This is a genomic window from Desulfobacter sp. (assembly GCA_028768525.1).
GTDB lineage: Bacteria > Desulfobacterota > Desulfobacteria > Desulfobacterales > Desulfobacteraceae > Desulfobacter.
In genome coordinates this window covers 288,358-346,028 of record CP054837.1, presented here as the reverse complement: position 1 = coordinate 346,028, position 57,671 = coordinate 288,358, and the positions used below count along the sequence as shown (strand labels likewise).

Annotated in this window: 37 protein-coding genes (2 of these 37 only partly in view); 23 read left to right on the top strand and 14 right to left on the bottom strand. The window is 54.3% G+C overall.

What is annotated here, in order from left to right:
- The 5 genes from HUN04_01390 to HUN04_01370 all read left to right on the top strand — a co-directional run.
- Positions 1-1,592 carry the 3' portion of a HAMP domain-containing protein gene (locus tag HUN04_01390; protein WDP88465.1) on the top strand. It extends 283 nt beyond the left edge of the window, so 1,592 of the gene's 1,875 nt are visible here — the last part of the coding sequence; the start codon falls outside the window, past its left edge; it ends in the stop codon at positions 1,590-1,592.
- Positions 1,555-2,211, top strand: coding sequence for a response regulator transcription factor (locus tag HUN04_01385; protein WDP88464.1), 657 nt, complete (start codon positions 1,555-1,557; stop codon positions 2,209-2,211). The genes HUN04_01390 and HUN04_01385 overlap by 38 nt, the downstream gene beginning before the upstream one ends.
- Positions 2,212-2,380: 169 nt before the next feature.
- Positions 2,381-3,370, top strand: a complete 990-nt coding sequence (locus tag HUN04_01380; protein WDP88463.1) for a TAXI family TRAP transporter solute-binding subunit — start codon at positions 2,381-2,383, stop codon at positions 3,368-3,370.
- 1 nt (position 3,371) lies between these two features.
- Entirely contained in the window at positions 3,372-3,845 is a 474-nt protein-coding gene (locus HUN04_01375; protein ID WDP88462.1) for a DUF1850 domain-containing protein, read from the top strand.
- An 87-nt stretch (positions 3,846-3,932) separates the two neighbouring features.
- A complete protein-coding gene (locus tag HUN04_01370; protein WDP93123.1) occupies positions 3,933-6,125 on the top strand; it encodes a TRAP transporter permease in 2,193 nt (730 codons plus the stop codon).
- A gap of 163 nt (positions 6,126-6,288) precedes the next feature.
- Here the strand turns inward: HUN04_01370 and HUN04_01365 are convergent, their stop codons facing one another.
- From HUN04_01365 to HUN04_01340, 6 genes are all read right to left on the bottom strand, one after another.
- Positions 6,289-8,589, bottom strand: a complete 2,301-nt coding sequence (locus HUN04_01365; protein WDP88461.1) for a PAS domain S-box protein — start codon at positions 8,587-8,589, stop codon at positions 6,289-6,291.
- A gap of 29 nt (positions 8,590-8,618) precedes the next feature.
- Positions 8,619-9,563, bottom strand: coding sequence for a sugar ABC transporter substrate-binding protein (locus HUN04_01360; protein WDP88460.1), 945 nt, complete (start codon positions 9,561-9,563; stop codon positions 8,619-8,621).
- 297 nt (positions 9,564-9,860) lie between these two features.
- Positions 9,861-11,198 carry a radical SAM protein gene (locus HUN04_01355; protein WDP88459.1) on the bottom strand — a complete coding sequence of 446 codons (1,338 nt, stop codon included), beginning with the start codon at positions 11,196-11,198 and terminating at the stop codon, positions 9,861-9,863.
- 5 nt (positions 11,199-11,203) lie between these two features.
- Entirely contained in the window at positions 11,204-13,684 is a 2,481-nt protein-coding gene (locus tag HUN04_01350) for a glycosyltransferase (GenBank protein ID WDP88458.1), read from the bottom strand.
- A 242-nt stretch (positions 13,685-13,926) separates the two neighbouring features.
- Positions 13,927-14,784: a YitT family protein gene (locus HUN04_01345; protein ID WDP93122.1), complete on the bottom strand. Its 858-nt coding sequence runs from the start codon at positions 14,782-14,784 to the stop codon at positions 13,927-13,929.
- Between the two features lie 106 nt (positions 14,785-14,890).
- Positions 14,891-17,272, bottom strand: a complete 2,382-nt coding sequence (locus HUN04_01340; GenBank protein ID WDP88457.1) for an ATP-dependent DNA helicase — start codon at positions 17,270-17,272, stop codon at positions 14,891-14,893.
- A gap of 284 nt (positions 17,273-17,556) precedes the next feature.
- On the opposite strand from HUN04_01340, the gene HUN04_01335 reads away from it, so the two are divergent.
- Both HUN04_01335 and HUN04_01330 read left to right on the top strand, forming a co-directional pair.
- Positions 17,557-19,890 (top strand): methyl-accepting chemotaxis protein, encoded by a 2,334-nt coding sequence (locus tag HUN04_01335; protein WDP88456.1) that lies wholly within the window; start codon positions 17,557-17,559, stop codon positions 19,888-19,890.
- Positions 19,891-19,968: 78 nt separating this feature from the next.
- Positions 19,969-22,479, top strand: a complete 2,511-nt coding sequence (locus HUN04_01330; GenBank protein ID WDP88455.1) for an EAL domain-containing protein — start codon at positions 19,969-19,971, stop codon at positions 22,477-22,479.
- Positions 22,480-22,488: 9 nt separating this feature from the next.
- Here HUN04_01330 and HUN04_01325 read toward each other — a convergent pair whose 3' ends face one another.
- Entirely contained in the window at positions 22,489-25,182 is a 2,694-nt protein-coding gene (locus HUN04_01325; protein WDP88454.1) for a DEAD/DEAH box helicase family protein, read from the bottom strand.
- Positions 25,183-25,443: 261 nt separating this feature from the next.
- Between HUN04_01325 and HUN04_01320 the strand changes: the two genes are divergently transcribed.
- Positions 25,444-26,088: a LysE family transporter gene (locus HUN04_01320; GenBank protein WDP88453.1), complete on the top strand. Its 645-nt coding sequence runs from the start codon at positions 25,444-25,446 to the stop codon at positions 26,086-26,088.
- Positions 26,089-26,155: 67 nt separating this feature from the next.
- Positions 26,156-27,244, top strand: a complete 1,089-nt coding sequence (locus HUN04_01315) for a PAS domain S-box protein (protein WDP88452.1) — start codon at positions 26,156-26,158, stop codon at positions 27,242-27,244.
- Here the strand turns inward: HUN04_01315 and HUN04_01310 are convergent.
- Together HUN04_01310 and HUN04_01305 are read right to left on the bottom strand one after the other, a co-directional pair.
- Positions 27,241-28,791, bottom strand: coding sequence for a carboxyl transferase (locus tag HUN04_01310; protein ID WDP88451.1), 1,551 nt, complete (start codon positions 28,789-28,791; stop codon positions 27,241-27,243). The genes HUN04_01315 and HUN04_01310 overlap by 4 nt on opposite strands.
- Before the next feature lie 32 nt (positions 28,792-28,823).
- Entirely contained in the window at positions 28,824-30,473 is a 1,650-nt protein-coding gene (locus tag HUN04_01305; GenBank protein WDP88450.1) for an AMP-binding protein, read from the bottom strand.
- 347 nt (positions 30,474-30,820) lie between these two features.
- Between HUN04_01305 and HUN04_01300 the strand changes: the two genes are divergently transcribed.
- From HUN04_01300 to HUN04_01285, 4 genes are all read left to right on the top strand, one after another.
- Positions 30,821-33,112: a cache domain-containing protein gene (locus tag HUN04_01300; GenBank protein ID WDP88449.1), complete on the top strand. Its 2,292-nt coding sequence runs from the start codon at positions 30,821-30,823 to the stop codon at positions 33,110-33,112.
- Positions 33,097-33,756 (top strand): response regulator transcription factor, encoded by a 660-nt coding sequence (locus tag HUN04_01295; protein ID WDP88448.1) that lies wholly within the window; start codon positions 33,097-33,099, stop codon positions 33,754-33,756. The genes HUN04_01300 and HUN04_01295 overlap by 16 nt, the downstream gene beginning before the upstream one ends.
- 160 nt (positions 33,757-33,916) lie before the next feature.
- Positions 33,917-35,527, top strand: coding sequence for a long-chain-fatty-acid--CoA ligase (locus HUN04_01290; protein WDP88447.1), 1,611 nt, complete (start codon positions 33,917-33,919; stop codon positions 35,525-35,527).
- Between the two features lie 38 nt (positions 35,528-35,565).
- Positions 35,566-36,924, top strand: a complete 1,359-nt coding sequence (locus tag HUN04_01285; protein ID WDP88446.1) for a xanthine/uracil/vitamin C permease — start codon at positions 35,566-35,568, stop codon at positions 36,922-36,924.
- 63 nt (positions 36,925-36,987) lie between these two features.
- Here the strand turns inward: HUN04_01285 and HUN04_01280 are convergent, their stop codons facing one another.
- Both HUN04_01280 and HUN04_01275 read right to left on the bottom strand, forming a co-directional pair.
- The gene (locus HUN04_01280; GenBank protein WDP88445.1) at positions 36,988-38,019 is read right to left on the bottom strand and encodes a threonine aldolase; all 1,032 of its coding nucleotides are present in this window, start codon (positions 38,017-38,019) and stop codon (positions 36,988-36,990) included.
- A 362-nt stretch (positions 38,020-38,381) separates the two neighbouring features.
- Positions 38,382-38,735: an alkylphosphonate utilization protein gene (locus HUN04_01275; protein ID WDP88444.1), complete on the bottom strand. Its 354-nt coding sequence runs from the start codon at positions 38,733-38,735 to the stop codon at positions 38,382-38,384.
- Between the two features lie 647 nt (positions 38,736-39,382).
- On the opposite strand from HUN04_01275, the gene HUN04_01270 reads away from it, so the two are divergent.
- The 4 genes from HUN04_01270 to HUN04_01255 all read left to right on the top strand — a co-directional run bounded on the left by HUN04_01270 (position 39,383) and on the right by HUN04_01255 (position 45,163).
- A complete protein-coding gene (locus HUN04_01270; protein ID WDP88443.1) occupies positions 39,383-40,345 on the top strand; it encodes an ABC transporter substrate-binding protein in 963 nt (320 codons plus the stop codon).
- Complete coding sequence (locus tag HUN04_01265) at positions 40,333-43,317, top strand: response regulator (protein WDP88442.1); 2,985 nt, start codon at positions 40,333-40,335, stop codon at positions 43,315-43,317. Before HUN04_01270 ends, HUN04_01265 begins: the two co-directional genes overlap by 13 nt.
- 3 nt (positions 43,318-43,320) lie before the next feature.
- Complete coding sequence (locus tag HUN04_01260; protein ID WDP88441.1) at positions 43,321-44,169, top strand: pirin family protein; 849 nt, start codon at positions 43,321-43,323, stop codon at positions 44,167-44,169.
- Positions 44,170-44,356: 187 nt separating this feature from the next.
- Positions 44,357-45,163, top strand: coding sequence for a thioesterase family protein (locus HUN04_01255; GenBank protein WDP88440.1), 807 nt, complete (start codon positions 44,357-44,359; stop codon positions 45,161-45,163).
- A gap of 94 nt (positions 45,164-45,257) precedes the next feature.
- On the opposite strand, the gene HUN04_01250 is transcribed toward HUN04_01255, so the two are convergent.
- The 3 genes from HUN04_01250 to selD form a co-directional block, all read right to left on the bottom strand.
- On the bottom strand, positions 45,258-46,781 hold the full coding sequence (locus HUN04_01250; GenBank protein WDP88439.1) for a universal stress protein: 1,524 nt from the start codon (positions 46,779-46,781) through the stop codon (positions 45,258-45,260).
- A gap of 196 nt (positions 46,782-46,977) precedes the next feature.
- Entirely contained in the window at positions 46,978-47,460 is a 483-nt protein-coding gene (locus HUN04_01245) for a GatB/YqeY domain-containing protein (GenBank protein ID WDP88438.1), read from the bottom strand.
- A 33-nt stretch (positions 47,461-47,493) separates the two neighbouring features.
- A complete protein-coding gene (gene selD / locus HUN04_01240) occupies positions 47,494-48,483 on the bottom strand; it encodes a selenide, water dikinase SelD (GenBank protein WDP93121.1) in 990 nt (329 codons plus the stop codon).
- Positions 48,484-48,787: 304 nt separating this feature from the next.
- On the opposite strand from selD, the gene HUN04_01235 reads away from it, so the two are divergent.
- From HUN04_01235 to HUN04_01210, 6 genes are all read left to right on the top strand, one after another.
- Complete coding sequence (locus HUN04_01235; GenBank protein ID WDP88437.1) at positions 48,788-50,968, top strand: response regulator; 2,181 nt, start codon at positions 48,788-48,790, stop codon at positions 50,966-50,968.
- A 411-nt stretch (positions 50,969-51,379) separates the two neighbouring features.
- Positions 51,380-52,489, top strand: coding sequence for a ribosome small subunit-dependent GTPase A (gene rsgA, locus HUN04_01230; protein ID WDP88436.1), 1,110 nt, complete (start codon positions 51,380-51,382; stop codon positions 52,487-52,489).
- Positions 52,490-52,803: 314 nt separating this feature from the next.
- Positions 52,804-53,904: an ABC transporter substrate-binding protein gene (locus HUN04_01225; GenBank protein ID WDP93120.1), complete on the top strand. Its 1,101-nt coding sequence runs from the start codon at positions 52,804-52,806 to the stop codon at positions 53,902-53,904.
- A complete protein-coding gene (locus tag HUN04_01220; GenBank protein ID WDP88435.1) occupies positions 53,901-55,784 on the top strand; it encodes a PAS domain S-box protein in 1,884 nt (627 codons plus the stop codon). The genes HUN04_01225 and HUN04_01220 overlap by 4 nt, the downstream gene beginning before the upstream one ends.
- Positions 55,781-56,494 (top strand): response regulator, encoded by a 714-nt coding sequence (locus HUN04_01215; protein WDP88434.1) that lies wholly within the window; start codon positions 55,781-55,783, stop codon positions 56,492-56,494. The genes HUN04_01220 and HUN04_01215 overlap by 4 nt, the downstream gene beginning before the upstream one ends.
- A gap of 65 nt (positions 56,495-56,559) precedes the next feature.
- Positions 56,560-57,671 carry the beginning of a protein MalT gene (locus tag HUN04_01210; GenBank protein WDP93119.1) on the top strand. 2,131 nt of this gene lie beyond the right edge of the window, so the window shows 1,112 of its 3,243 coding nt (coding positions 1-1,112); it begins with the start codon at positions 56,560-56,562; the stop codon falls past the right edge of the window.

Sequence of the window (57,671 nt, the reverse complement as noted above, 5' to 3'; positions counted from 1 at the left end):
ATGTTCTGGATATGACCGGCCGGATTGTCTTTCATCCGGATGCCGCTGCCATGGGGCAGGATGTAAGCGGCACGGACTGGTTTCTTCAGATGCTCAGGCAGAGCAGGGGGGCGGTTTCCTACCGGTGGCAGGGGGAGAGGCACCTGGGGATGTTTGCCGCCTTCAACGCCTGGGGATGGATTATTGTTGCCACGGACCCTTTAAGTGAGATTTACGGCCCGGTAAACCATGCCAAAAAATATATCACAGCCCTGGCCGTTCTGGGGTCCATGGGTATATCCCTGCTCATTATTTTTCTCACCCGCCGCCTGGTCCACCCGCTGGGATTGCTGGTGGACGGCGCCCGCAAGGTGGGACAGGGGGACTTGGATGTCCGGCTCCCTGTCACCAGCAGCGATGAGATCGGACAGGTGTCCCGTGCCTTTAATACCATGTCCGGGGATTTAAAGCAGAGTCTCGGGGCGCTCAGGCAGAGTGAGCAATACTTCAGGGCCCTGACGGAGAATTCCTCGGATCTGATCGCCCTGCTGTCCCCGGACCAGGGGCGGATCAATTATTTGAGCCCTTCCATTACGCGTCTGCTGGGGTTCAGGAGCGCCGCCCTCAAGGGCAGGCCGTTTTCGGACCTCATGCTTCCCCGGGAGCGGGCGGAGTTCTCAAAATTCTTAAGCTATCTGGCCGCCAGCCCCAGGGATATCCTGTTTAGGGAATTCGCATTTAAGAACAGCGATGGGCAGGAACGGATTCTGGAAATTTCCGGCCGGAACCTGAGCCGGGTGCCGGGCATTGAAGGCATTGTGGTCAATTCCAGGGATATGACCACCCGAAAGAAGATCGAAGATGAACTCAAGGCGTCGGAGTTCCGGCTCCACCAGCTCAGTTCCCGGCTGATTTCGGCCCAGGAGGATGAGCGAAAACGCCTTTCCGTGGAACTCCACGACGAGGTGGGCCAGTCCCTGGCTGTGCTCAAGCTTAAGGTGATTCTTCTCGAAGAAGGGCTTAAGGAGGCTCAGGCCGGCGGCTGTGGAAATCGTTGTGAAGGCTGCCGCAGGGAATGCGAGGCCATGGTGGAATATATCGACCAGCTCATTGAAAATGTGCGGCGGCTGTCCAAAGACCTGACCCCCTCCACCATAGAGGACCTTGGGCTTTCTGCCGCCCTGATGTGGCTCATGGACACCATCAAGCAGCATTACACCATCCATGGGGATATCAACCTGGACAACCTGGACCAGGACCTTTCCCTGGACAGCCAGATTCTGGTCTACCGGATTTTCCAGGAGGCCATTGCCAATGCCGTGCGTCATGCCCAGGCCGATGAATTGGATTTAAATGCCTTTTACCGGGGAAACCGCTTTGAATTTTCCATCCGGGACAACGGCCGGGGGTTCGACCCCGAGGACAGCGGCACGGGCGGGCTTTCCCCCAAGGGCCTGGGGCTTGCCACCATGCAGGAGCGGGCCAGGATGCTGGGCGGAAATTTTTCAATTAAAACCGCCCCCGGCAAGGGAACCCTATTGCAATTCAGTATGCCAATTGATAAAAACAGGTCCCATGAATACGAGCACCATCATACTGGCGGACGACCATAAACTGCTCCGCCACGGGATCCGGCAGATCCTTGAAAAACAGGAGAACCTGCTGGTGATCGGCGAGGCCGGGGACGGCCTGGAACTTCTTCGCCTGCTCACCCAGAAAACCCCGGATATGATTCTGCTGGATATCGCCATGCCGAATCTTCGGGGCATTGAGGCGGCCATTGAGATCAAGATGCTCTATCCGGGCATCAAGATTCTCATCCTCTCCATGCATAAAAGCCTTCAATATGTCCATCATGCCCTGTCCGCCGGGGCCGACGGGTACCTGCTCAAGGAAGATGCCCCCAGGGAACTGGTCAAGGCCATTGATACCGTTAAAAACGGGGATACCTATATCTCTCCCCTGATCCAGAAAGAGCTGACCAACGATCTGGCCCAGTCCTATCGTTCCGGAGGGAAATCCGCCTCTTTTGAGCCCCTCACCGTGAGGGAGCGGGAGGTGCTCAAGCTCATTGCCGAGGAAAAATCCAACCAGGACATCGCCGACCTGCTCAATATCAGCGTGGCCACGGTAAAGCACCACCGGGCCGCCATCAAAAAGAAACTGGATATCCGGAAAACCGCAGGCCTGGTTAAATACGCCATCCGCAAGGGATACACCACCTTCGACTAATCCTGTTCGTTCTCTCTTATGGTCACTTGTGACCATATCTTTTCATCCTTTGTGACCAGGCGGATTTGGATCCTAGGGCGGATTTACAAAATTGCCGGGCTTTTCTAAATAAATTAGCATCCGATATGGAAACCGGTTCCATATCGGCATTCGTTCGTACACCCGATCTATGGAGGAAGTTTCAATGAAAAGAGTTGCACAACTTATCGCTGTCCTGGCCGTTACAGGTCTCATCCTTGCCGGTCCGGCTTCGGCTGCCGGCAGAATTTTTTTCGGCATCGCCACCGGCGGCACCGGCGGCACCTATTATCCCTTAGGCGGAATGCTGGCCCAGATGATCTCCAACAAGGTGGTTATTGACGGCAAAAAGCTGTCCGCCACAGCAGAAACCGGCAACGCCTCCGTTGCCAACGCCACCCTCCTGAGCCGGAAGGGCATCGAGTCCGCCTTTGTTGCCGCCGATATTCTGGACGCGGCCTATAAGGGCACCAAACAGTTCAAGGGGAAAAATCTGAAAAACCTGCGCGCCCTGGGCGCCCTCTATCCTGAAACCGTGCAGCTGGTGGTCCGGGCCAAAACCGGTGTTGCCGCCTTTGGCGACCTTAAGGGCAAATCCATCTCCTCAGGTTCCCCGGGATCCGGCCAGTGGCAGCTGCTGGGCGATCTTCTGGCCTCCTACGGCATGGACAGAAAAACCGATATCAAAGAAGATTACTCCTCCTTTTCCCAGTCTGTTGAAAAAATCAAAGACGGCAACCTGGACGCCTCTCTGATCACCGCCGGCACCCCCACGGCATCCGTGCTTGAGCTGGCCAACCACCACGACATCAAGATCCTCCCCCTGACCGGCCCGGCCATTGCCAAGCTCCAGGAAGTCCAGCCTTACTATGCCAATGCCGTGCTTCCGGCCAATACCTACAAAGGCCAGAATGACGATGTGAAAACCATCGCGGTCCGCGCCATCTGGGCCACCCATGACGGACTTGACGAGAACACCGCCTACCATGTGGTCAAGGCGCTCTACGAAAATACCGACACCCTGGCCAAGGTCCATGTCAAAGGCAAGGAAATCAGCCTGGCCAAGGCCCTTGAATCCGTATCCATTCCCCTGCATCCCGGTGCAGAACGTTACTACCGCGAAAAAGGCCTGATCAAATAAGATGGGGCGCTTTCTGGCAGGCGTGCCGGCCATTGTGCTGGCCGCCTGCATTTTTACGTCGGCCCTGGCTTCAGGGCAGGGGGATCGCTACCTGGCTGTGGTCCAGTTTCCCCAAGGCCGCGAATTGACCCGAACGGAACTGGGAGAGGAAACGGGGTTTTCCCTCTCCTTTATCCACTCGGTGTCCCGGACCCCGGTGACGGATATCTACAGGATTCAGGGGACCCGGATCATCCAGACCCAGGAGCGGTTCCGTGCCCACGGGGCCGGACTGCCCTCCCATCCCAGCGAGCCAGGGGGACTGTCCTGGGCAAAGGAAGGGGAGGAGTTTGTACTGAATATGGAACGGCCCATCCCAAAACTGGTGGTCAGAACCGACAAAAATTATAAAAACCGCCTGATCCTCGGCAGTACAACCATTAATCTCAACCAATGGGAAGACCAGGCCCTGCTGCTGCGCATTGTCGGCAACTAGGCCGTTTCCCGGAGCAAAGGAACACGCATGGAAACTGAAGTAAAAGATACGGGGCAGCGCCCGGATCCTTCTATCCACTCAAATCCAATGGATAATGACCAGATAGAATCCATAGTAAAAAAATACGATGCCGAATCCAACTTCAGGAATATCGGCGGCATCACGGCAAAAATCACCGGGGTGCTCTGCATTGTTTTAAGTCTTTTCCATGTGTATACGGCGGGGTTCGGCCTGCTCAACGAGGTAATGCACCGCACCGTCCACCTGACCCTGGTGCTGGGGCTGGTCTTTTTGATTTTTCCCCGGAAACCCGTGGAAAAACCGGTGCGGGCCTGGGGGTTCGGCCTTGGCTTTGCCGCCTTTTATCTTTTTCTGGCCTGGCAGCTGACCCACAGGTTTTCCAGCGAGATTCCGTTCTGGGCCCAGGCCGGCATCATGGTCCTGACCCTGTTCGTCTCCCTGACGGCCCTGCCCATCAAACAATGGGGCGGGGAGGGGGATAAACTCTCCATTGCCGACTGGCCCCTGGCCATTGCCGGTGCCGGGTTTTCCCTTTACCTCATCGTCTTTTTCCAGAAAATTTTTATCGTCAACATCGGCTTCCCCGATATCTATGATTATATCATGGGGCTTGTGGCCATCATGATGACCACCGAGGCCTGCCGCAGGTGCATGGGCAACACCCTGCCCGTGATCGGCGCAGGCGCCTTGCTCTATGCGGTGCTCGGGCCTTACCTGCCCGGGGTACTGGCCCACAGGGGCTATGATATTGTCCGCATCGTGGAGCACCTGTACCTGGGGACCGAAGGCATCTACGGGGTGGCCGTCGGGGTTGTGGCCACCTATGTCTTCCATTTCGTACTCTTCGGGGTCATGGCCCAGATGTCCGGGCTGGGCCAGCTTTTCATCGACCTGGCCATGATCCTGGCCGGCAAATATTCCGGCGGTCCGGCCAAGGTCTCTGTGGTTTCCTCTGGATTTTTCGGGATGATTTCAGGCTCCCCCATTGCCAACACCGCCACCACCGGTTCATTTACCATCCCCATGATGAAGAAAAACGGGTTCACCCCCCGGTTTGCTTCGGCCGTTGAGGCCTCCTCCTCCTGCGGAGGACAGGTGACGCCGCCGATTATGGGCGCCTCGGCCTTTGTCATGACCGAGATGCTGGGCATCCCCTACAACGAGATTATTCTCATTGCCATTATCCCGGCCCTTTTCCATTATCTTGCCATTTTTTCCATGGTCCACCTGGAAGCCCGGCGCCTTGGCCTTAAGGGCATGGCCAGAGAACAGATCCCCCAGCTGATGCAGGTGATGAAACGCTCCTGGCACCTGATGATTCCCCTCACCGTAATGGTGACCCTGCTGCTGCTCCAGTTCACCCCGTATCTGGCGGCCTTCTGGGGGATTATTCTCACCGTGGTCTGTTCCTATATCCCGCCCATCACCAAAAAGCTGGGCATCGGTGAACTGGATGATTCCCAGACCCTGACCCCCAGGCGCATTGCCAAGGGGCTGGATGAAGGGGCCCGGTACGCCCTGGCCATCGGCGCGGCCTGCGCCTGTGTGGGCTTTATACTTGGCATCCTCACCCTCACGGGCATGGGATTCAAGTTTTCCGGGGCAGTGCTCCAGTTGGCCTCCTCGGCCGGCGACATCGTTTCAGGCCTTATTCCCATGGGCATGATTTCCGCCCAGGGCGCCACCTTGTTTTTCGGCCTGATCATGGTGGCTGTGGCCTGTATCGTCATGGGGGCGGGCATTCCCACCACCCCCTGCTATATCATCCTGGCCTCCATCGCTGGCCCGGCCCTCAACGAACTGGGGGTCCCCCTGGTGGCCACCCATTTTTTTGTATTCTATTACGGGGTGCTGGCGGATGTGACCCCGCCCGTGGCCCTGGCTGCCTACGCCGGCGCCGGCATCGGCGGCGCCGATCCCATGCGGACCGGTACCACGGCGTTCCGCCTGTCCATGGGCAAGGCCCTGGTGCCCTTTATGTTTGTCTACGCGCCCAGCATGCTCTTTATTGATTTCACCTGGACCGAATTCACCCTGGCCATGGTCAGCGGCATCTTGGGCGTCATTGCCCTGTCCGCCGCATATATCGGTTATTTCAGGTCCGGTATTTCCCTGGTCGGCAAAACCATGCTGACCATCGGCGGACTCTTGCTGGTCTCCAGCAAATTATCCGTGATCCTGGTGGGGGCCGCCCTGGTATTGGTGGTGCTGCTGCCCAAGGTGCTCAAGCCGACCGGAGAACAGGCGGCGGCCGTTTAATGCGGATATGGCGTCCCATGGCAATTGCCCAGCACCGACGCAGGGACTTTTTTCCATTGGGAACCGGTGCGGTGTATTGAAATAGACTCTTAGTGGCAGGGGGCTTTCTGACTTGGCCGTTGGTTACCGGCAGAGGGCCCCGCACTGCCGGTTCCGGCCATGATCAGGAATGAGAATCTTCTTCTTGCTGCCCCTTTTTTTCCAACGGGAGGCAGACTGTAAACAGCGTGCCTTTTCCAGGTGTCGAATCAACGGTCATTGTCCCGCCGTGATTTTCCGTTACGATGAAGTATGAAACACTCAGCCCGAGCCCGGTACCGATTCCGGCCGGCTTGGTTGTGAAAAACGGTTCAAATATCCTTTTGCACAATTCTTTTTCCATACCCGGCCCATTGTCCGCGATCTCCAAGCAGGCCATCTCCTTCTCCTCGTCAAACCGGGTTGAAATTTTAAACTCGGGTTCAACGGTTCCTGCCTCCTGCATGGCCTGGGCGCCATTTTTCAAAAGATTGAGTACAACCTGCTGAATTTTCCCGCTTTCACAGGGCACGGGGGGCAGGTTGGGGTCATAGTTTTTTTGAATTTTAATCAATTTAAAATCCCAGCTTTTTTTCAGGTCAAAATCGGTTTTGGCCAGTGACAATGTGTTATCCAGGAGGTCTGCAAGGGAACAGGACGACACCTGGGCATCGGCTTTTCTGGCAAAGCTGAGCATGTTGTTTACGATCTGGGCCACGCGGTTTCCGGAGTCACGGATGGTGGACAGCATCTCGGGGACCTTTCGGGCTCGCATAAACTTCTGGATCGCCTCCATGGAGGTGCCGGCCTGGCGTGCTTCATCCAGGTTTACTTTCATATCCGTGCTGGCAAGTCGGCTGGAAAGCACACTGGCGGTCTGGATCATCCCTGCCAGCGGATTGTTGATTTCATGGGCCATGCCGGCGGCCAGTCCGCCGATGGATAGCATTTTTTCGGACTGGATCATCATCTCTTCCATGCGGACGGCTTCTGTCACGTCATCAATGCGGATCACGGCTCCTTCGATGCCGTTGGTGGCCAGGGGATAAATGGTGATATCCTCATAACAGATCCCCTCATCCGCGGCATAGGCTTTCTTCTTATCCGTACTGGAAATCTGTTCCTGAATGCTTTTTTTGATGATCTCCATCTCCCGGGCCATCCTTGGCATCACCTGGGCAAGGGGTTTATTTTTTGCCTCCCTGGCAAATATGCCGGTTTTCTGCTCCGCCGTGTGGTTCCACTGGGTGATTTTTCCCTCACTGTCCACCCCGATTAAAATCGACGGCATTGAATTGATCACATTGTCCAGGTACCGCTTTAACCGGTCCGCTTTTTTCTGGGCGGTAACCTGCTTGCTGACGGTCATCATCAAAAAGAAGGTCATCAAAAAAAAGAGGAGCAACACCAGATTCAACACCATCATCATCTGACGGGCGTTGCCATCAAGGCTTTCCGTGGAATAGAGGATGCATGCCGCACCCACAGGTTCTGGCCCGCTTTGAACGGGGCGCACACCCACCGCGTAGCCCGTGTCCGCCACCCGTATCTGGTCAAAAGAAGCAGGGCCGGCATGAATATCCATTCCCTGGCGCCCGGTCGTCCGGTGCTGACCGCCTGCCGTGCCGGGGACAGCGGCCATCATCTGCCGGACCTTTTCCTGAATGGATCCGGCTTGCTTATGAAGGGTGCCCATGGAGAATTTGCCCCCCCTTGTGAACAGGTTGATTTGGGTTCCTGTCAGCCCCTTTAACCGCCTGAAAAATTGATCGTCTAGGGGCTCACTCACCTTGATCCACCCGATTATGGCCTGCCGGTATTCCTTATTCTCATATATTTTTTTGAGTATGGGCAGGCAGACGAAAACCTGGGATTCATTGTGCTTCAGTTCCCAGTCCAGCCGTTTTTCATCGGGCAGATCGGCAGAGGAACCGCCGGGAACAGCCAGGGTATTAATTTGCCAGTCATTGAAGGAAATCCTGGCGCCGGCTTTTGTTCTGGCGGTAACAACGATTTTTTCTTTGTGGTGAATATATCCTGACAGGATTTCATCCTTTTTGCCCGGCTCAGAAACACTGAATAGGATCAGCCGGCCTTTCCCGTTGAACACCTCTATTGTTTTTCCGGACACCCCCAGGCTGTGGATGATTTCCACGGTATTTTTATAGGTGATGGCAGAAATGCGATGGGGTTTGTCTCCAAGTTTCATCAATTTATTGAGGGTGTAGTGAACCGGGCGGGATTCAAACTGCTGGCTGTACTCAAGCAGGCTTATCTCTTTTAATACCAGGGCATCCTCAGTGATTTGAAACGCCCTTTCAATAATCTCATGGGACGCCTGTCTGTTCTGTCTGTCTAAAACGGTTCTGGCAATAATATTGGACAGCAGTGCAATGAGGATCACCGATCCGAAAACAGGAAAAATGAATTTCTTTTTTAGCGTCATGGCCGTATTTTAACCGGTGTTGAGCCGTGTCAGAACATGGGGATCTGAACGCCGGCATTTTCTTTTGAAACGGTGATCACCTCCGCTTCGATAAAAGGGGGCAGCTTTTCTCCGGCCAGGTATTGGCAGGCTGCTTCGACCGCTGTAAATCCCACGCTGCTGACAGAATAATTGGATGTCATATCCACTTTTCCCTGGAGGATATACGGCTTGAGTTCCCTGGAAAACTCAAGGGTCACAATGGGCAGTTTATCCTTGTATCCCATCTGTTCCAGGGTATCGGCAACGGCTACGGCCGCCGCATGCCAGTGGCAGATGACAAGGTCGACAGGCTGTCCGGTCTCAAGGAAATCCTCCATGGCTGCGGCCGCCCCCTCCTTTGTCCACCCCTCAATGGCTTTGCGGTAAATAATTTTCCAGTTTGAGTGGCCGGCCACAATTTCATAGATGCCCTGGGATCTCATCTTCTGGGGCGCCGTATTTTCGGCCCCTTCGATGAGGACAATGTCTGCAGCACTATTGCCGATCATCTTTTCGGCCATCTCTCCCAGCAGGCGCCCCAGCTTTACCTCATGGGTTCCCACAAAGGTGATGACACCATCAAGCGCTCCGTCGGGGCTGTTGCCCAGAACATTGGTAAATGTAATCAGGGGAATGCCGGCCTCATTGGCCATATCAACTGCCGGCAGCACCTTTTCATTATCAACGGCGCAGAGCAGAATGGCATCCACCTTTTTTTGGATAAATTGTTCGATCTGGGTGAGCTGATGTTGAGCGTTCCATTCAGCCTGTTCAAACAGAAGGGAGAGGTTATATTTATCCGCCGCCTCCTCCATGCCCTTTTTCTGGTAGTCAAAAAAGAGGACAGAGCCGGGGAAGGATACGGCGATGACCGGTGGGCTGGCTACTGCTGAGGCAACAAAAAAAAATGCTGAAAGAATAACCGGAACAGCACCCAACCATTGTTTCTTCATCGCAGCACCACCCTTTCCCGGATTTCGACCTGGTTGAACGATTTCCCTTAAGATACAGGGTTGATCGTATGGTCAACGGGTTCTTGCATTATTCATGTATTATCAAGGTAGGGTAAGGATACTATAAGCTGGGTTGCCCTGTCAATTTTGCCCAAACGGGCTCGCGGTCATTGGTCGTGGTCAACGGATAAAGCCTGGTTTTTTTATCGGAAAAAAATGGTGGCAGGGGGAGCGCTAGGACAACCGGTCCGGCCCGATCCGGCCCGATCCGGCCCGATCCGGTCCGGTCAGGTCCGGTCAGGTCCGGTCGGGTCTGGTCAGGGCCGCGGCCTGGGGGGCTGCCGGTTTTGCCTTTGTTTTAGACCGGTTCAGGGGTTCAGCCCGGGGCGCCTTCCTGCCATCGAAAAAATCGCAGGCCCGATAATACCGTAAATCTTCAAGCCAGAGGGCGGCGTACCGGGGATCACTGGCCAGGCGGCCGGCAAGGCGCCAGGGGGCGGTTAGGCCTTCCATAAAAGGGCCGCCAAGTTCGCTGGGATCCCTGAAGCATTCCCAGTCGCAGGACAGACAGCGGGCAGTGTTGGACAGGCCCCTGACATCCAGTTCCGGGAAAGGCCCCAGGTTGTCACTGCCCCGGTAGCCGCAGGGGTAGGTGTTGCCGTCGGTGCAGTTTACGTAGAAAAAGTCGATGCCGCCCCGGCAGGCAAAGGGCGATGACTTATGTCCGGAGTAGACATTGTAAAGGGTGTATAATGAGGTGAGGGGGGAAAATATCCTTAGTTTTGTTCTGTATCCGGGAATGGTATCCATGAGGGCTTTGAAAAGCAGGGCCTTTTCCACCGGACTGAAGCAGACCACCCGGTCCGGTGATGCCGCCGCATATACGGCATTAAGGCCGGCCTTGTCCTCGGCATCATCCATGCTCATGGGGTAGCAGGCATTGGCAATGGTAAAGCCCATATTGATGACTTTCTGGTAAAAGGCGGCAAATCCCTGGGCAAAGGCCCGGTAAAAGGGTGAGTTGTCCGGCGCATCCAGGGTATCGGGTTCCGGAGCGGGCAATGACATGGTGGCGGTACTGAGGTTCCGGTTCAGTCCCAAGTTTACGGAAGGGTAGAGGCCAAGATCATGGAAAATGGGCAGGGCCTTTTCCATCCCCCTGACTACCCCCTCAAATCCCCGCATGGATTCGTGGACATGGGGAAGCGCAGAATCCAGGCTGATCCAGAAATTCCGTAACGGGGTGGCGGCCAGGTCCTCGGCGATTGTTTTGACCCTGTCCCTGAAATCCGGGCGGTCATGGTGCATGAAAAAGAATCCGTTGGTCCCGGTGCGGATGTAGGGGATGCCGGCCCGGCCTGCGTGGCGGATCAGCTCCGGCAGGTCCCTGCGCAAAAGCATGGGCTCGCCCCCGGTGAAGGAGAGGGCCTGGAATCCTTTTTCCCCGGCCGAATCAATGATTTCCTTGAGCTGGTCTGTGGTCAGCCGGGTCCTGGGGAAGTCGTTGGATTTGCGCATACCGCACTGGGGGCAGGCGGCATTGCACCGGTCGGTGATCTGGATGACAAGTTGGCCGGGCATCCGGCCCCGCAGCATGAGCCCCGCCGATTTAAGGCTGCTTTTAATAGCTGTCATATGGTTTATCCGGCCTTTGAAAAGGGGGGCGCGGTCCGGGGGGCATCCATCATTTTATAGAATTCCCAGGACTGGATAAAGGCGTTCTCAAAGGAGCGGTTTTCCATATAGGCCCTTGCCTGGATGCCCATGTTGCGGCGCATATTCTTGTCAGAGGCCAGGGTTTCCATGGCCCTGACCAGGGCGGCGGTGTCGTCGCCGGGGACCACCAGGCCCGTGCCCCGGTCTTTCATGTTTTCGCAGGGCCCCCCGATGTCAGAGACAATCACCGGCAGCCCTGAGGACTGTGCCTCCAGAACCACATTGCCGAAGGTGTCCGTGGTGGAGGGAAATACAAAGAGGTCGGCCGATGCATAGATCTCCTGCAGGGCATTGCCCGAGAGATATCCGGTGAAACTGGCCGGCACTTCTCTCAACCGCCGTTTCATCTCTCCGGCATAGGGCCCGTCCCCCACTACCGTGAGATGAACATCTTTGCGCCGGCTGCATATATCCAGAAAGGCCTCAACCAGCAGGGGCAGGTTCTTTTCCCTGGATACCCGGCCCACGTATAGGAATTTTACGGCATTGTCCCTGACGCCGTAATCCTTATTCAGAATGCCGTTGCGTTTGGAAGGACTGAATAATGCGGTATTGATTCCCCGGGGAATGATACGGATTTTCTGGGGGTTGATTCCTTTTTCGGACAATTCGTCAAAGGAATTCTGGCTGGAAACATAGATCTGGTCCATCTGGTCGTAATACCAGATCATGAACCGCCAGGTCATGTCCTCTATGAAATCGTCGCCGGTGAGGTATTTGGCATACTGGGGAAACTGGGTGTGGTAGGTGGATGTCAGGGGGAGTTTCAGGATTCTGGCAATGGCCAGGGCGGCCAGGCCCATGGGGCCGGGGGTGGCCGAATGGATGTGGGTAAAGTTCTGTTGGAAACAATAATCCAGCATTTCAAGGAAGGGGGGATAATAAAGTTTTTGTTCCCGGTATTCGGGAATTTCGTATACCCCCATGGGGAAGAAATTTTTAACCCCTTCACCGGTGTCTCCGGGATCGGCGTCACAGGTGATGACGGTGAGGCGCTTATTGTGTTTCAGTGCTGTTTGCACCTGCTGCTGGAGGGTCTGGGCCACGCCGTTGACATCGTAGTAGGTGTCGGTGAAATGTCCCAGCCGGACCCGGTGACGGGGCGGCGCAAGCCGGGGCCGGCCTTCAGGGGTACGGCCGTTGAAGCGTTTGAGTACGGCTGTGTTCATTTCATTGTCCTTGGCAAAGTGGGTAAAGGCAACGAAATAGGGCGCCATGAGCGTATAAAGGCCACCCACGGAACCAAGGGTCTGGAAGATATTAAAGAGGTTGGCGCCGGAGACCTGGCCCAGCAGCAAATCACCGGTGTGGGAGAGTACCTTGCTGGAGAGCCGGTTTACAAAATCGAACCAGATATCCTCCCGGTGGTGGCTGGAGGCGATGGGGGGAGACGCCTGGCTCCGGGTAATATCCATGAGTTCGGGGGTTTCTTCAAAAAGCCGTTCGGTTTCCCTGCGGATCAGGCCCATCATGGTGTCTGGCATGCCGGCGGCCCGGCGGGATTTACGTTTGCCCAGGAAATTATAGAGCCGGGACATCAGGCCCTGGTCGATTCTGCTTTCCGGCATCAGGGAGCGGTCTAAAAAGGTGAGCAGCCGGTCCTTTCCCGCATGCCGTTCCAGGTTCAGCCGGTTGCGGTAAAACTGGTAGGCAATACCGTAAAGGTTGTGGGCCATGGTCTGGGGGGTGGAAGGGGTGCTGATAACCTCGGTTTCCCCTTTTTCCAGGCCGGCCAGAAAGGCGTCAAGGTCCTGGGCATCCTGGATCCGGGTGCAGGTCCGGGCGATGTTCAGGCCGCTGTGGTCATCTGAACCGCCGGTGAGTGTCTTTTCCCAGGGGCGGGGGAAGAGGGGGGTGTAATCATAGGTATTTGAAAGCCGGTCAATCTCCTCCTGTGTCAGGCCGGAAAGCACCCGGGACAGAATCTTGTTCTGGGAATCGTTCCGGGCGCCGTTGAGTTCAAAATTCTTAAACAGCAGGAGCATCCGTTCAAAGTGGCTTACGGTAAGCCGGTCATTGATGCCGTACAGGGGGTGGGCAAGGATATGAACAATTTTTTCTGCATTGAGATAGGCCACCAGGTCAAAAATATTTTCCCTGGCTTTCTGGATTTCCAGGTGCTGGATTTCATTGATTTTCAAGGCCAGGACATGGGCCTTACACCCGTCTTCGGGAAAATAGGTGGTGATTTCCTCTGAAATAAAGGTATCGGGCAGGTGGGCGATTTCCACGGCGCCGTCAATGGTGTTATGGTCGGTGATGGTAATCATGGACATGCCCCGGGCCTTGGCGGTCTTGTATACCAGGGCCGGCTCGGTAAAACTTTCCGGACAGCTTATTTTCTGCAGAATCCACTGGGAGGGGCGTTTGGAAAATTTTGTATGCACATGAAGGTCTATTTTCATCGTTCTAATCCTTTGGCTTTTTTGGATGTAACCCGTTAACCCGGCAATATAGGCGGGGCGTGTTATGTCCTTGTGACTTCAGGATTAGAAAGCGGTAAAATGGGGATTAGAAAGCGGTGAGGAGGATGGCAGCTTGTAACCGCCCATGTGCACCAGGCCGGCGGGGGCCGGCCTGGTGTGTCAAAATCCAGGGTTTGACCTGTATACCCGGGCACCGGCCTGGACCCGTGCCGGTGAAACGGTTAATACACTTTTCGCTGGGAGAATCCTTTGCCCAGTACGTTGAAGGTGCTTTCCGTGATCATGAACGCCTCCGGATCAATGCTGAAGACAATCTCTTCCACCCGTTTGATCTGAAAGGTGTTGGCCACGGTGAGCAGGATGTCCTTTTCTTTTCGCGTATATGCCCCCTGGCCCTTGAGAAAGGTGGCGCCCCGGCGCATTTTGTGGTTGATTTCGTGGGCGATGTCCCTGTTTTTGTCTGAAATGACGATGATCATTTTTCTCTGGTTGAACAGGGTCATGCAGTATTCCATCATCTGGGAGGCAATATAGGACATGGCCATTGAGTAAAGGATCATATCCGTATCCAGGGTGCCGAAACTGAACATAAACAGGATAAAGTTAAACATGAAATTGTAGGTGCCGATGCGGACCCCGAATTTCTGGTTCAGGATGATGGAGATGATATCGTTGCCCCCGGCAGACCCGAGGGATCTGAAGATGAGCCCGGCACCGCCGCCGTACAGGGTGCCGCCGGCAAGGGCGGCCAGCCAGTGGTCTGTGATGTGGAATTCCACATTCACCACCTCAATGACCAGGGTCAGGCAGATCATGCCGTAGAGGGAATAGTATAAAAACCGCCTGGATACAAACACCCATCCCAGGATGAATACCGGTATGTTCAGCACCAGGTACCAGAGGCCGGGGGTCATCATATCCGTGGCGTAGAGCATCAGCAGCCCAAGGCCTGAAAATCCGCCGGTGATCATGCCGTGGGGAATGATGATGCCTTTGAGGCCGGCTGCAAAAATGATACTGCCCAGGGTAATGAGAAAAAGGTTCCAGGGTACGGAGTAGGTTATGTTTTTGAGGTCCATTTTAAGATTCATGGGGTCACCTGAAAAAGAAGGTTGTTAAAAGAATCGCTCTAATATACCGGATTCGGGTCAATGGCAAGTATTTTTAGTCCATACGGGCAAAAAATCAATCTCCGGAGAAGGATTCAAGGATCGGGGCCAGATGTCCGGGGGCGGATATGGTGTCAAACCCCGTCCATTCAGCAGGAAAAAGGGAGAGGTAGTCCGGGCGGACAAACCGGTCGTCCATTAGCAGGGCCAGGCCGCGGTCTGTACTGTTTCGGATAAGCCGGCCAACGGCCTGGAGAACCCGGCTGAACCCCGGCATCTGGTAGGCAATGAAAAAACCGTCCATTCCATCCCCTGTTTCACCGGTAAAAATGGCATCGTAATAGGCCCGGATCTCCTCCTGTTCGGGATTGACCTGGGGCAGCCCCACACCGACCACCATCACCGTGGTAAGCCGGTCTCCTTCAAGGTCGATGCCTTCCCCGAAAATGCCGCCCATGACTGCAAATCCCGTTATCCGGGCACCGGGGGTGAAATTGTCCAGAAACTCCCGGCGACGGGTTTCGTCCATGGACGGTGACTGGATCTGTATTGGGCCGGGCAGGCCTTCCGGGTCGATAAGGTCAAGAACCGCTTCCATATAGGCGTAGGAGGAGAAAAAAACCAAGGTGTTGCCCTGCCTCAGGGCTGCTGCATGGACGATCATCTTTGCCACATCCCTGTAAAATTGTCCCCTCATCCTGTAGGTGGTCTTGATCCGGGTATGCACCGCCAGTTTGAAATTTTCCCTGGGAAAGGGGGAGGGCAGGGAGATGAAGTGCGGTTTCGGGCCCGAGGCAGGGTCGCCGAATAAGACCTGCTGGTAATAGGCAAAGGGAAAAAAGGTCGCGGAAAAAAGAACGGCGCTGGCGCAGCGTTTGATCAATTCTGAGAATATGGGGGCCGGGTCCAGGCAAAAGAGGCGGATGGTGATATCATTTCCCCCGGGTGCCTGGACAAAGAGCCGGTAATGGCCCCCGAAGTGGCGGGCCAGATTCAGGAATCCGTTCACGGGATAAAATATTTCAAGAACCTGCTCACGAAGCGGGGCGTCCTGGTGGCTGTCCAGCCAGATTTCCGCCTTGTCGGCAAATGCGTCCAGGGCATCCATGAAGGGGGCGGGCAGGTCGGTGAGGGCCTGGAAACGGTTGCCCCTGCCGAGTCTGACCATCTCTTTTTGCAGGTCCACCAGCCCCTTTGCCAGTGCCGGCACCGCATCCCTTAATATATCCTGGGCCCCAAGGACCGACTCCCTGTCCAGGTCTGCCGAATACATGGACCTGAGCCGGTCGGGCAGGTTGTGGGCTTCATCCATGAGAAAGGTGAGTCTGCCCTGGTCCCGGTCGAAAAACCGTTTGAGGTATACCCTGGGATCAAAGGCGTAGTTGAGATCGCAGATAATAATATCGCTGATCAAGGAGAGATCCAGGGAAAATTCAAAGGGGCAGATCTCATGTTTACGGGCGGTTTCTTCGATGAATGCCTGGTCGTAGAAATCACAGCCGCCCGAGGCCTTCAGGGCCCGGTTCAGTTTGGTGTAATAGGATTTCGCATAGATGCAGGTATCCATATCGCAGGGAAGATCCGGGGTGAAACAGGTCTTTTGTTTGGCCGTGATGGTGACGCACCTGAGCCGGGCGCCGCTCCGGGCCAGGTCTTTGACCGCTTTTTGGGCCACGGTGCGCCCCGGGCTTTTGGCCGTGAGATAAAAGATTTTGTCGGTATGCCCCAGGCCCATGGCTTTAATTGCAGGGTAGAGGGTGGCCATGGTTTTGCCCGTGCCTGTGGGGGCCCTGGCAAAGAGCAGCCGGTCGTTGGAGATGATCTTATACACCGATTCCGCAAGGTCCCGCTGGCCCTTCCGGAAGCCGGAATAGGGAAAATCAATGGCCTGCAGGGATGGGTTGCGAATCCGTTCCCAGGCCCTGCGGGTGCCCAGCTGGGCGAGGTAGGCCGAAAGCAGACCGTTGAAAAATACGGCAAGTGTGTCTGTGGTAAATTCCTTTTCCCAGGTGGCGGTCTCCCCGTCAGCCGGCCGGGCATAGGTCAGCGCCAGGGTCACCTTTTCCAGCTCCCGGTTCACCGCCGTCATATATCCGTAGCATTTGACCTGGGCCAGGTGTGCGGGGGAAGGCGACCGGCTCAGGTCCCTGGGATTTCTGGCGCAGGTTTTGATTTCTTCAATGATAACGCCTGAACCGGTTTGGCAAAGGCTGTCCATCCGCCCGAAAATTTCCAGGCAAAATGTTTCCCGTTCCACCACCAGGGATACGGATACTTCATGTTCCCAGCCTTGGGGCCTCAGGCTCTGGAGACGGACATGTTCCTGTATCCCTGCCAGGGCCCGGCGGCGGGAGGATACGCCCCTGGCCAAATCCTCAGGGGGATCGGCTGCTGCGGCCAGTTCCCGCACCGGCACCCTGATTTTGTTTTGTGGTTTATTTCCTTCGGCCGTGGTCATAATGGCTCCTTATATCAGTTACACCGCCCCCTTTAAACCGAAATTCCCATTATTTTATTGACATGGTTCTTGGAATATCCCATATCTATTATTTAGATTCGCTGATTCAAATTCGTTAAAAGTCGCCGCGTCACCATCCGGCACTTTCATATGATCCTGACTTCTCTTTTAGTAACGAAAAAAAAGTGACGGCCTTCGTGCATCGGACCTCATCAAAGGGGGCGTCCCGCCCTGGTGGCCCTGTTGGAATTTAACCAATCAAAAATATAAAATAGGGAGGAATCATGAAACATTTTAGTCTGGGAATAAAAATCGCCGCAGGATTTGCCCTTTTGATTCTGATCACTGCCGCTCTGGGCATTGTGGCCATTGTGGATATGCGGGCAGTGGGGACGGAGAGCAGGAAACTGGCCGGTGAGTATGTGCCCGAGGTCGCGGTGGCTGTGGAGCTTCGGGGGGCGGCCAACCGGCTGATGTACGAAATGCGGGGATACGGATTTACAGAAGAGGACAAATACTATACCAATGCCCAGGCCGAGCTCAAGGCAATCAGCGAGGCCCTTGGAAAGGCCAGACGCCTGGAGGAAAAATCGCCTCATCTCAAAAAACTCAAAGGCCAGATTGAGGTGGCCGAGGCAGCGGAAAAGGAATATCAAAACCTGATTCAGCAGACCGTCGACACCACGGCAAAAATGGGCAACAACAGGAAAATCCTTGATACTGCCGCCGCTAAATACATGACCAATTCAGCCGGGTTTCTGACCGGGCAGAATGAAAAATTCAAGACCGATCTGCAGGGACGCCAGAAAAAAATCAGTATTATCTCTCAACTGGCCCATGTGGGATCCAGTGTCAGGGTAATGAATCATAAGTCACAGGCCTTGAAGGTACCGGATTTAATGGATACCGCCATAAATGAACTCAACAAGGTGCCTAAACTGCTGGGGGAATTGAGAGCCATCACCAGCAAAGAAGCGGATATGAATCGTTTTTCAGTCATTGAGTCCGCCGCAGGGTCATACCAGTCCGCCATGAAACAATTTGCAGCGGAGTTCAGGAAAGGAGAGATGGCAGATACCGGGGTGCTGAAAAAGCTTAGGGGGGTAATGGATGAAAATGCCGGCATCTATGTCCGCAGCTGCGCGGAATACCTCAAAGGCCAGCAGGCGAAGCTCACCGGGGATATGCTGGAGCGGAATGAAAAGATTACCCTTGTCAATGATATCATAGACCTGGGTAATGCCACCCGCATCGGGGCTTTTAAGTCCCAGGCCCTTAGAAGTCCCGCCATCATGGAATCTGCACTGGGAAATTTTTCCCTCATAGACGAAAAATTCGGGGCGCTGGAAAAAATTACCCGCCTGCCCGAGGACCTGGAGCGGATCCAGGAGGTGAAGGCGGCGGGCAATGCCTATAGACAGGCCATGTCGGCTTTCCTGACCAATTGGCAATTCCTGCAGGAACTGGGCATCAAACGGGCCGAGGCCGGGAAAAATCTGATTGATGCGTGCAAGGTCACGGCCCAGGCCGGAATCGAGGCCACGGACCGGATCGCAGTCTCTGCGGCAAGCGATCTTTCTTCTGCCACGACCCTCATGATCACCGGACTGATCCTGGCCCTGGTGGTGGGCGTTGTAACGGCAATTTTCATGACACTGAGCATCACAAAACCCGTAAACCGCATCATTGCCGGGCTTAACGAGGGCGCCAACCAGGTGGCGTCTGCCTCAATGCAGGTCTCCTCCGCCAGCCAGTCCATGGCTGAAGGCGCTTCCCAGCAGGCGGCCTCCATAGAGGAAACCTCTTCCTCCATGGAAGAAATGGCCTCCATGACACGGAAAAATGCTGAAAATGCGGAAAATGCCGACGGATTGATGAAAGAGGCCAACGGAATTGTCACGGCCGCCAACCGCTCCATGGAAGATCTGATCCGTTCCATGGAAGACATTTCCAAGGCCAGCGAAGAGACCTCAAAGATAATCAAGACCATCGACGAAATCGCCTTTCAGACCAACCTGCTGGCATTGAATGCGGCGGTTGAGGCGGCCCGGGCCGGTGAAGCCGGTGCAGGGTTTGCCGTGGTGGCAGACGAGGTGAGGAACCTGGCCATGCGGGCGGCCGAGGCGGCCAAGGATACGGCGCAACTCATTGAAGGCACGGTGAAAAAGGTGGGCGACGGATCTGAACTGGTGGCCTCCACCAACGGGGCCTTTACCCGGGTGTCCGAGAGTACGGAGCGGGTGGGGGCCCTGGTGGCTGAAATATCCGAAGCCTCGGGCGAACAATCCACCGGCATCGACCAGGTAAATACCGCTGTATCTGAAATGGACCGGGTGGTTCAGCAGAATGCCGCCAATGCAGAGGAATCCGCCTCGGCTTCAGAAGAGATGAGTGCCCAGGCCGAGCAGTTAAAAGAATATGTGGATGAACTGGTGGTGCTGGTGACCGGAGACAAAGGCCGCAGAGCGGGCAGCGGACTGGCCCTGGCGCTCAAAAATGGTCCGGCGCCTGCCCGGCTTGCCCATGCACCGGCCCCTGCTGCCCGGAAGGCAGGAGAAGTCCGTCCTGACCAGGTGATTCCTTTTGATGAGGATGAGGCGGATTTTAAAGATTTTTAATTTCCATATTTTCTTTGACACCGGCGGATGGACAGGCTAAGTTTTGACTTGTCTGTTGTCATAGAAATAAGGAAACCAATGGTTAAACGTGCAGGATCCCCTAATTTCAGGGGGCTAGTAGAGGCGGCCAACAGTATCATTCTGAGCCTGGACCGTGAAGGGAAAATCACCTATATAAATCCCTTTGGTCTTAAGTTTTTCGGGTACGCCCCGGAAGAACTCATGGGCCGCTCCCCGGTGGGCAGGATTGTACCGGAGCGCAATTCCCGGGGGAAATCCGCCGGTTTTATGGCGGATATCCTTGATGATCCTGAGCATTACGCCTGCCATGCCAATGAGAATATAAAAAAAGACGGAACCCGGGCCTGGGTCTCCTGGACCAATAAAGGCATTGTCGATGACCAGGGCGATCTCCTGGAGGTCCTCTGCGTGGGAAATGATATCTCCCAGATCAAAGCCATGGAGGCAGAGCTTGACAGCCATCGGCGGCATCTTGAGGACCTGGTAAAGGAAAGGACCCGGGAACTCGAAAAGGCCACAGAAACCCTGGCCCTTTCCCGGGACCGGCTCAGGGAGGCCCAGCGCATCGGCAGGCTGGGGGATTTTGAGCGTGATATCGTCACCGGCGCCCTTTACTGTTCCCATGGATTAAACCGGATTTTCGGCTGGGAAGGCAGCGACTGCCCCGGTTACCAGGATTTCATCGATGTGGTCCACCCCGAGGACCGGGAATGGGTGGACGGCGAACTCAGTAAAATCATAAAGAAAAAAGGCGATTATGATCTGGAATACCGGATTGTCCTTGGGGACGGCCGTGAAAAGATCATCAACGAAATCGGAGAGGTTCAAACCGGTGATAAAAACATGCCCAGGAAAATTACGGGTATTATCCAGGATATCACCGAACTCAAAGCCTTCAGGGATGAGATTGAACTGGCCGGCAAGGTATTTGACAATGCCGTGGAAGGGGTGGTGGTCACGGACCGTGAGGGCACCATTGAGTTCGTGAACAAGGGGTTTACCATCATCACCGGATACAGTGCAGAGGAAGCACTGGGCCAGAACCCGAATATGCTTAAATCAGACCGGCATGACCCACAGTTTTATGAGGATATGTGGGCGGCCCTGGAGCAGGACGGCCACTGGGCCGGTGAGATCTGGAACCGGAGGAAAAACGGGGAAGCCTATCCGGAATGGCTGTCCATTACCGCCATCACAAACTACCAGGGCACACCTGTCCGCTATATGTCCGTATTCAACGACCTTTCCGATATCAGGGAACGGGAGGAGCAGCTTCTGTTCCAGGCCAATTACGACGCCCTCACAGGCCTGCCCAACCGGACCCTGCTCAGGGACAGAATCCAGATGGCCGTGCGCAGAACCTCCCGGGAAGATATGGGGCTGGCCGTTATTTTTCTGGATATGGATGATTTCAAGCATGTCAATGATGCCCTGGGCCACGCCAAAGGCGACCTGCTGCTCCAGCAGTTCGCCGGCCGGTTGCTGGGGGCGGTGCGGGAACAGGACACCGTTGCCCGGTACGGGGGAGATGAATTTGTTATCCTTATACCCGATACCAACGATACCGACATCATCGGCATGATCATCGACCGGATCAAGACATCCATGGAAAGATCCTTTCCCATTGACGGAAAGGAGTTCTTTCTGGGGGTGACCATGGGCGTCACCCTCTGCCCCAGGGACGGCAAGGATCCGGATACCCTCATCGCCAACGCCGACATGGCCATGTACCGGTCAAAGGAAAAGGCAAAGGGAGGGTATGCCTTTTTTACTTCGGAGCTCAACCGCCAGGTGGCCCGGCGGGTGGAACTGGAAACCGACCTGCGCCACGCCCTTGCCCGGAATGAGTTTTCCCTGTTTTATCAGCCCAAGGTCGCCATTTCCTCCAGAGAAATCGTGGGGGCCGAAGCCCTGATACGGTGGATGCATCCTGAAAAGGGTATTGTGCCGCCCAATGAGTTTATCCCCTTGTCCGAGGAAACCGGGCTGATCAATCCCATGGGGGAATGGATACTGGACCAGGCCTGCATCATGGCGGGAACCTGGTCAAAGATGCTCAACCGTTATTTCACGGTGTCCGTTAATATTTCCTCACGCCAGGTTCGGGATGTGGACCTGGTCTCCCTGGTGTCCGGCGCCCTGTCCAGGCACCAGCTTCCCGCGGCCTGCCTGGAACTGGAAATTACGGAAAGTGCGGTCATGGAAAATGTGGACAAGGCCAAAACCATGTTCCGTTCCCTCCATGATATGGGGATTAAAATTTCCATTGACGATTTCGGCACCGGATTTTCCTCCCTTTCCTACCTGAGGCTGTTTCCCGTTTCCGTTTTGAAAATAGACAAAAGCTTTGTGGACGATATCCCCCGTGACCCGGATTCCAACACCATGGTCACCACCATTATTTCCATGGCAGACAACCTGAACCTGACCACAGTGGCCGAGGGGGTGGAAAACAAGGAACAGATGGATTTCCTAGAGGCCCACGGCTGCAGCCAGATCCAGGGATATTATTTTTCTCCGCCCTTGCCGGAGGAGAAATTTCAGGCCTTTTTAAAGGATCGGGACTGACCCGCAACTCTATTCAGACCGGATCAGCCGCACCCCGTCCAGCCGGATCCTGGCCTTTTCCAGGCATTGCGCCAGGATCTCCCGTTCTTCCTCAGCCGCACGGATTTCCCCTGCCGTGATATCCGGATTGACCTTTTTCAATTCCCTGAGCCGTTCAATTTCCCTGCCCAGGGTTCTGTTGAGGCTTTTAAGCGCGTTGCCCCGCATGGCTTCAGCCTTCTGTTCTGCGATCCCCAGGCTTTTTTCAAGCAATTCGGGGAGCAATTGTTCTTTTACCCCTTCCATGTCCATGAACCAGCCGGGGCGTTCCGGGCGAAGGGCGTCGTAGAAATCCCCGGGCAGGGCCCGGGGTGTTTCACCCATATGGTTCAGCAGAATATGAATGGGGTCAGTGGGGATGAATCCAAGGGCGTCGGGGTGATTTTCAATGCCCGGTATTTCGAGCAGGTAAAGGGATTCAAGGAAGAGTCCCGGGCCCATATCCCCGTCATAAACGGCAACTGCCGCCGTTCCCTCGCCCCGGGTGAGAAGAAAGTCCACCACCTGATTCACAAAGGGGTGATCCCAGGTCAAAAAGCTGAGTTCCTCCCTGGCAATGGCCGTGGCCCGGTCAAAGGTTACGATTTCACTGCCCCGGGGCAGGGTGGGGAAGGCCTCGTCCGCCATCCTGTCCATGGTCAGGGATATGATCTGCTGTCCGGGCTGGTCTGAAACATAGTCCATATCCACCCCGTAGTGGTCCAGCAGGGTTTCCATGAGTGCCGGCAGGGCAGGATCCCGGTCAAACCCGGCCACCGCATCCACAAGTTTTCCGGCCGGGCCGGGCCTGAATGAGTTCAGCTCCAGAAGAATATGCTTGCCACGGTCAAGGGCGGCCTGGGCCCCGGCCGTAAATACCGAGGCTTCCTCGATGAGGGCATTCAGGCCGTTTTCATCGAACCCTGACCCTTCCCGGGCCTGGGCGCCTAAATCGGATAACCGCGGGGCAAATCTGGAGAAAATGGCGTGAATCCCGTTGATATTCCGTTCCAGCAGGGGGAGCCCATGGGCATACCACCGGGCAAGAACTTCCTGTTCTGTCCCCCTGATGTAAGGCACATGGAGCCGGATATCATGTTTCTGGCCGATGCGGTCCACCCGGCCGATACGCTGTTCAAGCAGCTCCGGGTTTTCGGGCAGGTCAAACAGGAAGAGCCGGCTGACAAATTGGAAATTTCTGCCCTCGCTGCCGATTTCCGAACAGATGAGCAGGCGCGCCCCGTCTTCCCGGGCAAACCACGCCGCCTGACGGTCCCGCTGGAGCAGGGTCATGGTTTCGTCGAACCGGGTCGAATCAATGGAAATGTGTGCCTGAACGCCCCGGTGAACCGCCTCGGCCGTCTCAGCGGTGGCACAGATGACAAGGATTTTTTCGGGTTTGATTTCTCGTGCCAGCTCTGCCAGGTGAATAACCCTGGGGTCCTGGGACAGGTCGCTGCCGGTGGAAGGGGAACCGTCCAGGGGGGTGAGGATGACCTTGCGGTCAGGAAACCCCTTGATGGCGGCCCGCCGGTTCCGGAACACCACCCGTCCCGGGCCGAAACTGTCCAGCAGCCCGTCCACGGACCTGCCCCGGTCCAGGTCCGCCTTGGCCCTTGCGGCGGTCTCTTCATATCCCTTGGCCTCTCTGGCATAGGCCCTGGGATCATAATAACGGTCCGGATCCAGCAGCCTGAGCTGGGCAAAATGGCTGTCCGGGCCCATCTGTTCCGGGGTGGCCGAAAGGAGCATCAGCCCCCGGGTCTGTCTGCCCAGCCCCTGCATAAACTGATAAAAATCCGGTGATTCGGTGATGTGATGGGCTTCATCCATGACCACCATATCCCACCCGGCTTCCATGATCATCTGGTGAAGCTTGGGGTTGTCACGGATAAAGGACTGGCTGCAGATCCCCTGCTGGTCGCCGGAAAAGGGATTGGCCTCCTGATCTTGCCGGCGTGCATCCAGGCAGTATTCTTCATTGAAAAGCCGGAATTTAAAATTGAATTTACGGTACAATTCAATGAACCACTGGTGAACCAGGGCATCGGGCACAATGATGAGCACCCGTTGGATCCGGCCGGTTACCAGGAGCCGGTGGATAATGAGTCCGGCCTCAATGGTCTTGCCCAGGCCGGTCTCATCGGAGAGCATGACCCGGGGAAAATACCGGTTGCTCACCTCCCCGGCAATATACAGCTGGTGGGGGATCAGGTCCACCTGTCCCCCGAGAAATCCCCTGGCCGGGGAGGTCTGGTACCGGCTGAGGCAAAACCGGATATCCTTGCGCAGTTCAAACAATGCGCTGGGCCCGGCCAGACCCGAGAGCAGCCTGTCCTTGGGCAGGGATACGGCCATGAAGGGGGAGAGTTCCGATTCATTCACAGTGGCGGTGCCGCAGGTATAGGTGAGTACGCCGTTGGATTCCGTGGCCGCGTCCACGACCCGTTCCTGTCCGTCCATGGTGGTGATCCGGTCGCCGGGCTTAAAGGCGGTGCGCCTGATGGGGGCGGCCCCCATGCTGTACTGCCGGGTGCACTCTCCACCGGGGAAATTGATTATAATGCGCCGCTTGTCATGGGAGACAAGGAGGCCCATGCCGAGTTCCGGCTCTGTTTCGGACATCCATCTTTGGCCCGGGGTGAGGCGGAAAGCTGAATTGGGTACGGGGGTGTGTCTGGTCATGGCGTTGTCACTGGGATGATATATTTGAAAAAATAAGCGCTTATGCCATAGATCCGGCCAGGATGTCAAGATGATATGTGAATAACCTGCCCGCCCCATGGTACTGGTTTCCGAATTTAAAGTTCATATGGGAAATGGTTTAGTTTTTTAGTTCACGGCCTGGGAAAACCATGAAATCTCTATTCCCCCGGCCCTTTCCCTTGTGTAAAATACCAAGCGGTGTAATGGATACTGACAAAGATCTTTATGGGGAGCGAAGGAATGAAGCGGGAACTGGCCAAGCCGCTGGCAGACGGGGTATTAACGGGTCTTTTTCTCCAGATGGCCGTGGGGCCGGTATTTTTTTATATTCTGGGCATCACCATGGAGAGCAACTACCTCAACAGCCTGTCGGCGGTGACCGCCGTGACCCTGGCCGACTATATTTTTATTTTTTTATCCCTTATGGGAATCGGCCGGCTGCTTCAGGAAGAGCGGATAAAAACCATTTTCGGGGTGGGCAGCGCCGCCGTGCTCATTTTGTTCGGGCTGGTTTTCCTTCAAAAGGGAATACGCTCCTTTGATGCAGCAATTCCCCTGGCGGCCGGCGGGTGGACACCGGCTAAAAGCTTTTTAAGCTGTTTTGTTTTGACCCTTTCAAGCCCTTTGACCATCGTATTCTGGGGAAGCGTCTTTTCTGCGAAGGCCTTTGAAAAGAATTATATGAAAGCCCATCTGGCCGTATTCGGCATCGGTGCCGGTGCGGCCACCTTTGTTTTTCTCTCCCTGGCCATGCTCGGTCTTTCTTTTTTCAGGGCGGGCATCCCCCAGGCCGCCGTCCAAATATTGAACGGCCTGGTTGGGATTCTCCTGGTGTATTACGGGATAAAAGGCGGGATTAAGGTTTTGAAAACCGCCGAAAAGTGATATCAATAATCATATCGCAAGGCAGCGGGTTGTTCTTTATTATAATGAACAGGGAGTTCACAGCCTGATGGACCTTTCTGAAAAAATTCGTGATATCACCGGGGAGTTCATGGCGGAGATCCATAGGGAAACCGGGTTGCCGGTTCTGATCTACGATGCCGGTGGGATGATCGTCCAGGCCGTTGATCAGTCCAGAATCGGTAATATTCATCCCGGGGCAGAGAAAATCATGAAGGGCCTTTCCCAAGAGTACGCCGTGACACCGGAGGAAGCCGCCGGCGACCCCCTGGTTCTAGAAGGGTATAACTGCCCCATATACTATGAAGATAAAATTGTGGGCGGATTCGGCATCACCGGCCCCCTGGCCGTGGCCAAACCCCTGGCCCGGGTGGCCGCAAGGATGATTGACCTCTGGCTGGCCGATGTCAACCTCCAGGAGGCATTAAGACAGTCTGAAAAAAAATACCGCACCCTTTTTGATTCATCCACCGATGCCATTTTTATCATTGATCAGGTGACCAATTGCTTTGTGGACTGCAACAGGGCAGCGGCGGGTCTTTTCGGCATTGCTGAGATCGAAAAGATTATCGGACAGACCCCCTATCATTTTTCACCGGAGTTCCAGCCCGGTGGCGAGCCCTCAAGGGAACTGGTCAAAAAATACAATGACAGGGTATACGAGGAAGGGAGTTGCGAATTTGAGTGGACCCATGCCGGTCCGGACGGACATCCGTTTCCGGTCCATGTCACCCTGAGCCCCATGCGCCTTGATGACAGAAAGTTTATCATCGCCTTTGCAAAAAATATATCTGCCCGGAAACAGGCGGAAAAAGAGAGGGAAAACCTTATTGAATCGCTCAGGGATGCCTTTGAGAATATCAGTACCCTCAGCGGTTTGTTGCCCATCTGCGCCAACTGCAAGAAAATAAGGGACGATAAAGGATATTGGAACCGCATTGAATCCTATATCCAGGAACATTCGGATGCCAGGTTCAGCCACGGCCTCTGCCCTGAATGCACAAGGAAGATGTACGGAGACAAGCCCTGGTACAAAAAAATGAAACAAAAGGAAAAAGGCAAATCCCAGTCCCTTCCCGCTGACAACAAGAGCACCGGGGTTTGGGACCGGGAAGAGGACGGGAAAAATACTCCCTAAAATTTTGTCGGCCAGTTGGCCAGCCTGTGTTCCCCTATTCCATGGGATGGGGCGCCTCTGGATATTTCCAGGGCCCTGATGATATAGTCCCGTGTGGTTCTGGGGTCGATGACGTCGTGGATATCATATGCACCGGCGGCCTCAAAAGGAGAGGTCCCGTCAATCAGGGTCGATATGAGGGCCTCTTTTTCATCGGCCTTGGCTTCACCTGAACCAAATACCACATTTGCCGCAATCACAGGGTCCACAAAACTCATTTCTGCCGAGGGCCAGGCCACCAGAAAATCCGTCCCGCATCCTGTTCCGGCCATGTTCCAGAAGGCCATGCCGTATGTCTTCCGGACGATGACCCCGATTTTGGGGACAGTGACCTGCCCCAGGGCATTCATGAAGTTCATGACCTTGGCGGCCACCTTCCTGCGTTCTGCCTCCCGGCCCACAAGGAATCCGGGGATATCGTGGAAAAAGAGCAGGGGAATATTATAGGTGTCGCAGAGGCATAAAAAGCTGAGCACCTTATCAATGCCCTGGGTATCCATTGCACCGGCCATGAACATGGGCTGGTTGGCGATAAACCCCACGGTGCTTCCGTTTATCCGTCCGAGCACCGTGAGGACGGATTTGCCGAAATCGGGTTTGAGTTCAAAAAGGCTGTCCCTGTCCGCTATGCATTCCAGCACTTTTGCCATGTCATAGGCCCGGTTCCGTTTTTCCGGGATCAGAGAAAGGATGTCCGGCATCCGCTCTCCCGATCCCTGGGGAACGCTGTATACCGGCGGAGCTGCCTCTCTGTGGGATGGCATATAGCTTAAGAATTGCCGGATAAGGGCAAAACAATGGTCCTCGTTTTCTGCAATCCGGTCGATGTTCCCTGTGATCTCCCCGTGTACCCCTACGCCGCCCAGTTCCTCATCCGAGATATTTTCCCCCAGGGCAAGTTCCAGCACCCGTGGACCGGAGACCCCCATGGCCGCTCCCCTGACCTGGACCACAAAGTCGGACAGGCAGGCCATCCAGGTGGGCATGCCGTAGCATTCCCCCATGATGGCTGAGATAAAAAGGTTTTTTCTGACCCGGCTCATGATGTCGACAAAGGAGGTGAATCCGCCGCCGCCGAAAGAGGTCAACCCTTTGGCGCCCATGATATCGGGCATGCGGGCCCCCCCGGCCTCGCCCAGGTAAATGACGGGCAGCCCCTTGGCCGCACCGTAGGTTTTGATCTGGTATTCTTTTTTGCCGGCGATTCTGCTTGAGGTGGCGGCCATGACGGTAAAGTCATTGGCAGTGACCGCCACCTGCCGTCCGTGGATTTTGCCGTATCCTGCGATTTTTGAGTCTGCCGGGGTTTTCTCCTCCATGCCCGGCATGTCTGAATGGGCGAAACGGCCGACCTCAAAAAAAGAATCCGGATCCAGCAGCTTGTCAATTCTCTCCCTGGCCGTGTACCGCCCTTTATCATGCTGCCGGGCGATTTTTTCAGTGCCGCCCATGGCCAGGGTGTTCCGTTCTTTGTCGGCCAGGGTGTCCATGGCTGCCTTAAATTTCATTTTACGGTCTCCTCGTCATCTGGGTTGTTTTTTTATTTTCCCTTCAATTGCCGCCTCAGCAGTTTCCCGGTGGGCAGGGTGGGCAGGGACGTCCTGAACTCGACATACCTGGGGCACTTATAGGAAGACATATGGGCTCTGGCCCAGGCAATGAGGCCGGCTTCGTCCAGATCCGATCCTTTGGCCTTTATCACATAGGCTTTGACCACCTCTCCCTTGGCCGGGTCCGGTACGCCGATCACGGCGGACTGCACCACCGCTTCGTGGGTATTGATCATCATTTCCACCTCTTCCGGATAGACTGAAAATCCGGACACCTTGATCATTTCCTTAACCCGGCCCAGGAGGTAAAGATATCCGTCATCATCAAATCTGCCGATATCCCCGGTATGGACCCATCCGTCAATGAGGGTGGCTGCGGTTTCCCCGGGCTTGTTCCAGTATCCTTTGAAAACCCCGGGATTTTTCAATACGATTTCGCCGGGCTCCCCGATGTCCATCTCCTTTCCGGAGCCGTCCAGGTCAAGAATTTTGAATTCTGCATCAGGTCCCGGGATGCCGCAGGTATCGTATTTGATATTGTTTTTGGGTACAAAGGTGTCGGCGGTGTGGGTTTCGCTCAGCCCGTATGCCCCTTCGACGAGCAGGCCGCCTTTTGTATGGTCATACCACTGGTTTGAAATCTCTTTTGTCAACTGGATCCCGAAGGAGGAGGTCAGGCAGAGTTTAAGGCTTGAAAGATCAAAAGACCGGGCCTCGGGATCCTTCATGATGCCCACATTCATGGGGACTGCCGAGTACCAGAAATCGGCTTTATAGGCGGAGATGGCCCGGGCGGCCGTATTGACATCGAAGATGCTCAAAAGGACCTGGGTGGCCCCGGCATAGATGCAGGAATTCATGCCGGCAAGCATGCCGGCGATGTGGAAGATGGGCATGGTCACCAGACAGACGGAATCCGCTGTGATATCGGCAATGGCAACGGTTGAGGCGGTTTTAAACAGGGCCGCATGGAAGGAGAGCATGCATCCCTTGGGCAGGCCCGTGGTGCCGCCGGTGTACTGGAAAAGGCCGATGTCCTCTTTCATATCAATGGAAATGTCAGGCAGGGCAGCCGCCTCCTTTTCAACGATCTCCATGAAATCCTGGGTGCCCGGAACCTTGGATTGAGGGATTTTCATGGGATCGGCCAGGGGCAGTGCCGGGCTCTCGGGCAGGTAATCGTTGAGGTTGGTGCAGATGACCGTTTTCAGGGCGGTTTTGCCCAATACGTTTTTGACCACCGGCATGAACAGGTCCAGGGCCACCAGGATTTCAATGCCTGCATCCTTGAGTTCATACTCAAGTTCAAGTTCTTTAAACAGGGGGGAACAGGGGCAGACAACGGCCCCGATTTTCTGAATACCGAAATGGGCGATGACATATTGGGGGCAGTTGAGCAGAAATATGCCGACCCGGTCCCCCTTTTTAACGCCTTTGGAGAGAAGATAGGCTGCAAACCTTTCCGAGGCCGTGTTCAGTTCTTCGTAGGTGAGGGTACGGCCGTAAAAGATAATGGCCGGTTTGTTAGGCGTTTTTTTTGCCTGAAAGCGCAGGTAGTCGTGAAGGGGGATTTCGCCGCGGGTGAACTCAATTTTCCGGGGAAGGGTTTCGGGCCAGTGTTTCAACCATATTTTTTCCATTGTCCACTCCTCTGTTTGTGGTTATGAATCGTGTAACATCTGAATTTTACCTATCCCTTTTTTTTTGTTTGTCGGCTCCAGATCAATTCCGTTCCATCACACCGACACCGGCCAGATCAATTTTTCCATAGCAGTTATCAGCATCCTAAAAATAAAGATAAATAAAGTCAATAGAATAACGAACATTCGTTCGATAAAAATAGCAAAGGCATCAGGGCCGAATCCAGCCGTGCGGATTCTTGCACAAATAACTGTTCTATGCTAATCAGATTCATGCGGATTTTTTGGCGCCAGACAATCAGCCCGGCCGGACGAAATCCGGGATCCCGGCATCCATGGAGCAGCGCATGACTCAATCTGAAACAATGAATTCCAACGCCGGTAGGGATGGCGGGGTGTTCAAAAAAATTCGTTTTATGTTCAATTCCCTGGAGATCAGGTATAAGTTCCTGATCATCTTCGCCCTTATTTTTTTCCTGTCCATGTTCATGTGCAACCTTTTTATCTATGCCTATGTCCGGAACAATATAGAAGACCGGATTGAAAGCGAACTGACCAATGCCACCCAGATGATCTATGATATGGTTAACACCTCGGTGAATGTTTCCATCAAAAATCACCTCAGGGCGGCGGCCGAAAAAAACCGGGATATCGTGGCCAGCCTTTACGCCAGGTTCAAATATGGTGAATTTACGGAAAAAGAGGCAAGGAAGCGGGCGGCAGGTTTGATTTTGAGCCAGTCCATCGGGACTTCGGGATATCTTTACTGCCTGGACAGCCGCGGAGATGTCACGGTTCACCCCTCAGGGCCCCTCATCGGCGCCAACGTGGCCGACCATGCCTTTGTGACGAAGATGACGGCGGTAAAGGAGGGGTATCTGGAGTATGAATGGAAAAATCCCGGCGAAAAAACCCCCAGGCCAAAGGCCCTTTACATGGCCTATTTCAAGCCCTGGGACTGGATCATCGCGGCCAGTGCCTACCGGGCGGAGTTCATCAAGCTGGTGAATGTGGAGGATTTCAGGGAGAGCATCCTTTCCCTGAAATTCGGGGAAAGCGGATATGCCTTTGTCATTGACAAGGATGCCAATGCCATTATCCATCCCCTGCTCCAGGGGGTGAATATCTTTGATGCCGAAGAGCTTCCCAACCGGTATCTGGAAGACATGATGGCCAGGAAAAAGGGAAAATCCGTTTATTACTGGAAAAACCCGGGGGAGCCCAGGGCCCGGCCCAAGCTGGTGATGTTCAATTATATCCCGGAATACCAGTGGATTGTGGCCTCATCCTCCTACCTGGATGAGCTTTACCGGCCGTTGAAAACCATACGGAATGTGATTCTGGGCATTTCCCTGGCCTTTTTTGCCATCATGCTGGCCGTCACCTTCAGGGTCAGCCGGAGTATTACCACGCCCCTGCACCAGCTCATGGGCCGGTTCAATACGGTGACGGCCGGTGATTATTCGGCCAGGATGGAGAACCGGTCCCAGGACGAGGTGGGGCAGCTGGCCGCCTATTTCAACCGGTTCATGGATCAGCTGGAAACCACCCACCAGAGCCTGAGGGACCAGATCCGGGTGCGGCAGATGGCGGAACAGGCCCAGAAGGAGAGCCAGGAACGGTATTACCTGCTCATGGAAGCGGCGCCGGATCCCATTGTCAATTACGATATGGAAGGCCGGGTGATGTATATCAATCCGGCCTTTACCCGGGTGTTCGGATGGGCCCTTGAAGAGTGTGCCGGGAAAAAAATGGACCATTTTGTGCCCGAGGCCTGCTGGCCGGAAACACGGAGGATGATCCAGCAGGTGATTTCCGGGGACGGGATTTTCGATGTGGAAACCCGGCGGTACACCAAGGCGGGACGGCTGGTGGATGTGAGCATCTCCGGCGCCTCCGCCTTTGACGGCCAGGGCAGCCTTGCCGGAAGTATCATTATCCTCAGGGACATCACCCGGTCCAGGGGGCTGGAAAAACAGGTGATGCAGGCCGGGGACCGGGAACGGATGAACATCGGCCATGAGCTTCACGACGATCTCTGCCCCCATCTTATCGGCATTGCCGGCCTGGCTGCGGCGCTCAAGGACGACCTCGGCCGCAGGCAGGATCCTTCAGCCGGACTGGCGGGGAAAATCGGTGACCTCATGGAAGATGCCGTGGACAAGACCCGGGCGCTGGCACGGGGGCTTTGCCCGGTCCACCTGGTGGCCCACGGATTCCAGAATGCCCTGGAAGAAATTGCGGCCGGTTTTGCCTTTCATCCCGCCATCCGGTTCGACTGCCGCATGGATCCGGATGTGGATATCCTTGACAATACCCGTGCCATTCATCTTTACTATATAGCCAGGGAAGCGGTGAACAATGCGGTGAAACATTCACAGGCCGGCCGGGTAAGGATATCCCTGGCCCGGGAGAACGGAGATGCCCAGCTGATTCATCTGAGGGTGGCCGATGACGGCCGGGGCATTCCGCCCGGGCGCAGCGGGTCTGGAATCGGCCTGCAGATCATGGCTTACCGGGCAAGGATCATCGACGCGCAGTTTTATATTGATTCGGGGGAACAGGGAACCCAGGTTCATGTCTGTCTGCCCGTTCACGAGGGGGGAAAGGAGGCGGCCCAGCCATGGGAGACAATTTGAAAAAAAACAGGATCGTCATCGTTGACGACCATCCCATATTCTGCCTGGGCATGAGTGAACTGATCAACCGGGAGCCGGACCTGGTGGTGGCGGCCTGTCCGGATACGGCTGACAAGGCATGGGAGATCGTGCAGAATGAACCGCCGGATCTCATGATCGTGGATATTTCCCTGGCCGAGAGCAACGGCATCGACCTGGTGGAGGATATCAGCCGGGAATACCCGGACCTGCCCATGCTGGTCCTGTCAATGTACGACGACTCCATGTATGCGGAACGGGCACTCATGGCCGGTGCCCGGGGATATGTGATGAAGCAGCGGGCCATTGCCCAGGTAGTGGAGGCGGTCCGCCAGGTGCTTGCCGGAAATATCTACGCCAGTGACAAGGTCAAGGAAAAAATGCTCAACCGGATGATCTCGAAAAAATCCACCGGGTTCAGCCTGGATGCCCTGACCAACAGGGAGCTTGAAGTCTTCCGCCTCATGGGGGAGGGGCTGGATTCCAGGGAGATTGCGGCCCGGCTTAACCTGAGCATGAAAACCATCGGCACCCACCGGGAGAAGATCAAGGAAAAGCTTCACCTCAAGCATTATACCGAACTGGTCAAGGCGGCCGTCCACTGGGTCCATGAGATGAAAAAGTAGGCCGCAGGAATCGGTTGCGCTAGGTTTTAAACCTAGCGGCACTCAGGCCGGCGGCCATGGCAATATGGGCCGGTGACCGATTGAACCTTTCTAGTTTTTATTGTTAATGATTACAAGACGTTTAACCGTGCCCAAAATCATTAACAAGGAGGGTTCAATCATGCCAGACAAATCTGTCAATTACGATGTTCTCAGCCCCACGAATTTCCTGGCCAGGAGCGTGGCGGTTTTCCCGGATAAAACCGCAGTGGTTTACAATGACCGGTCCTATACCTGGGCGCAATTCCAGGAGCGGGTCTTCCGCCTGGCCAACGCCCTGAAGGCCCGGGGCATAGGCCCCGGGGACAAGGTGGCCTTTGTCTGTCCCAATACCCCTCCCATGCTGGAGGCCCACCATGCCGTCCCCCTGCTGGGTGCCGCCCTGGTATCCATCAATATCAGGCTTTCCGCCGGCGAAATCGCTTATATCATTAACCACTCCGATGCAAAGGCCGTGTTTGCTGACAATGAGTTCGGGAAAACCGTGGCCAAGATCGTGCCGGAACTGGCGGCCGTGGAAACCTATGTGAACATCTGCGATATTGACGATACAATGCCCCTGGAGGGCCCGGAATACGAAAATTTTCTTGCGGACAGCCCTGCGGACCCGGTAAGCCTGGCCATCACCGACGAGCGGGAGGTTCTGGCCATCAATTATACTTCCGGCACCACCGGCCGGCCCAAGGGGGTAATGTACCACCACCGGGGGGCCTATCTCAATGCCATCGGCGAACAGCTGGAGTTCAAGACCACGGCCAACAGCAAATACCTGTGGACCCTGCCCATGTTCCACTGCAACGGCTGGTGCTTTACCTGGGGGATCACGGCCATCGGCGGCACCCATGTCTGCCTTCGGAAAGTGGAGCCGGCCGAGATTTACAGAATCATTGAAGCGGTGGGCATCACCCATCTCTGCGCAGCCCCCACGATCCTCATCGGCATGTCGGTCTATGCCAAGGAAAATCAAATCAATCTCTCCCACGGGGTAGAGATCATGACCGCTGGGGCGCCGCCGGCCCCCACGGTGATCCAGAATATGGAAAGCATCGGTGCCAACATCACCCAGACCTACGGTCTCACAGAGGTCTTCGGCCCCCATTCCGTCTGCCAGTGGCAGGACAAATGGGATGACCTGGATCCCATGGTCCGGGCCGGAATCAAGGCCCGCCAGGGGGTGCCCTATATCGTGGCCGAGCACATGGATGTGGTGGATCCCATGACCATGGAACCGGTGCCCAGGGACGGGGCCACCATGGGGGAAATCGTCATGCGGGGCAACAATGTGATGCTGGGATACTACAAGGATGAAGCGGCCACGGCAGAGGCCTTCAAGGGCGGCTGGTTCCACTCCGGGGACCTGGCGGTGATGCACCCGGACAACTATGCCCAGATCATGGACCGGAAAAAAGACATCATCATCTCAGGGGGGGAAAATATCTCCACCGTTGAAATTGAAAATGTACTCTATACCCATCCGGATGTGCTGGAAGTGGCGGTAATCCCCGTGCCCGACGAAAAATGGGGGGAGGTGCCCAAGGCATTTATCGTTCCCCATAACGGGTCCCGGCCCGATCCTGCCACGATAATTTCATTTTGCAAGGAAAAGCTGGCCCGGTTCAAGGCGCCCAAGCACATTGAATTCGGCGCCCTTCCCAAAACAGCCACGGGAAAGATCCAGAAATTCAAGCTCCGGGAGAAAGAGTGGGAGGGGCATGACCGCATGGTAAATTAGTCTATTCATCAATGATAGCGTTTACAAAGGAGAAAAAGATGTCTTTATATAAGCGAATCGACAGTGAAGAACAGCCTTTCTGGCCAATCGGTCCCTTTAAAGTTCGTCTCCCCCTGGTCCATTACCGGTGGGAGTGGGTGGAGTTTGTCCAGGCCCTGATTCTTTTTGTGGTCTCCCTGGCCATGATACCGCTGCTGGAAAAATACCTGGGACTGCCCTATAACATCGCCCTGGCCTATGTCTTTGTCTGCGGCATCGGCTTTATGCTGCCGGCTTTTTTAGGCACCCCCATGGTGCCGGGCTGGATAACCCCGGCCATCCCGGTGGTCCTGCTCTACCTGGGGCAGTTTACCCCCGGTCCCGAGGCCATCAAGGCCCTGGTGGCGCTTCAGCTGCTGGTGGCGGCCATCTTTCTTATCCTGGGGGTGACCCGGTTCAGTTCAAAGGTAGTGGCCAAGGTGCCGGATTCCATCAAGGCCGGGATTTTGCTGGGGGCCGGTGTCGCCGCCTATATGGGGGAGTTGAAAATGGGAGGGCGGATTCCCAAAACCCCCATCGCCATCGGGCTGGGCAGCCTGGTCTGTTTCTACATGCTTTTTTCGGTCTCATTCTCAAGGCTGAAAACCGATAACCCCCTGGCAAAACTCATGGGTAAATACGGAATGGTTCCGGCCATGATCGTGGCCATTGGCATCGGCATGCTGGTCAACGAATATCCCATCCCCGATATTGAGTGGGGCATCACTGTGCCGGCCTTCGGCCAGATGTGGGATTACCTGCCCTTCAGCGTCGGGTTTCCCGATGCCGACATCTTTCTGAAGGCCGTTCCCACTGCCATTATCGCCTATATCATCGCCTTCGGGGATGTGATCGTGGGCACCGTGCTGGTGAAATCCGCCTGTGAAGAGAGCCGCCCCGATGAAAAGGTGGATATTGATACCGACCGCATCCATATTATCACCGGCCTGCGCAATGTCATCCATTCATTCTTTGCCCCCTACCCGGGACTGGCCGGCCCCATCTGGACCGCTGTCACCGCCACCGTTGCCGACCGGTACCGCCAGGGCCGGCCGGCCATGGATTCTATTTTCAGCGGGGCGGGCACCTTCTGGATTTCAGGGTTCATGGCCCTGTTCATGCTTCCTTTGGTCAGTTTCTTCAAACCCTTTTTGCCCATAGGGCTCTCCCTGACCATGGTGGTCACCGGCTACCTGTGCATCATCACGGCCTTTAAACAGATCAAAGAGCCTTTGGAACTCGGTGTCGCTGGCACCATGGCCATTGTGCTGGCCATGCACGGGGCGGCCTGGGGGCTTGGGGTCGGCGTGGTACTGCATATCTTCCTTGAAAGCCGGTTTAAAATTACAAAGGAGATGAATCTGTCTGCGGGCAACTAGGTGTGGCTCGGCAGCAGCGAAAAAAACAAAAGGCCCCGGTCCCTGAAGGCCGGGGCCTTTTGGCTAGGCCTGGATGGCTTTTTTGTAGGCCTGTATAAAGTCCTGAACTGCAGACCGGGGGGTGGCCCAGGAGGTGATGAGGCGAATGGCAGAATGGGTGTCATCCACCCCGGCCCAGGTATAAAAATCAAACTGCCGGGACAGTGCCTCAATGACCCGGTTTTCCATCACCGGAAAAATCTGGTTGGTGGGCGAGTCGATGAAAAAGCGGCAATCGTTTTCCCCAAGGCCCCGGGCCAGGGCCTGGGCGGCCTGGTTGGCATGGCGGGCCAGGTTAAAATACAGGTTGTCCTTGAACAGGGCTTCAAACTGGATCCCCAGAATCCGTCCTTTTGCCAGCAGGGCCCCCCGTTGTTTGATCAGATACCGGAACTCTTCTTTGAGGTCTGCCCGCTTTAATACCAGGGCCTCTCCCAGCAGGGCCCCGTTTTTAGTGCCCCCGATGAAAAAGGCATCGGTAAACGCGTAGATGTCTTTCAGGGTGAGGCCGGCGCCGTCTGCGGTCAGGGCGGCACCCAGGCGGGCTCCGTCGGCATAGAGCATCAGGTTATTGCTTTGGCAGTAATCATAAAGGGCGGCCAGCTCTGCTTTCGAATACACCGTACCCAGTTCGGTGGGTGTTGAGATATACACCATGCCCGGCTTTACCATATGCTCGAAATGATGTTCCGCCAGCACCGGCGCAATCAATTCCGGGGCCAGCTTTCCGTCGGGGGTGTCCACAACAAGCAGCTTGTGGCCGGTGGCCTCTATCGCCCCGGTTTCATGGGTGGCGATGTGCCCTGTCCCGGCGGTGATACAGGCGTGGTGGGGGCGGAGAAGCCCGCTGATGGCGATGAGGTTGGTCTGGGTGCCTCCGGAGATGAAATGGACGCCCGGGTCCCCGGCACCAATTAATTCCCTGATCATCCGGGCGGCGTTCATGGAATGCCGGTCCAGGCCGTATCCCTCTTCCTGGTCCATGTTGCAGGCGGCCAATGCCTTCAATATTTCGGAGTGGGCCCCTTCACTATAATCATTTTTAAAACTGTACATGGGCAATCCTCTGCACCGGTTGTATTATCGGTTGAAAGCAAAACCATACGCCTTTTGTCCGCCATGTCAAGCCCGGGGCGGCAGGGGCAATGCCCTTCAATATCGGAACGATGGGCTAGGATAGGAATGCCACAGACCGCTCCTGGAAGGGGGACAACGCTTTGTCCTGAGCGGCTTGCTGTGAAATGCTTCAAAAATTTATGACCGGATTGCCTTCCATGGCAGTCCGGTCATAAACCTAGGGTGATTTCCGGTGAATCGGAATGTTTGAAAGGGGATTATGGAAATGCCCGGGGAATCTCCTTGCCGCCAGAATGCAGAAGCAAAGAGCCGATTATATTTCCGATAGGTACCCTCTGCCTTTAGGCCTTTTTAACAACAGAACATTTAAGGTACATGGCGCCGAACCCTGGAATCTTACAGGAAATATCGTGGCCATTTACCGGGTCATCAAGGAGTTTGATGTTTTTGACCTTGGTACCCAATTTCATTGTGTCCTTCCCGGCCTTAAGATCTTTGATGGTGGTGACGGTATCCCCATCCTGCAACGGCGTACCATTGGCATCGAGGAAGCGCGGCGCATCTTCCTGGGGAGCCTCATCAGAAGCCTGATCCGGTGCCCACTCATGACCACATTCAGGGCATATCCACAGCATTCCATCGGGATAGGCATAGGGTGAATTACATTTGGGGCACATATTTTCTTCGACTGACATAGCAACGTTCCTTATTGTTTAGTATAAATTGGTTTAAAATATTCTTTTCATGCAGTAAAACACTGATCACGATGATAGATAAATGAAGACCTCATCACTTGTATCTATAGGGGATAACACCTGGATGGGAACCCGACATGGTTTAGTAGATAGTTCATCATTTTTTAACTGTTGAGAATTAATATCCAGAGAAACGCTCCAAAGGGGAATCATACAATTCCCATAACCGCTTCTGCTCCTGTCCAACCCATTCAGTTCTTCCATTAATCGATCTATTGCATGTGAGGGCCATACGGACCGGTATTGGCATGCAGTAATCAGAAGAGCACTTTACCATCATCTGTTGTTTTTATCAATTTTTTACACCGCAACACATGGTATCTGGATCGCCAACAGAAATTCTAAGTGTTGCTTCATCTACCAAAAGATCGACAGATCCGGAAATCTGTGTTAGGTATTTGGTAAAGATTCCAGCTAAAAATATTTTTTTGATAAAAACTGCCTTTAACATGACCGCCACAGGACTGGGCAGGTAAATCATCTGAATTCTGAAACCTGCCAAGTAAGATCAACATTATCTCTTTTTTTCTGATGTTTATTTCAAAAAAGGGACTTTATCGATAAAGGGACCGAAAAGGTAGCTTCTTATGATTTCAAAGCGATTGATCCACCCATTATTATGGATTGTATTTTTGTTTTTCCACCTTTCTTTGCTACACGCGGAAGAGGTAAAAACGTCCAACCCCATTAAAATTATAGTGAATGACTGGACCAGTCAGATCGTACTCAGCAAAATTCTCGGTAGTATTTACGAATCAATCGGTTACAAGGTCGAGTACCCGTTTTATACTGTAGATAAGCAATTCGGGGCAATGAATTTTGGATGGGCACACATACAGGTGGAAATCTGGGAAGGAACAATGCTTGATGCCTTTGAGAACGTTAAAAAGAAAAATGTCGTTGAGGTCGGTTTGCATCCGGCGAAGACACGCGAGGAGTGGTGGTATCCTTCCTACGTAAAAAAACGTTGCCCCGGGCTGCCCGATTACAGAGCGCTGAACAGGTGTTCGAAATTATTCGCCTCTCCAACGAGTAGCGGAAAGGGGGTTTATCTGGGAGGCCCCTGGGAAAAGCCGGATGCTAAAAGGATAAAGGCCCTTGGTCTTAATTTTATAATTAAAATTGCAAAAGATTCTGACGAACTGACTGCCATCATGCAGGAGGCCGTAAAAAACCAACGGCCAATTGTGATGTTCAACTGGACTCCCAACTGGACGGATTTTGCCTATGATGGAGAATTTGTGGAATTCCCGGTTTATGAAAAGGCGTGCGAAACAAATCCCAAGTGGGGTATAAACCCCTTGTTTACCCATGACTGTGGCAATCCCAAAGGGGGGCGGTTGTTCAAAGGGGCCTGGAAAGGAGTGGAAAAACAGTGGCCTTGCGCCCACAAAATACTTGAGAATATGAAAATGACCAACCGCATGATCGCAGAGGCTGCCTATCTGGTGGATATAGAAAAGAAAACCTATGACCAAGCTGCAGAAATCTGGATAAAGCGTCATCAGGATGCAGTCAATAGCTGGTTCCCGTCAACATGTTTTCACTGAAGCATTCTTCCATTGCCCGTGCGCTCTACCTTTTGATGATTGTTGTGATTTTTGTCCCGACGGCAACCATCGGAACGGTTCTTTTAGTGATTGATAAAAACAGGCTGGAAATTAAAAATAAAAAGTTTCAAGAGGATACGGCGAAAATTATTGCTTCCGCCATGCAGCAGCCGCTTTATGACTTTACGCCTCAGGTCGATTTGCCGCTGATTGATTATACGCTAAAGGACGGACGGGTATTGGCAATCAGGGTGTATGATTTTGAAAACCAGCCATTTTCAAATTACTCACCCGGTAACAGGGAGATGGTAAAGCGCAAAACCATACATCGGGATGTCCTCTTTGAGAACCGGTTCATCGGCAGGATAGAAGTTGATTTCAGTGATGACGTTCAAGCACAGTTTCTTCGGAGTTTTGGTGTTATTATTTTGATCCTGGTAGCGCCTCTGGCAATCTCTTCCATTATATTTTTGAAATTCATCCGTTATAAAATTATCAACCCCATTTATTATCTTGAAAAACATTCTGGGAAAATTGCCAGAAACGAGCTTGATGAGCCAATAGAATCGTCCAGCAATGATGAGTTCGGCAAACTGTCACAATCCTTCGAGTTCATGAGGCAGACTTTAAAAAAACAGATCGTCACATTGGATAAGCGCGTGCAGGAAAAAACCCGGGAGCTGAATGATCTTAACCGGTCCCTGATAAATCATAATGCTGAACTGAAAAAGGCAAAGAAACGGGCTGAAGAAGCCGAAAAAACGAAATCCGAGTTTCTGGCCAATATGAGCCATGAGATCCGTACGCCCATGAACGCGATCATCGGCATGAGCCATCTGGCACTGAAAACCGATCTGACTCCCAAACAGCTGGATTATATCATTAAGATCGACTCAGCCGCAAAATCGTTGCTGGGTCTGATCAACGATATTCTTGATTTTTCCAAGATTGAAGCCGGCAAACTGGACATCGAATCCGCGAAATTCGATATTGACGATGTCATGGCGGATGCGGCGAACCTGGCCGCTGTCAAAACATCGGAAAAAGGATTGGAGCTGCTGGTGCACATATCACCTGAAGTCCCGCGCAACCTCATTGGCGATCCGCTCCGTTTGAAGCAAATTCTGGTGAATCTGGCCGGCAATGCCGCCAAGTTCACCGAACAGGGTGAGGTTGAGATGTCCTGCAGCGTGGATGGACGGGTAAAAGGCAAGGTAATCCTTCGTTTCACCGTGCGGGACACCGGGATCGGTATGACGCCGGAACAGCAAGCCAGGCTGTTTCAGGCGTTTTCCCAGGCAGACAGCTCCTTCTCCCGAAAATATGGGGGGACTGGGTTGGGGCTGACCATTTCAAAACGCCTGTCGGAATTAATGGACGGGAGGATTGGTGTTGCGTCTGAACAGGGCAGGGGCTCTACCTTCTTTTTTACGGTGCAACTGAAAGTCGACCCTGAGGGCGGCAACCGACGGCAGGTGACGGCCGGCGATGACCTGCACCGTAAAAAGGTGCTCGCAGTCGATGACAATGAGACGGCCAGGGATATTTTTCAATCCTATCTCAGGAGTATGGGCTTCAGGGTTGAAACCGTTGCCAGCGGCTTGTCGGCATTGAAACGTCTTGAAGCGGCAAATGAATCAGATCCTTTTGAAATTGTACTGATAGACTGGAAAATGCCGGAAATGGACGGTATGGAAACCTGCCAGCGCATCCGCGCCATGCCGGGCCTTGCGCCCAGGCCCAAGATTATTATGGCCACGGCCTATGGCAGGGCGGAAATTCATGAACAGGCGATAGAAACTGGTTTTGACGGATATGTGATTAAACCGGTGACCCAGTCCGCACTTTACGATGCGATTATGACAGCTTTCGGACGTCAAGTGGTCACCCGGCGGAAAATGCATGACAACTACCTGGTTAAGGCAAAGGACATCAGAGGCGCGCGTATTCTTTTGGCCGAAGATAACGAGATCAATCAACAGATTGCCGTTGAGATCCTGGAGAATGCCGGGCTGTCCGTTGATGTGGCCAACAACGGCCGGGAGGCTGTGGATGCGGTTAAGATCAGGGACTATGATCTGGTGCTGATGGACATTCAGATGCCGGAGATGAACGGCATGGAGGCCACCGCCCGCATTCGCGGATTCAAAACTATCGGGGAGCTGCCCATTGTGGCCATGACCGCCCATGCCATGGCCGGAGACCGGGAGAAGAGCCTTGCCGCCGGCATGCAGGATCATGTCACCAAGCCCATTGACCCAAAGGAATTGTTCACCGCTCTGGTCCGGTGGATAACACCGGGAGAGAGGGGCCTTCCCAAAGGATTCACTGCCCAAACAAATCGCGAACCGCCCGGAAATCAATCTGCTGACGAGCTTCCGGTTTACCTTCCCGGGTTCGATATGCACCAGGGACTGCAGCGGCTTGACGGGAACAAAAAGCTCTACCGTGAGCTGCTTCTTAAAGTCCGGCGCGATTATGCCAATGCAACTGGCGATATCCGGAATCTCATGGAAAAAGGTCAACGGGAGAACGCAAGACGCTTGGCCCATTCAATTAAGGGGATTGCCGGCAACCTGGGGGCCCTGTCCCTGCAGTCAGCAAGCCAGGAGGTGGAGAGCCGCTTAAAAAATGGCAAACAGGTTGATGATGCGCTAAAGCATTTTGCCAATGAAATGGAGATCGTTCAACATGGACTTAACACCATCAAATCGAAAGAAGAACCTTCCGGTTTGGGACCAATCGGGGGGGCTCCCCAGGATCAGTTAATTGAATCCATCGAAAATATTCTACCTTACCTCAAAAGTCGGACCCCCAAACCCAGCAAAGAAAGCATGGAAAAAGCCAAGTCCCTTGGATGGCCGGAAATGTTCAAGGCAGATGTTGAAGAATTGGACAGGATGGTAAGCAAATACAGGTTTAAGGATGCTTTAGCCGTTGCTGATAAAATAATAGGCAGATTGGGAGGGTAATTCATGGCCAATGCAAGAAAGATTAAACTTATTTTAAACGGTCAACCCACTTTAGAGGGTGCCGGGGTGCAGCTAAACCGGGTATTCGGATACCATGAAGTCCCTGAATTTGACCCGTTCCTGATGCTGGATGATTTCCGCTCCGATACACCGGAGCACTATTTGAAAGGATTCCCTTGGCACCCCCACCGGGGTATAGAAACCATCACCTATGTATTGAAGGGTGAGGTGGAACACGGGGACAGCTTGGGCAACAAAGGCATGATTGATTCTGGAGATGTACAATGGATGACAGCAGGTCGTGGCATTATCCACCAGGAAATGCCTAAAGGCGATGCAAACGGGGCCATGCATGGATTTCAGTTGTGGGCCAATCTGCCAGCATCTCAAAAAATGATGGCGCCTAAATACCGTGACATCTCATCAGACAAGATTCCTGAGGTTCAACTTCAGAACGGAGTGCAAATTAAAGTCATTGCTGGAAAGATAAGCGGGGCAAAAGGCCCAATGGATGATATTGTTATTGATCCCGAGTTTTTAGACTGTACCGTACCCGGCGGGCAGCGGTATACCCATGAAGTTGATCCCGGCTATACGGCTTTTATTTATATGATTGGCGGCAAAGGGAGAATCGAGGATAAGGAAATTGGAAACGGCAGCCTAGTTCTTTTTGAAAACGGCGATTATTTAAGCGTAAGTGCCCACGATAAGCCCATACGGTTTCTGCTGTTAACAGGCAACCCCTTAAAAGAGCCAGTGGCATGGAAAGGTCCCATTGTCATGAATTCTCAGGATGAATTGGAGACCGCTTTTCAGGAGTATAGGGAAGGCACATTCATAAAATCAGAGTGAACCATGAGCCGTATTTGCCAAACCGGCCACGAGGAAAGAATTCACTCGCATAAGAAATATAGTTGGGCGATTCAATTTGATTTTCATCCCGGGTTAACATAGGATCCATTACAATCCGGCCGAGGGCCCTGCCAACCTGGCCCAGGGCCGGCCGGCACCAGAGACGCTTGATGAAAAGGAATGGAATATGCCTGATACTGATTTTGCCACGCTCATGGACAAGGTGCACACCAGGGGAACCCGGGAGGAGCTGCGGGTGCCCGAAGAATGGATGCAGGGCCGTACCGCCTACGGAGGACTGGTGGCTGCAATGGCCTTGAAGTCCATGCGCGTACATCTTCCCCGGGAACGGAAAGTTCGCAGTCTTTTATTTTCCTTTGTGGGTCCGGTGGACGCCGCCCCCTTCTTTTTTCACACCCAGGTTCTGCGTTCCGGCAAGTCCGTGACGACCATTGAGGCAAAACTGGTTCAAAAGGATCAGGTCCGCTGCACCGCGGTGGGAAGCTTTGGTGGTGATCGCGAGTCAAAGATCCGGATGGCTCCTGTTGGACGTCCTGAGATGCCTGCCCCTTCCAAGGCCATTGAGCTTCCCTATATCGAAGGCATGACCCCCGCCTTTACCCGGCATTTCAACTATCGATGGGCAATGGGAGAACTGCCTTTTTCCGGCCGGGGCGGCAGGGAAATAGGGGGATGGATTAATTTTTGCGAAGAAACGGATTGTCTTACCGAAGAATGGTTGATCGCCCTGGCCGATGCCTGGCCGAGCCCTGTGTTATCCAAATTGAGAGAACCGGCTGCGGCCAGCACGCTGACCTGGGCATTGGAATTTGTTCATCTGGACCGGTCAACCTGCTCTGAAAACCAATGGTGGGCCTATCACTGCACCGTTGACAGCGCCGAAAAGGGATATGCCAATGAACGCAGCATTATCTGGGATCCCGAAGGCCGGCCGGCGGTGTTCAGCCAGCAGACCACGGCTGTTTTCGGCTGAATGCGTATCCGTGGGATAAGGCCCCGGTCATGAAAGCGCCGGGGCCTTGACCCGGGGCTGTCCAGGCCATGGTCAGGCCATGGTCAGGCTATGGTCAGGCGGGGGGCCGGGCCACCAGCACCGGCACCTGCGATGTGTGGATGACGCCCTGGGCCGTGGAGCCCAGCAGGATGTCTTCCATGCCCTGCCGGCCGTGGGTGCCCATGATGATTAAATCAAAATTGTCCTGGGCCGCTATTTCCGCGATTTTTTCCACGGGGTCGCCGGTTTTGACGATGACCCGGTCCGGGGAGAGGGGACAATAGGGGATCTCCCGGAGAACGGCCCTGGAGGTTTCCTTCATCCGTTCCGTAAGGGTCCTTTGGGCGGTTTCCACGGCGTCCCTGTTGAATTCCGCTTCTTTTTCCCGGCGGCCGGGCACATTGATGCCGGCCTGTTCGGAGTATTCTTCAAGCACATCCGGCACCACGTGGACGGCCCAGACCTTGGCCTCGTACTTGTTGCCCAGGCTGCAGGCGTAGCGGGCCGCAAACTTGGCCGTGGGGGATAGATCCGTGGCAAAGAGTATTTTTTGGATCTGCGCCACCATCGGTCCGGTGGCCGGTTGTTGGGCAGCCGCCACCGCTTTTTCTGCCGGTTCTTTTTCTTTATCAATTCTGGCAGGACCGAAGATTTTGTCCGTAAATTTTACGTACCAGGCCGCTGACTGGACCTGGATGATATAGGCGATGGCCACGACCAGCGCGGCAGAGGCCCCCTCTTTGCCAAAGGCATTGATGGCGATGGCCAGGGCAATGGAAAGGTTGCGCATGACCGAACCGTAAACCAGGGCGATGGCATCCCCCCGGGGCAGAAAATATTTGCCCACAAGGCTGGAAAGGGTGAAGTTAAAGGCATAGATCAGGACCAGCGGGATGAGGATGTAAAGCAGCATCCCGGGTGCCCCGGCAATGGCTTTGGCTTTCAGGGCCATGGCAATGAAAACGATGCCCACCACGCCCAGGGTGGACAGGGGCGGGAATTTAGGGGCCACAGCCTGTTTGAACCCCTTTTGGCCGTGGCGTTTCACCAGGTGGCGGCGGGTGATATAGCCGGCGGCCATGGGGATGAACACAATCACCACGATCTGCTGGAATATTTTGGCAAAGTTGATTTCAATGGCCGTGCCCATTAACAGCTGGACGTAAAATGGGGTGGCGACGGAGCCCAGGGTCAGGCCGATCACGGTCATTTTAACGGCTGCCGCCAGGTTGCCCTTGGCAAATCCGGTCCAGGAAATGGTCATGCCCGAGGTGGGGACAAGGCCGGCCAGCAGCAGCCCCAGGGCCATGTATGGATTGTCCCTGAAAAACAACAGGCCCACGGCCCAGGCCAGAAAGGGGACGATGCCGAAGTTGATGACCTGGGTGAGAACCTGTGCCTTGACGTCCCCGCCCTCAAAAACCTTCTGGATATTGAGGGTGACCATCATGGGATACACCATGAGAAAGGTAAACGGGATAATCAGGGTTTTGAGAAAGGCGGCATCAAATATAATGCCGAAGACAAATCCCGAAAGCATCATTACGGGAATGGCAAGGGTTAAATTTTTGCTGATTTTCTGAAGCAGTTTCCACATAATCCTATTCTCCTTGATGGGGTTGGTGCATTATTTCAGCTATGGTGAAAAAGCTTAGCAAAATAAATGCCGGGTTAAGAAAAAATCAGATTTTAAAGCGAACTGCAGGGAATCTGGCCGGATAAACGGTTACCGGGCAAGGCACACCAGATAAAGGTAACGCCCGGTAACCGGAAGAAAAAAGGTAACGGTAACGTTACATGGATTTCAGAATTTCCTGTACCATCCGGCCGTCGGCCAGCTTCCCATAATGCTTCATCACGGTGCCCATGGCCTGCATGGGGCTTTTAAACTGGGATAGATCCAGGTTAGCGCCGATCCACTCCCGGACCTCTTCTTCCGTTGCCATTTTGGGCAGGTAGGTATTGAGCAGTTCCAGGTAGTCCGAGGTGGTTTCGTTTTTAAGTTCCAGGACCTGGAGTTCGGATTTGACGAATTTCCTGATGATATCCTGGATATCCTCATCGGTGATTTCATCCGGCTGTTTGGCCCGGGTGCTCTTTTTACCGCTTTCCAGGGTAATGGGAACCGTGAGGCTGGGAAAGGCGCCCATGATCAGGCGCATGGTGTCCTTCACCCCGGTGTCCTTGTTTTTCATTGCGGTTTTCATGTCCTGGCGGATTTTGTCATAAAGGGGGATGCCCATTGAGGCGTCCCAGCCGTAAGTATTTTCCGTCATTTTATTTTCCTTAAATAGTCAGGTTATAGATGGTTAATTTAGGGTAATTCCCGGCGCGTCACCGGTGACATTGCCAATGCGGGCGGCCCAGGCCAGGCCCTTGTCTTTTAAACGGGAGACCAGGCCATCGGCCTGGGATGCGGGCAGGGCAAATACCAGGCCCCCAGAGGTCTGGGGATCAAAGATCAGCCCTTCTTCCTCCCTGGTGAGGCTGCGGGTTATAACCAGGTCATGGGCGTTGACCATGGCCTGGTTGGGCTTGTTGGAACCGGTGGTCTCTCCCCTGGCATACATGGCCCGGGCATGGGGATAGAAGGGCAGAGCCGTGAAGTCCACCTCAAAGCGGCAGCCGGATCCGTTGGCCATTTCCATGAGATGGCCCAGGATGCCGAAACCGGTCACGTCTGTGCAGGAATGAAGCTCAAATTCCATGGCCGCTTCCAGAGCGGTGTTGTTCAGTGCGGCGACAATGGGCAGCACATCTTTTTCCAGGTCTGAAAAGGCCAGCTTGCCTGAACGGACCGCGTTAAAAAGCACTCCGGACCCCAGGGGTTTGGTCAGTACCAGCCCGTCCCCGGGTTTTGCCCCGGCATTGGACAGGATTTTGTCCGGGTGAACCACCCCGTTGACGCAGAGGCCGTATTTGGGTTCTTCGTCATCAACGGAATGTCCGCCGGCCAGCACGGCGCCGGCTTCCTTGACCTTGTCGTGGCCGCCCTGGAGCATCTCCCGAAGAATACCGGTATCCAGGATTTTGGAAGGAAACATGACCACGTTAAGGGCGGTCAGGGGCCTGCCGCCCATGGAATATATATCCGATACGGCATTGGCCGCCGCCACCTGGCCGAACCAGTATGGGTCATCCACAGGCGGGGTGATAAAGTCGATGGTATTGATCATGGCCAGGTCGGGGGCCACTTTATAGACCGCTGCATCATCCGCCGTGTCATAGCCCACCAGGAGGTCGGGATCTGATGGGGCTGGAAATCCTTTGAGGGTGTCCGCCAGTACCTGGGGACCGATTTTGGCAGCTCAGCCGCAGGTCCTGGCCAGGCCGGTCAGGGTTTTTTTCTTAAACAGTTTCACAGATGTCTCCCTAGTAATTCAAATCATGCAAACTATACCTGTTAATCGATCCGGATACAATCTTTATGTCCCCGGGGCTTTGGGGGGCGGAATACCCCTTGTGTTCGATTTTCAGGTTCAGGAACCGTTCACATGATTTATTTTTTACATTTGAAAGGATTTCGTTTATACCTGATGTCATAAGAGTGACCATGCGGCGAACTCTTTTGTATGTTTCACTATTTATAATTCGGGGCGCCCTATGAAATTAGTCCGGCAGGTCTTTAACTATTGGTGTCTGCTTGAAGACAGATTCCTCCCGGAGGAGCTGAAAAATCGCGACCCCTTAATGATCTGGAAAGAAAAAGCGCTCTATCTGTCCTTTTTATGTACCGTCGTATTTGGTTTTTTTGCCCTGGTTCCCTCTTTAATACTGGCATATCAAAAAGATCTGATGCTGATTTTCGCCGCAGATGTGGTCGTCTATGTTCTGCTTGTTGCCTTCCTTTTTTCGTCGGGCCTTTCCTTGAAACTCAAGGCCTGGATATCGCTGGTTATCATCTATGCCCTTGGGGTGGTGCTCCTCTTTGTCACGGGATATTATGGCGCCGGTTATATCTGGCTTTTCGGGGCAACCATGTTCGGCATTGTTTTATTCGATAATAAATATCTGGGCATCATTTTACTGGTGAACCTGCTGATTTTGATATCTGTGCTGGCATATATCGTGTTCGGCGTCCCGAAATGGCAGCTTCTATTGGCAGATCCAAAAGAAATCTGGGTGATACTCACGGTTAACTTTATGGTGGTCAACCTGCTGATAATCGTCGTTGGCGCCCGGGCAAAAAGCAATATTGACAAAGCGGTCGTACGGCAGGTCCATGCGCAGGCCTCACTGATCGAAGAAAAAGATTTTTCAGATTATATCATCCGGGGGATTCCTGGATTATTCTTCCTATTTGAACAGCAGAAAAATGGCCGGCTTTGGCTGAAACGGTGGAATGAAAATCTTTTGTCCTTTTTCGGGTACACCCATGAAGAATTGAAAAATATGAATCTTCTCGATTTCTTTGAGGAAAAAAGTCTTTTATTCTTAAAAAGAAAACAACAGCAGCTGTTTGAGAATGGTTCAATAGATTATGAAATCGGCATGGTCAAAAAAGACGGCACCCTTGTACCGGGCTATGTCCAGGCGTACAGTTTTAAAAAGAACAATCGAATCTATGTGATCGGAACCGCAGTGGATTTCACTGCCCAGATTAAAGAAGCCAGAGAAAAACAAAGAATGCAGAAGAGCCTTGGCGCATCCCAGAAGGCGGCCGCCCTGGGAACCCTTTCAAGCGGCATTGCCCATGATTTTAATAATATTTTATCCGGGATAATCGGATATGCTGAATTGATCCGGATGGCACCGGATGACCTGGATAATATCAATAAAGGCGTTGATCAGATTCTGAAGGGATCTGACCGGGCAAAAGACCTGGTTCAGCAGATCCTGACCTTCAGCCGGCAGGCCGGATCGCAAAAAAGAACCATAAAGCCTTATTTGATTGTGAAAGAAGCGGTCAGATTAATGCGTTCTTCCATCCCGGCGACCATTGAAATAAAGGAAAAAATTGAATCACGCAGCCCCATTCATGCAGACGAGACCCAATTGCACCAGGTGGTGCTGAACCTGTGCACCAATGCGTATCACGCAATGCGGGAGACCGGGGGGACCCTTGCCGTTGAATTGTCCGACGTCTCTATCACCAGAAGTGATCAGATTAAAGGCCATCAATTTGTCCCTGGAGATTACCTTCTCTTGAAAATTGCCGATACGGGCCATGGCATGGATAAAATTACCCTGGAAAGAATCTTTGAGCCTTATTTTACAACCAAGGAAAGCTGCGAGGGGACCGGCCTTGGCCTGGCAGTCGTACACGGTATCGTTAAAGAACATCATGGCCATATACAGGTGGACAGCAGAATGGATGAGGGGACCTGTTTTTATCTGTATTTTCCGCTGCTGGAAGCCTCCGAAGCATCAGGGAAACTGCCCAAAAAACAACGGGTGCCCCTGGAGAGCAAAAATCAGGAAAAGATCATGGTTGCAGATGATGAGTCCAGTATCCGGGTTATTCTTCAGTCCGCTTTTGAGGATTATGGCTATTATGTGGAAGCCTATCCCAACGGAGAAGAGGCATTGGAGAGATTTAGGGAGAGTCCTAATTTTTTTGACCTGTTAATCACGGATGTGGCCATGCCGAAAATGCCCGGAGATAAACTGGCCAGAGAGATATTGAGAATCAGAAAGGATATGCCCATAATTATCCACACCGGATATTCTGAAAGCTTTGATGAAAAAACAGCATATCGGTCCGGCATCAGAAAATACCTTCAAAAACCCGCGGATGTTAATGACATACTCTTGGCGGTACAGGATATCTTTTTCCCGGGTTAACTGGCCTGGCAACAAGGCAAAAAGTTCTGCGAACGGGCTGGGAGAAACGGCCCGATGGCTGCTCTCCGCTTATCCTGACAGGGGCCTTGGCCCCGGGGCAGGTGATTTTTGAAAATTGACAGAAATGTCAAGGTATGATATTCACCCCACCGGTTTTATTATCTTATAGGAGATTTTTTGTTTAACGCATCATTGGAGATTGTGCCGCAAGTTGCCTGGGCAGAGCGCCTGTAACAGCGACGGATCAATCTTGACTCAACTTGGCTGTTCCCTTCGGATCCAACCTATGGTTCGAATTCCGTAATCTGTTCTGCGCCTTTTCACAGGCAACCTTCCCAGCATTACCTGATTTACATCTTTCCGGCGGATTTGCCGGAGTACACTTAAATGCTGAAGAACGGAGATCTTCAAATGTCAGATCAAAATACAGGACACAATTCCCTATCCGTGCTCGGATGGGACGATCATTTCCAGTCATGCCTGGAAAATTACAATAAGGATGATATTCAAAAAGCCGGTTACAGGCCGGCCAGGGTGGTCGGGGTTGAGAAAAACCATTTTCTGATCAGCCGGGGCCATGGCGATGAACTGGCCAGGACAGCAGGCCGGATGATGCACAGGCCGGACAATATGTTCCCGGTGATCGGGGACTGGGTTATGGCCTCAGACGGCCTGATCAGCGCGGTGCTGCCGCGGAAAACGGTATTATCCAGAAACGCTTCCGGGAGCCGCGGCAGCCAGGACGGTCCCGACGTCAGGGAACAGATCATCGCGGCCAACCTGGATACAGTCTTCATCGTCTGCGGCATGGACCGGGATTTCAATCTGCGCCGCATGGAAAGATATATCACCCTGGTCTATAATTGCGGGCTTTCTCCGGTCATTGTCCTGACCAAGGCGGACCTCCATGATGACCCGGCCCCCTTTGTACAGGAGGTTGAAGAAATCGCCTTCGGGGTGCCGGTTCATCCGGTATCGGCAGGGGATGATGCAGGCCCCTTGTCCTTGGCCCCTTATATATCCCAAGGCAAAACCATCGCAATGGTGGGGTCGTCCGGTGCCGGAAAATCAACCCTGCTCAACCGCCTTTACGGTGAGGACCTGCAACCCACTGCAGCGGTCAGCACCCTGCTTGGAAAGGGGCGGCACACCACCACCAGCCGGAGCCTTATCCCCATGCCCCAGGGCGGCATGATCATAGACAATCCCGGGATTCGCGAAATCGGGTTTGCAGAAGAAGGGGAGGGCATCCATTCGGCCTTCCCCGATATTGAAGCCCTTGCCCAAACCTGCCGGTTCCATGATTGTTCCCATACCCATGAGCCGGGCTGCTCTGTGCTGGACGCCGTGGCCGACGGCAAACTGCCCCGGCAGCGGCTGGACAGCTACCGCAAAATGGAAAGGGAAATGGCCTATCTGTCCCAGCGCCGGACTAAAACCGCCGACCGGGTGGAAAAGGAGCGCTGGAAGGGGGTGGCCCTTAAAATCAGGTCGGTTAATAAAAATAAGTACAACAATTAACCGGCATTCATGGGATGGGGGCCGCACCGTCGGCCCCCATCCGCTTTAAGGTTCGCACTATATTGGGTATGGCTCTGGCGGCCCAAGCCATCGGGACAGGTGGTTTTCCCGGTCTTCTGCCTGGGTCATGGTTTCCCGGGCCGGCACCGGATTGACTTTCACTGTCCCTTCCTCTATTGTTTGGCAAAGGCGTGAACCGCACAAAACAAGGGGTTTTAAGGGTGGCAAAAATTTGGAAATGCATCTGGGGTGCAGCACTGATACCGGCGCTCCTGTTCTGCGGGTGCAACAGGGGGCCGGAACAGCTTTCCCCCATGGACCTGCGTACCGGGGTGACGGACAAGGAGATCCGCATCGGCTCCTCCCTTGCCCTTGGCGGCCATGCCGGATACCTGGGCACCCAGATGCTCCAGGGGGCCATGTCATATATCAACCATGTCAATGACCGGGGAGGGATCCACGGGAGGAAGATCCGGCTCTTTGCCAAGGACGACGGCTACGATCCGACCCGCTGCCTCTTCAATACCCAGACCCTGATCCTGGAAGAAAAGGTGTTCTGCCTCTTTTCCTACGTGGGCACCCCCACCACGGTGCGCATCATCCCCCTGGTCAATGAGGCCCAGATTCCGCTTCTTGGCATGTTCACCGGCGCCCACAGGCTCCGGGACCCGGTCAACCCCCTGCTCATCAATGTCAGGGCCTCCTATTACCAGGAAATTGAGGCGGCGGTTTCCATGATTGTGGAGAAAAAAGGCCTGGACCGGGTGGCGGTGCTCTACCAATACGACGAATACGGGTTCGACGGACTGCGGGGGGCTGAGATCGCCCTGAAACAATACGGGCTCAAGCCCGTGGCCAAGGGCACCTATGTCAGGGGCACCCTGGCGGTGGAAAAAGGCCTTGAACAGATCATCTCCTCCCAGGCCCAGGCCGTGGTCATGATCGGCACCTATGACGCCTGTGCCAAATTCATCCGCCTGGCCAAGGAAGATAATTTTTCGCCCCTGTTTTACAATGTTTCCTTTGTGGGGTCTGCCGAGCTTGCACGGCGGCTGGGCCGCATCGGACATGGTGTCCTGGTGACCCAGGTGGTGCCGCCGCCGGAGGCGGACAGCAAAGGGATGCTGCTTCCGGGTATCCGGGAGTATAAACGTCTTCTCCAACGCTGGTATCCCCAGGCCAGACCCAGTTTTGTCGGCCTGGAAGGGTTTTTGAACGCCAGGATCCTTGCGCTGGCACTGGAGCGGGCAGGGCGGGATCTTGACCGAAAAAAGTTCATTGCAGCCATCGAATCCATACGGGAATTTGATCTGGGCATTGAAAACCCCCTTTCCTTTGGTAAAGGAGATTACCAGGGACTCGACCGGGTTTATTTCACAAAAATCTATCAGGGAAAACTGGTGCCCCTCCCATGAATTTTTTCAGCAGACTCAGCCTAAAGAACAAGATCTTTGTCTCCTGCCTGGGGTTTACGCTCATTGTTTCCATGCTGATTGCGCTGTTTACCCGGGCGCTGCTGATTTCCAGCCTCACCGGCGAACTGAAAGAACGGGGGGTGGGGATTGCCCAGGGCACCGCGGACAGCTCCCGGGTTTTCATATTGACCCGGAACCGGGCGGAACTGACCGGACTTGCCTACGATGCACGGCTGGGAAACCGCAGGGATGTGGTGGTTTACCTGGTGATCACGGACCGGGAGGACAATATCCTGGCCCATACCTTTACCACCGGGTTTCCCAAGGGGTTTGCCCCGGTGCCCCTTGACGAGGTTGCCGAAGATGACCGGTTCAACAGTATGCGTGTCGGCAGCCACAGGGTCTTTCATCTCGCCGTGCCCGTAAAAGAAGGCATTTATACCATCGGCACAGTCCAGATGGGCCTGGACAGTGCCCATATCGACAATCTCATCGCACGGCTCCGGCTGATATTCATGAGTTTTCTCTCCCTGGTGACCATGCTGTTCTTTTTTTTGAGTCACAGACTGGCCCTGAACATCACCCGGCCGGTAACCTCACTGATCCGGTATACCGACCGTTTGACCCGGGGGGATTTCAATTTTTCAACCCATTCCGATTCGGCCGCCCCTCCCCTGGAATCCGGGCAAAAGGGAGACGAAATTACCATATTAAGCGATTCCTTCATGCGGATGACCCGGGAGCTTGCCAGGTCCACGGACCGGCTCAGGCAATCCCGGAAAAATTACCGGTCCCTGTTCCATTCCGGCCCCAATCCCATCTTTGTGGTTCACAGGGAAAAATTCGAGATCCTGGATGCCAACCCCAAAGCCACGGAGGTCTTTGGCTATTCCAGGGAGGAATTAAGGGGAAAAACCTTATTTGACCTGGGGAAACTTGACCCCAAGACCTTTGACCGGGACTATCCCCCCGGCGAATCCATTGTGATTTCCTCAAAGGTGGAGGCCTTCGGCAAGGACAGGGCCACGCTGTTTGTAAATATCCACGCGGGTACGGCCGAATACCGGGAGATGGAGGTCATCATCGTGGCGGCCACGGATATCACCGAACTGGTGGAAAAGGATACCCAGCTTATCCAGGCATCAAAAATGAAGAGCCTGGAGAAGATGTCCGTGGGAATAGCCCACGAAATCAACCAGCCCCTCAATGCCATTAAGATGGGGAGCGAATACCTGGCCATGATGCAGGAACGGCATCAGCCGGTGGCCCCCGGGGATCTGACCATGGTGGTGGGAGAGATTTCTGACCAGGTCAGCCGGGCCTCGGAGATTGTGGACCGGCTCAAGCGGTTTGCCCGGAAGGCGGATTTTTCCAGGGAGGTGATCAGCCTCAACGATTGTGCCAGGGCGGTCCATAAGATCATCGGCCGGCAGATTGCCCTGCAGAATATTGATTTTCAGCTTGACCTTGATGAAGATCTGCCCATGGTTCTGGCCCACAACAACCGGCTGGAACAGGTGATTTTCAACCTGGTGACCAATGCCAGAGATGCGGTGAACGAACGGGTGGAAGCCGGCAGCGACATCCGCCGGGGGAAAATTACAATTGCCACTTTCACCGACCGGAAAACCGTTGTATTACATATCAAAGACAACGGCACCGGGATTGAACCGGAACGGATTGAGACCATATTCGACTCTTTTTTTACCACCAAGGAGATGGGGGAGGGCCTGGGGCTCGGACTGCCCATTGTCCAGGGTATTGTCCGGGACTACAACGGCACCATCAGCGTGGAAAGCAAGGTGGGGGAGGGGGCCGTGTTCAGGCTCGTCTTCCCTGCCCATGGGGCCGGCAATGTCCCTGATAAGGAGAACAGATGAAAATACTTGTCATTGATGATGAAAAACCGACCCTGTCCATGTTCCGGCTTTTTTTGGCCGCCTATGGCTATGAGGTCCACACGGCCAGCGACGGGGAGGAAGGACTGGCTCTTTTTAATACCCTGAGGCCGGACATCGTATTTACCGATATCCGCATGCCGGGCATGGACGGTCTTGAGGTGCTGGGGCGGATCCGCAGGGCGGATCCGGACTGCCAGGTGATCATCATCACCGGCCACGGAGATATGAACCGGGCCCTGGATGCCATGGATATGGATGCCTCGGATTTCATCAATAAGCCGGTGGAGCGCCAGGCATTGAATTCCGCTTTGCTGAGGGCTGAAAAACGGTCGCTGGGAGACGGAAACAAAGCCTTTGGGCTGGCCCTGGAAACTGACAGCCGTTTCGCATCCGGGGGAAATCTCTGCCGTGTTACAGGGCGGCTCACCGGAGAGGGCCAAGCTGCCCTGGGAAGGGTGTTTGAAGGCATGGCCCGGGGGGAGGTCCTTGTAATGGACTTTGATCCGGAATTTTCCATTGACCGGTCAGGGATGGCACTGCTTACGGCGGTGCTCCAGCGGGCGGTGGAAAAGGGCATCCATCTGGAAATGAAGGGACTGGGATTCAACTATATCCGGTTTTTCGAAATGGCTGGCATCCATAAATTTGCAAAGATTCATCCCGCCGATGTCCAGGAGCCCGGGCTTTGACCGTCGTTCCGGGCAATATCCCCCATGTGGGAGAGGTGCTTCACAGGCCCAGGCTCTTTGAACGGATGGCCGCCCCCTGCCGGATCGTTCTGGTAACCGGCCAGGCCGCCCAGGGGAAAACCACATTGGTGGCGGATTATCTTGCCGCCCAGGAGGCGCCCAGCAGCTGGTTCCATCTGAACCGGGCCGCCTCGGACCACGGGGTGTTGTTCGATATGCTCCACCGCGGCCTGGACCGGGAGGTCAGGGCGTCGGGACAGGCTAAACATCCGCCCCACATTACCCTTGGCAGCAGTAAAGACCTGCTCCGGCAGATTGAGACCCTCACCACGGCCATGGGCCGGTGGGAGGGCGGGACCCCACCGGGACTGAACCTTGTCCTTGACGACATGGAGTCCCTGGCCCCGGACGGATCTGCCTATGAATTCATTGAGGCTTTGCTCAGGGATGCCCCGGACCATGTGCGGTTTTTTTTCCTATCAAGAACGATCCCTCCCCTGAACCTGAGCCGGTTTAAAATAAAAAAACAATTGATTACACTCACCAATGAGGATCTGGCCTTCACCCGGCAGGAAGCAATGGCGTTTTTCCGGACGCCCATTGCCGGAGAGAAATCGTCCCTCGGCGGGGAGGACATCGAAAAAATCCTGGCCATCACTGAAGGCTGGGCCGGCGGTCTGGTGCTGGTCTCTGAATCCATGCGCACTGACCCGGATCTGGATCAGCTTCCGGACCGGCTGAGTTCCGAGGCCTTTTCCTATTTTTCCGACGAAATCTACCGGAACCTTGCGCCGGAGTTGAGGGCCTTTCTCATGGAAACCTCCCTCTTTGATGAATTGGACACCCGGGTGCTTTCCGAATTTTTCACGGATGCAGATCCCTGTGCCCTTTTGGAGGGGCTTGAACGGCGAAATCTTTTTGTCAGGAAGATCAGCCCCCATCCCCGGTGGCCGGTGTTCAGGTACAATAATCTGTTCCGGGAGTTTCTGGCCGCGGATCTGCGGGCCACCCGGACCGGCGAGGCGATTTGTGCACTGAATGAGTGGGCCGGACAGATCTGCTGGGAGCACCGGGACCATGACAAGGCCGTTGATTTTTTCATGGCGGCCGGCGCCCATGACAGAGTTGCCGAGATTATACGCATCAAGGGGACCGGCGATCTGATCAAGGGCCGGTC

Excerpts from the sequence above, each read along its gene's own strand:
- HUN04_01285 (WDP88446.1), top strand. The coding sequence starts at position 35,566 with ATGTCTTTATATAAGCGAATCGACAGTGAAGAACAGCCTTTCTGGCCA.
- HUN04_01325 (WDP88454.1), bottom strand. The coding sequence starts at position 25,182 with ATGACCAGACACACCCCCGTACCCAATTCAGCTTTCCGCCTCACCCCG.
- HUN04_01290 (WDP88447.1), top strand. The coding sequence starts at position 33,917 with ATGCCAGACAAATCTGTCAATTACGATGTTCTCAGCCCCACGAATTTC.
- HUN04_01310 (WDP88451.1), bottom strand. The coding sequence starts at position 28,791 with ATGAAATTTAAGGCAGCCATGGACACCCTGGCCGACAAAGAACGGAAC.
- HUN04_01255 (WDP88440.1), top strand. The coding sequence starts at position 44,357 with ATGCCTGATACTGATTTTGCCACGCTCATGGACAAGGTGCACACCAGG.
- HUN04_01250 (WDP88439.1), bottom strand. The coding sequence starts at position 46,781 with ATGTGGAAACTGCTTCAGAAAATCAGCAAAAATTTAACCCTTGCCATT.
- HUN04_01340 (WDP88457.1), bottom strand. The coding sequence starts at position 17,272 with ATGACCACGGCCGAAGGAAATAAACCACAAAACAAAATCAGGGTGCCG.
- HUN04_01220 (WDP88435.1), top strand. The coding sequence starts at position 53,901 with ATGAATTTTTTCAGCAGACTCAGCCTAAAGAACAAGATCTTTGTCTCC.
- HUN04_01315 (WDP88452.1), top strand. The coding sequence starts at position 26,156 with ATGGACCTTTCTGAAAAAATTCGTGATATCACCGGGGAGTTCATGGCG.
- HUN04_01295 (WDP88448.1), top strand. The coding sequence starts at position 33,097 with ATGGGAGACAATTTGAAAAAAAACAGGATCGTCATCGTTGACGACCAT.
- HUN04_01260 (WDP88441.1), top strand. The coding sequence starts at position 43,321 with ATGGCCAATGCAAGAAAGATTAAACTTATTTTAAACGGTCAACCCACT.
- HUN04_01305 (WDP88450.1), bottom strand. The coding sequence starts at position 30,473 with ATGGAAAAAATATGGTTGAAACACTGGCCCGAAACCCTTCCCCGGAAA.
- HUN04_01365 (WDP88461.1), bottom strand. The coding sequence starts at position 8,589 with ATGACGCTAAAAAAGAAATTCATTTTTCCTGTTTTCGGATCGGTGATC.
- HUN04_01330 (WDP88455.1), top strand. The coding sequence starts at position 19,969 with ATGGTTAAACGTGCAGGATCCCCTAATTTCAGGGGGCTAGTAGAGGCG.
- HUN04_01385 (WDP88464.1), top strand. The coding sequence starts at position 1,555 with ATGAATACGAGCACCATCATACTGGCGGACGACCATAAACTGCTCCGC.
- HUN04_01280 (WDP88445.1), bottom strand. The coding sequence starts at position 38,019 with ATGTACAGTTTTAAAAATGATTATAGTGAAGGGGCCCACTCCGAAATA.
- HUN04_01235 (WDP88437.1), top strand. The coding sequence starts at position 48,788 with ATGAAATTAGTCCGGCAGGTCTTTAACTATTGGTGTCTGCTTGAAGAC.
- HUN04_01380 (WDP88463.1), top strand. The coding sequence starts at position 2,381 with ATGGAGGAAGTTTCAATGAAAAGAGTTGCACAACTTATCGCTGTCCTG.
- HUN04_01360 (WDP88460.1), bottom strand. The coding sequence starts at position 9,563 with ATGAAGAAACAATGGTTGGGTGCTGTTCCGGTTATTCTTTCAGCATTT.
- HUN04_01245 (WDP88438.1), bottom strand. The coding sequence starts at position 47,460 with ATGACGGAAAATACTTACGGCTGGGACGCCTCAATGGGCATCCCCCTT.
- rsgA (WDP88436.1), top strand. The coding sequence starts at position 51,380 with ATGTCAGATCAAAATACAGGACACAATTCCCTATCCGTGCTCGGATGG.
- HUN04_01320 (WDP88453.1), top strand. The coding sequence starts at position 25,444 with ATGAAGCGGGAACTGGCCAAGCCGCTGGCAGACGGGGTATTAACGGGT.
- HUN04_01225 (WDP93120.1), top strand. The coding sequence starts at position 52,804 with ATGGACCTGCGTACCGGGGTGACGGACAAGGAGATCCGCATCGGCTCC.
- HUN04_01215 (WDP88434.1), top strand. The coding sequence starts at position 55,781 with ATGAAAATACTTGTCATTGATGATGAAAAACCGACCCTGTCCATGTTC.
- HUN04_01355 (WDP88459.1), bottom strand. The coding sequence starts at position 11,198 with ATGACAGCTATTAAAAGCAGCCTTAAATCGGCGGGGCTCATGCTGCGG.
- HUN04_01345 (WDP93122.1), bottom strand. The coding sequence starts at position 14,784 with ATGGACCTCAAAAACATAACCTACTCCGTACCCTGGAACCTTTTTCTC.
- HUN04_01275 (WDP88444.1), bottom strand. The coding sequence starts at position 38,735 with ATGTCAGTCGAAGAAAATATGTGCCCCAAATGTAATTCACCCTATGCC.
- HUN04_01300 (WDP88449.1), top strand. The coding sequence starts at position 30,821 with ATGACTCAATCTGAAACAATGAATTCCAACGCCGGTAGGGATGGCGGG.
- HUN04_01270 (WDP88443.1), top strand. The coding sequence starts at position 39,383 with ATGATTTCAAAGCGATTGATCCACCCATTATTATGGATTGTATTTTTG.
- HUN04_01370 (WDP93123.1), top strand. The coding sequence starts at position 3,933 with ATGGATAATGACCAGATAGAATCCATAGTAAAAAAATACGATGCCGAA.
- HUN04_01265 (WDP88442.1), top strand. The coding sequence starts at position 40,333 with ATGTTTTCACTGAAGCATTCTTCCATTGCCCGTGCGCTCTACCTTTTG.
- HUN04_01375 (WDP88462.1), top strand. The coding sequence starts at position 3,372 with ATGGGGCGCTTTCTGGCAGGCGTGCCGGCCATTGTGCTGGCCGCCTGC.
- HUN04_01335 (WDP88456.1), top strand. The coding sequence starts at position 17,557 with ATGAAACATTTTAGTCTGGGAATAAAAATCGCCGCAGGATTTGCCCTT.
- HUN04_01350 (WDP88458.1), bottom strand. The coding sequence starts at position 13,684 with ATGAAAATAGACCTTCATGTGCATACAAAATTTTCCAAACGCCCCTCC.